The sequence below is a fragment of the Pseudomonas sp. CGJS7 genome (assembly GCF_036961695.1).
In genome coordinates this window covers 1-57,671 of record NZ_JBAMDI010000006.1, presented here as the reverse complement: position 1 = coordinate 57,671, position 57,671 = coordinate 1, and the positions used below count along the sequence as shown (strand labels likewise).

At 67.7% G+C, this 57,671-nt stretch carries 40 protein-coding genes (1 of these 40 running past the window's edge); 36 read left to right on the top strand and 4 right to left on the bottom strand.

Annotated features, from left to right (window positions below; genetic code table 11):
• The 3 genes from V7787_RS06060 to V7787_RS06050 all read right to left on the bottom strand — a co-directional run.
• Positions 1-188 carry the start of an OprO/OprP family phosphate-selective porin gene (locus V7787_RS06060; RefSeq protein ID WP_336086508.1) on the bottom strand. 964 nt of this gene lie to the left of the window's left edge, so only the first 188 of its 1,152 coding nucleotides appear in the window; it begins with the start codon at positions 186-188; its stop codon lies off the left edge, out of view.
• Between the two features lie 261 nt (positions 189-449).
• A complete protein-coding gene (locus V7787_RS06055; RefSeq protein WP_336086506.1) occupies positions 450-1,919 on the bottom strand; it encodes a hypothetical protein in 1,470 nt (489 codons plus the stop codon).
• A gap of 117 nt (positions 1,920-2,036) precedes the next feature.
• Positions 2,037-2,795 (bottom strand): glycoside hydrolase family 16 protein, encoded by a 759-nt coding sequence (locus tag V7787_RS06050; protein ID WP_336086505.1) that lies wholly within the window; start codon positions 2,793-2,795, stop codon positions 2,037-2,039.
• A 468-nt stretch (positions 2,796-3,263) separates the two neighbouring features.
• Here V7787_RS06050 and V7787_RS06045 point away from each other — a divergent pair, with 468 nt between their 5' ends.
• A complete protein-coding gene (locus V7787_RS06045) occupies positions 3,264-4,871 on the top strand; it encodes an alkaline phosphatase D family protein (RefSeq protein ID WP_336086504.1) in 1,608 nt (535 codons plus the stop codon).
• A gap of 934 nt (positions 4,872-5,805) precedes the next feature.
• The gene (locus V7787_RS06040; RefSeq protein WP_336086502.1) at positions 5,806-7,032 is read left to right on the top strand and encodes a pyridoxal phosphate-dependent decarboxylase family protein; all 1,227 of its coding nucleotides are present in this window, start codon (positions 5,806-5,808) and stop codon (positions 7,030-7,032) included.
• Between the two features lie 167 nt (positions 7,033-7,199).
• Here V7787_RS06040 and V7787_RS06035 read toward each other — a convergent pair whose 3' ends face one another.
• Entirely contained in the window at positions 7,200-8,534 is a 1,335-nt protein-coding gene (locus tag V7787_RS06035; RefSeq protein WP_336086500.1) for an MFS transporter, read from the bottom strand.
• Between the two features lie 466 nt (positions 8,535-9,000).
• On the opposite strand from V7787_RS06035, the gene cyoA reads away from it, so the two are divergent.
• The 34 genes from cyoA to V7787_RS05865 all read left to right on the top strand — a co-directional run bounded on the left by cyoA (position 9,001) and on the right by V7787_RS05865 (position 57,234).
• Positions 9,001-10,050 (top strand): ubiquinol oxidase subunit II, encoded by a 1,050-nt coding sequence (gene cyoA, locus V7787_RS06030; RefSeq protein ID WP_336086498.1) that lies wholly within the window; start codon positions 9,001-9,003, stop codon positions 10,048-10,050.
• 100 nt (positions 10,051-10,150) lie between these two features.
• A complete protein-coding gene (gene cyoB, locus V7787_RS06025; RefSeq protein ID WP_336086655.1) occupies positions 10,151-12,124 on the top strand; it encodes a cytochrome o ubiquinol oxidase subunit I in 1,974 nt (657 codons plus the stop codon).
• Between the two features lie 121 nt (positions 12,125-12,245).
• A complete protein-coding gene (gene cyoC / locus V7787_RS06020) occupies positions 12,246-12,875 on the top strand; it encodes a cytochrome o ubiquinol oxidase subunit III (protein WP_336086496.1) in 630 nt (209 codons plus the stop codon).
• Complete coding sequence (gene cyoD / locus V7787_RS06015; RefSeq protein WP_336086494.1) at positions 12,872-13,291, top strand: cytochrome o ubiquinol oxidase subunit IV; 420 nt, start codon at positions 12,872-12,874, stop codon at positions 13,289-13,291. Before cyoC ends, cyoD begins: the two co-directional genes overlap by 4 nt.
• A gap of 354 nt (positions 13,292-13,645) precedes the next feature.
• The gene (locus tag V7787_RS06010; protein ID WP_336086491.1) at positions 13,646-14,425 is read left to right on the top strand and encodes an SURF1 family protein; all 780 of its coding nucleotides are present in this window, start codon (positions 13,646-13,648) and stop codon (positions 14,423-14,425) included.
• Between the two features lie 8 nt (positions 14,426-14,433).
• Positions 14,434-15,774 (top strand): ATP-binding protein, encoded by a 1,341-nt coding sequence (locus tag V7787_RS06005; protein ID WP_336086489.1) that lies wholly within the window; start codon positions 14,434-14,436, stop codon positions 15,772-15,774.
• The gene (locus V7787_RS06000) at positions 15,767-16,336 is read left to right on the top strand and encodes a response regulator transcription factor (protein ID WP_336086487.1); all 570 of its coding nucleotides are present in this window, start codon (positions 15,767-15,769) and stop codon (positions 16,334-16,336) included. The genes V7787_RS06005 and V7787_RS06000 overlap by 8 nt, the downstream gene beginning before the upstream one ends.
• Before the next feature lie 316 nt (positions 16,337-16,652).
• On the top strand, positions 16,653-18,095 hold the full coding sequence (locus V7787_RS05995; protein ID WP_336086485.1) for a sigma-54 interaction domain-containing protein: 1,443 nt from the start codon (positions 16,653-16,655) through the stop codon (positions 18,093-18,095).
• Positions 18,096-18,518: 423 nt separating this feature from the next.
• Complete coding sequence (locus V7787_RS05990; protein WP_336086482.1) at positions 18,519-18,794, top strand: hypothetical protein; 276 nt, start codon at positions 18,519-18,521, stop codon at positions 18,792-18,794.
• Position 18,795: 1 nt separating this feature from the next.
• A complete protein-coding gene (locus V7787_RS05985) occupies positions 18,796-19,380 on the top strand; it encodes a DUF4255 domain-containing protein (protein WP_336086480.1) in 585 nt (194 codons plus the stop codon).
• Entirely contained in the window at positions 19,377-20,300 is a 924-nt protein-coding gene (locus V7787_RS05980) for a hypothetical protein (RefSeq protein ID WP_336086478.1), read from the top strand. The genes V7787_RS05985 and V7787_RS05980 overlap by 4 nt, the downstream gene beginning before the upstream one ends.
• A 69-nt stretch (positions 20,301-20,369) precedes the next feature.
• On the top strand, positions 20,370-22,295 hold the full coding sequence (locus V7787_RS05975) for a phage tail sheath subtilisin-like domain-containing protein (RefSeq protein ID WP_336086476.1): 1,926 nt from the start codon (positions 20,370-20,372) through the stop codon (positions 22,293-22,295).
• 15 nt (positions 22,296-22,310) lie between these two features.
• Positions 22,311-22,763 carry a phage tail protein gene (locus tag V7787_RS05970; RefSeq protein ID WP_336086474.1) on the top strand — a complete coding sequence of 151 codons (453 nt, stop codon included), beginning with the start codon at positions 22,311-22,313 and terminating at the stop codon, positions 22,761-22,763.
• 3 nt (positions 22,764-22,766) lie between these two features.
• Positions 22,767-25,670: a phage tail sheath C-terminal domain-containing protein gene (locus V7787_RS05965; RefSeq protein WP_336086472.1), complete on the top strand. Its 2,904-nt coding sequence runs from the start codon at positions 22,767-22,769 to the stop codon at positions 25,668-25,670.
• Position 25,671: 1 nt separating this feature from the next.
• The gene (locus tag V7787_RS05960) at positions 25,672-26,133 is read left to right on the top strand and encodes a phage tail protein (protein WP_336086470.1); all 462 of its coding nucleotides are present in this window, start codon (positions 25,672-25,674) and stop codon (positions 26,131-26,133) included.
• A gap of 10 nt (positions 26,134-26,143) precedes the next feature.
• Positions 26,144-26,968, top strand: a complete 825-nt coding sequence (locus V7787_RS05955) for a CIS tube protein (RefSeq protein WP_336086468.1) — start codon at positions 26,144-26,146, stop codon at positions 26,966-26,968.
• A gap of 12 nt (positions 26,969-26,980) precedes the next feature.
• The gene (locus V7787_RS05950) at positions 26,981-27,148 is read left to right on the top strand and encodes a hypothetical protein (protein ID WP_336086466.1); all 168 of its coding nucleotides are present in this window, start codon (positions 26,981-26,983) and stop codon (positions 27,146-27,148) included.
• Between the two features lie 38 nt (positions 27,149-27,186).
• The gene (locus V7787_RS05945; protein WP_336086464.1) at positions 27,187-28,254 is read left to right on the top strand and encodes a phage late control D family protein; all 1,068 of its coding nucleotides are present in this window, start codon (positions 27,187-27,189) and stop codon (positions 28,252-28,254) included.
• A 2-nt stretch (positions 28,255-28,256) separates the two neighbouring features.
• Complete coding sequence (locus V7787_RS05940; protein WP_336086463.1) at positions 28,257-28,979, top strand: phage baseplate assembly protein V; 723 nt, start codon at positions 28,257-28,259, stop codon at positions 28,977-28,979.
• A 40-nt stretch (positions 28,980-29,019) separates the two neighbouring features.
• Positions 29,020-31,086 (top strand): hypothetical protein, encoded by a 2,067-nt coding sequence (locus V7787_RS05935; protein WP_336086460.1) that lies wholly within the window; start codon positions 29,020-29,022, stop codon positions 31,084-31,086.
• A complete protein-coding gene (locus V7787_RS05930; RefSeq protein ID WP_336086458.1) occupies positions 31,083-31,475 on the top strand; it encodes a GPW/gp25 family protein in 393 nt (130 codons plus the stop codon). The genes V7787_RS05935 and V7787_RS05930 overlap by 4 nt, the downstream gene beginning before the upstream one ends.
• 10 nt (positions 31,476-31,485) lie before the next feature.
• Complete coding sequence (locus V7787_RS05925; RefSeq protein WP_336086456.1) at positions 31,486-33,792, top strand: baseplate J/gp47 family protein; 2,307 nt, start codon at positions 31,486-31,488, stop codon at positions 33,790-33,792.
• Positions 33,792-36,776 (top strand): phage tail protein, encoded by a 2,985-nt coding sequence (locus V7787_RS05920; RefSeq protein WP_336086454.1) that lies wholly within the window; start codon positions 33,792-33,794, stop codon positions 36,774-36,776. The genes V7787_RS05925 and V7787_RS05920 overlap by 1 nt, the downstream gene beginning before the upstream one ends.
• A 30-nt stretch (positions 36,777-36,806) precedes the next feature.
• Entirely contained in the window at positions 36,807-38,252 is a 1,446-nt protein-coding gene (locus tag V7787_RS05915; protein ID WP_336086451.1) for a hypothetical protein, read from the top strand.
• A 7-nt stretch (positions 38,253-38,259) separates the two neighbouring features.
• Entirely contained in the window at positions 38,260-39,624 is a 1,365-nt protein-coding gene (locus V7787_RS05910; RefSeq protein ID WP_336086449.1) for a hypothetical protein, read from the top strand.
• A 12-nt stretch (positions 39,625-39,636) separates the two neighbouring features.
• Positions 39,637-40,800 carry an IPT/TIG domain-containing protein gene (locus V7787_RS05905; protein WP_336086447.1) on the top strand — a complete coding sequence of 388 codons (1,164 nt, stop codon included), beginning with the start codon at positions 39,637-39,639 and terminating at the stop codon, positions 40,798-40,800.
• A gap of 41 nt (positions 40,801-40,841) precedes the next feature.
• Complete coding sequence (locus V7787_RS05900; protein ID WP_336086445.1) at positions 40,842-42,839, top strand: hypothetical protein; 1,998 nt, start codon at positions 40,842-40,844, stop codon at positions 42,837-42,839.
• 25 nt (positions 42,840-42,864) lie between these two features.
• Positions 42,865-44,877, top strand: a complete 2,013-nt coding sequence (locus V7787_RS05895; RefSeq protein WP_336086443.1) for a hypothetical protein — start codon at positions 42,865-42,867, stop codon at positions 44,875-44,877.
• A 7-nt stretch (positions 44,878-44,884) separates the two neighbouring features.
• Positions 44,885-46,909: an ATP-binding protein gene (locus V7787_RS05890; protein ID WP_336086440.1), complete on the top strand. Its 2,025-nt coding sequence runs from the start codon at positions 44,885-44,887 to the stop codon at positions 46,907-46,909.
• 3 nt (positions 46,910-46,912) lie between these two features.
• A complete protein-coding gene (locus V7787_RS05885) occupies positions 46,913-50,281 on the top strand; it encodes a DUF4157 domain-containing protein (RefSeq protein ID WP_336086438.1) in 3,369 nt (1,122 codons plus the stop codon).
• Positions 50,278-52,977, top strand: a complete 2,700-nt coding sequence (locus tag V7787_RS05880) for a glycosyltransferase (protein WP_336086436.1) — start codon at positions 50,278-50,280, stop codon at positions 52,975-52,977. Before V7787_RS05885 ends, V7787_RS05880 begins: the two co-directional genes overlap by 4 nt.
• Positions 52,974-53,663 carry a class I SAM-dependent methyltransferase gene (locus tag V7787_RS05875; RefSeq protein WP_336086434.1) on the top strand — a complete coding sequence of 230 codons (690 nt, stop codon included), beginning with the start codon at positions 52,974-52,976 and terminating at the stop codon, positions 53,661-53,663. Before V7787_RS05880 ends, V7787_RS05875 begins: the two co-directional genes overlap by 4 nt.
• Positions 53,664-53,810: 147 nt before the next feature.
• Positions 53,811-56,144 carry an isoamylase gene (locus tag V7787_RS05870; protein ID WP_336086432.1) on the top strand — a complete coding sequence of 778 codons (2,334 nt, stop codon included), beginning with the start codon at positions 53,811-53,813 and terminating at the stop codon, positions 56,142-56,144.
• A gap of 397 nt (positions 56,145-56,541) precedes the next feature.
• Positions 56,542-57,234, top strand: a complete 693-nt coding sequence (locus V7787_RS05865; RefSeq protein WP_336086430.1) for an alpha/beta hydrolase — start codon at positions 56,542-56,544, stop codon at positions 57,232-57,234.
• The last annotated feature ends 437 nt before the right edge of the window (positions 57,235-57,671 follow it).

The window sequence follows — 57,671 nt, the reverse complement described above, 5'->3', positions numbered from 1 at the left end:
GGCAACGAGTCTTGCTCGAAACGGTTGTAGTCGTAAGCCAGGTTGCCCTTGAGGCCGACTTCCCAATCCGAGCCCAGGCTGGCCTTGACCGGCCATTCGCCGAGCAGGCTGTATCCGGTATCGCCGGCCATCGCCGGTGCGGCGAACGCGAGAATCGCGACGCCCGTCATTGCGTATTTGATAGTCATTGCATTTCCGTTGGCGCATCGCCGGCGACGCGAATCGTCGCGGTATCGATGCGGGTGGTCGATGCCCGCCATCGCGCGGGACGCGAAGCGTTCGCGAGGTTGCGCGATCTGCGTTGCCGATGCAGCGGGCGCGGCATCTTAATCGCGGCGACTGTCGCCAACCTGTCCTGATCGCTGGCACGGCCAACCGCGTGCCCTGCAACGAACAAGGCCCGCAACCGAAGTCGCGGGCCTTGCTTGTCCATCGGACCTGTGCGCGGCTCAGTTGACGTCGATCACCACCACGCTCATCCACGGCACGCTGACGCTGATCCGCCCTTGCGAGAACGCCGCCGCGTTGGCGACCTTGGCCGGCGGCTGATACTGCGCGCCGCTGGCGAAGTTGGCCGGGTCCATGCCGCGCGCATAGCGCCAGGCCGTGTAGCGGCCGCTGACGGTGCCGGTCAGGGCGATGGTGGCTTGGCGGTCGGTGGTTTCGGACTTGTTGATCAGCACGATCTTCTTGGCGTTGTCGGTCGCGAACACTTCCAGATCGGGCACCTGGGTACTGGCCGCGACCATGTACTGGCCGTAACGCCGCGACCACGCGCCGCCGCTCCACGCCGAAACGCCCCAGTACGCCGGCAACCGCATCTGCTTGCCGGCCGGCTGATCGTTGCGGTCGCTGCCATCGGTGAGCAGGCCCAGCGGGCCGTTGTTGTCCGAATAGTGATAGGCGCGGCCACCGGCGCGCAGCACATGCCCGATCACCGAAGCGGTGTGCACGGTGTTGCGCGAGGTGTAGAACGAAGCGCGCCACTGCTCGCCGTACCACGGGTTGTAGTTGAACTCGCCGAGCTGGATGGCGACGCCGCCGGCGCGGGCGCCGAACGCGCTGTCGATTTCGGCGCGCAACCAGGCGATGGCCGCGCCGTAATCGGTGGTGGTCGCCAGATTGCCCAGCGGGCTGCCGCTGCCGTACTTATGGAAATCCACCACATCGGTGTCGGCGTGGCTGGCGGCGAAGAACTGGCGGAAGTCGCCGAACTTGTAGTCGGCCCAGGTCACCAGCGACGGGCCGGCCAATGCCAGCTTCTGCGCGCTAGCCGCGCGCATGGCCACGGCGATGGCGTGGAAACCGTCGCTGCCGTTGCCGCCGTGGATATACGGCGGCATGCCGAAGCCGTTGTCGGGCTCGTTGCCGATGATGTAATCCAGCACCGGGCCGCCGCGCTGGCCGCCGTTGTCGTTGAAGTAGCGCACCAACGCGGCCGCGTCGGCGGCGCGGATGTCGTTGTCGTTGCTGGTGCCACCGACGGCGATCATCGGAATACCGTTGATGCCCTTGATCGCGCGGATGTAAGCCTCGCCCTCGTTGCCGCCGTGGATGCCGCCGGCCGCCGAGCCGACCTGGCCGTCGTGGTGGAACAGCGGAATCCGCCACACCAGCGGGCCCAGATCGCCCAGGTACTGGCGCCATTGCGCGCTGTTGGGGCCCTTGATCAGATTGCTGCCGCCGTCGGCGTAGGTCGACACGGTCGAGCCCAGCGAATACGCCGAGGTGGCCCGGCCGCGAGCGGTGAAATCGACGAACACGCTGGCGGCGGGCGCGGCCTTGCCCGCCCGTTCGGCCGCGGCGGCCGGAGCGACTGCGGCCAATGAGGCCAGAGCGAACGCCACAGCGCGCTTGAGCAAGCGGCCGGCCGCGTGCGCGCGGCCACGCCGGAAACAACGATTGGATGCGATAAGCATTGGAAATCCTTGCGCTGGGTAAAAGAACGCCGCGACGGCGCGCAGCGCCGCGCCGTCCGGCTCGTGGAAAGACGTTTTGTTCGCGCGTGCGCGGCCCTGCAAGCAGCCGCGACGGGATCAGGGCAAGGCCGACACGCGCACGTAGTCGATGGTCATCGTGCTGTTGAGCGCGGGATCGGGCGTGCCGGCATAGGAACCGACGGCGATGTTCAACAGCACCGTCGACGGCGCCGCCGCGGGCACCGCGTACGGCAAGGTCCGCACCAGGCGTCCGTCGACGTAGAACGAGGCGGTGGCGGTGGGGCCGCTGTTCCAGCGCACCTCGTAGACATGCCACTGGGTCGGATCGATCGCGTACTCGCCGCCCTCGCCCGAGGTCGCGGTGTGCACGTGATACTCCGGGCGCCAGCGCGAACCGTTGAGGCCGTTCTCCATCAGGTCGAGTTCGCCGTAGCGCGGCCATTCGGCTTCGGGTTGGCCCAGGGTCCAGATCGCCGGCCACGCGCCCGACTGCCACTTGGACATCTTCGCCCGCACCTGCACACGGCCCTTGGGGTGGGTCTGCCGGCTCATCAGCCGCGCTGAGGTGTAGGCGTAGCCGTTGTAGTTTTCGCGGCGGGCAGTGATCACCAACTGGCCGCTGCCATTGAGCCGGGCGTTGTGGCCGCCATCGGTGTAGCACTGCGCTTCGGCGCCGTTGCCCCATTCGCAGCCGGTCTGCTGCTCCCATTTGGCCGGATCGGGCTGAGTGCCGGCGGCGCCGTTGAATTCGTCGTTGAACAGATACGTCTGGGCCGCGGCTTGGCCGCAGATCAGCAACGACAGTGCGCAGACGATGCTGCGGCGGCGGAAGATCGGCTTGGAGCGCTGCGGCATGGTGCGGAGATTTCCGAGAGGAGGTCGCCCGCGACGTTAAGGCGCGAAGCTGTCGCTCACCTGTCGAATCGGTCGCGATGGTGGTCCGCGCTTGTGCGGGTTGTCGAAAGCGCGATGCGGCTCGCGGTTCGCCGTTGACCGGATCGGGCGGCGGAGTGCGTCGAGGTCGAGGCCGGTGGAGCAAATCTCCCCCGGCCCCTCTTTTCCAAAGAGGGGAGACAAGCGGTTGCGTCGCAGCTTGCCGACTCGTTCGCAAGCCCCGAAGCGGAGCCGCTCCCCAAGCGACCCGCGCCGGCGCTCCCCTCTTTGTAAAAGAGGGGCTGGGGGAGATTCGCTCTTTCCTCCACCACCCCGCGACCCAACCGGCCAGCCCCATCGCTACCGCCGCGCGACACACCGATGACAGCCACAAGACTGCCATCTGCACAAGCTAGGGTCGGCACTCCCCCACCAGTGCGAGCCGACGCCATGCACGATCACGATTCCTTCCGCCGCCGTTTCCTCCGCCAGTCCGGCAGCGCCCTGGGCCTGGGCGCGCTCGGCGCCGCCCTGCCCGGCTTGCCCGCGCTCGCCGCCGGGCCGCATCCGATCACCGCCGAATCGGCGCGCCCGCAATTGCCGTACGGCCTGCAGTTCGGCGATGTGAGCCAACGCGGCGCCACGGTGTGGGCACGCAGCGACCGGCCGGCGCGGATGCTGGTGGAGATCGGCGACGACGAAGGCTTCCGCCGCGCACTGCGCCTGCGCGGCCCGCTGGCGACCGCGGCCAGCGACTACACCGCGCGCCTGGACGTGCCGATGCTGCCGGGCCCGGCCCAGCGCAAGGTCCGGGTCGCGTTCGAAGACGCGCGCAGCGGCGTGCGCAGCGCCTGGAGCGAAGGCCGCCTGCGCGCCGCGCCCTGCGCCTTCGGCCACGGCCGCGGCCGGCCAGTGCGCTTGGTCTGGGGCGGCGATGTCGCCGGCCAGGGCTGGGGCATCAATCCGGAGATCGGCGGCATGCGCATCTTCGAAGCCATGCGCCAGCGCGACCCGGACTTCTTCCTGCATTCGGGCGACACCATCTACGCCGACGGCCCCATCGCCGCCGAGGCCAAGGCCGAAAACGGCCGCATCTGGCGCAACCTCGTCGCCGAAGGCGTGCACAAGGTCGCCGAGACCCTGGACGAATACCGCGGCCGCTACCGCTACAACCTGCTCGACGACAATCTGCGCCGCTTCGCCGCGCAGGTGCCGCAGCTGTGGCAATGGGACGATCACGAAGTGGTCAACAACTGGTCGCCGTCCAAGGACCTCAGCGCCGACCCGCGTTATACGGTCAAGGACATCGACGTGCTGGTGCGACGCGCGCGTCAGGCGTTCCTGGAATACTCGCCGCAGCGCCGCCACGGCGGCGACGCGCGCAATCAGCGGATCGAGCGGACCATCCATTACGGGCCGCTGCTGGACGTGTTCATGCTGGACATGCGCAGCTATCGCGGACCCAATACCGACAATCTGCAAATCGCCGCCGGCCCCGACACCGCCTTCCTCGGCCGCCGCCAATTGCGCGAACTGGCCGAAGGCCTGCGCCGCTCGCGCGCCACCTGGAAGATCGTCGCCGCCGACATGCCGCTGGGATTGCACGTACCCGACGGCACCGACGCGCAAGGCCGGCCGCGCTGGGAAGCCGTCGCCAACGGCGACAACGGCCTGCCGCGCGGACGCGAACTGGAATTCGCCGAACTGCTGCACGCGATCCGCGACGTCGACAACGTGGTCTGGCTGACCGCCGACGTGCACTACTGCGCGGCCCACTACTACGACCCCGGCCGCGCCGCGTTCCAGGACTTCTCGCCGTTCTGGGAATTCGTCGCCGGCCCGCTCAACGCCGGCTCGTTCGGGCCCAACGCCCTGGACGGCAGCTTCGGCCCGCAGGTGGTGTTCCAGAAAGCGCCGCCGTCGCCGAACGCTTCGCCGCTGGCGGGCTATCAGTTCTTCGGCGAGGTCAATATCGATCCGGACAGCCGCTCGCTCAGCGTCGATCTGCGCGACCTGGAAGGCACCAGCGTTTTCCGCAAGACCTTGGCGGCAAGCTGAACCGCGAACGCCCGCGATCGGTTCGCTCACACGCGAACCGATCGCCGGCGTTCGACCAGCGCGCTGCCCACGCACGGCGCAAAGCGACGCAACGCGTCGCACCAATCGATCGCTGCGCGCCATCTATCGCCAGCCTGTCGCCGCATCGCCATCGGCGCATCACGCGCACTGCACATAGCTCACCCAAACTCACGGCCGAGCGCCGATCGCGCACAGACGATCGCATCGCTATTTGTCGCTCATCGCGCTTCACAACTGCGATCACACATCGACAATAACCCTGAAATCAAGGCGAATTCTCGACCACGCAAGACACGGACATAAATCCGTCGATACAGTGCGCGCGCGATGGATTATGTGATAGCTCGCGCTGCGCAATGCGATACGCATCGCTACTTCGACACGCAAACTCGCGCGATCGTTGACCGATACGACACCAGGACGTAACACTGTCTTGGCAATTTTTATCTGACTATTTCGTCGCAACCGCCGACAGCGCGCATACCGATTACAACTAACGCGCAGCTACCGTTCGGGCCGGTACGTTTCATACGCGACTCATTCTTCGCGACACGGAGCACGTCCATTGAAGAAGTTCAGCAGCGACCGCGTTCGGCCTCAAGGTCGAACGATCTTCCACTCGTTCGGCGCCAGGCCGCGCATCCGTCACGGGCGCGGATTGATGCCTCCGGAACGCTGTCGCCCATGAGTTGCGCGCGCTGACCCAACCCGCGCGCGGCCTACGTCGCGGTTTCCGATTCGCCCGCGCCCGCGTTTTCGCGACCGGCGCGGATCGGCGATCGCATCACGCGCGGGATCTGCCGTGGATCGCACTATCGCCGGCAGCCGCGGCCGCGCCGCCGTGCGCGGTCGGCGCGCGCCCTCATTCCCGTTTTCGACCTCGCCATTCCCTTCCGCTTACGAGATCGCGCCCATGATTTCCTCGTTGAATGTTCCCGGACGCAAGACCCTTCCCGCCCGCGGGCGGCCCTGGAGCGAATTGCAGGAAGCGCTGTCGGATCTGCGCAGCGACGATGCCGATTGGCGCCACGGGCGCGGCTCGCTGCATGTCTATTACGCCGGCGAAGACGTGCTCGATGTCGCGCGCCGCGCCTATGCCATGTTCATCAGCGAGAACGCGCTGGCGCCGACCATGTTCCCCAGTCTGCGCAAGATGCAGGACGATCTGGTGCAGATCTCGCTGTCGCTGCTCGGCGGCGGCCGCGACGCCTGCGGCACCGTCACCTCCGGCGGCAGCGAGAGCGTGATGCTGGCCGTGCGCAGCGCCTACCGCGCCTTCCGCGCCAAGCGCCCGCAAGTGCGGCGCCCGCATCTGCTGCTGCCGGCCAGCGCGCACCCGGCCTACGATCAGGCCGCCGAGCTGATGGGGCTGGACGTGATCCGGGTGGCGATCGGCGGCGATTACCGCGCCAATGTTCAAGCCCTGGCGCAATGCATCGAGCACGAGACGATGATGATCGTCGCTTCGGCGCCGTCGTTGCCGTTCGGGATGATCGATCCGGTCGAGGAACTCGCCCGCGTCGCCCGCGAACGCGAGGTGTGGTTGCATGTGGACGCGTGCATCGGCGGTTTTCTGGCGCCTCACGTGGCGCGCTTCATGACCGGCGTGCCGCGCTTCGATCTGGGCATCCCCGGGGTGCGCTCGCTGTCGGCGGATCTGCATAAGTTCGGCTACGCCGCCAACGGCGCTTCGGTGGTGCTGTACGCCGACGCAGAGGATCAGGCGCATCAGTTTTTCGAGTACAGCGATTGGCCCAAAGGTCTGTACCGCACCGAAACCCTGTCGGGCACCTTGCCCGGCGGCGCGGTGGCCGCGGCCTGGGCGGTGATGCATTACCTGGGCGAAACCGGCTATCGCACGCTGGCGCAGCGGGTGATGCATTTGCGCGATCGCTACATCGAAGGGATCGAGCGCATTCCCGGCCTGCACGTGCTGGGCTCGCCGCATCTGAGCGTGATCGCGTTCGGTTCCGACGAATACGACATTCACGGCATCGGCGATGCGATGCAGCAACGCGGTTGGCATATCAGCCGGCTGACGCATCCGGCGGCGTTGCATATGACGGTTACCCCGGTGCACGACCAGGGTGTGGATGCGTATCTGGAAGATTTGGAGCGTTGCGCGCAGCGGCGCTACTGACTTGCTCCCTCTCCCGCTTGCGGCGCCCGAAGGGTGTGCAAGGCTGAGAGGGCTGGGGTGAGGGCTGCGAGACTTCGAGCAGCGCGCCCTCATCCGGCCCTTCGGGCCACCTTCTCAGCCTTGCACACCCTTCGGGCGCCGCGAAGCGGGAGAAGGGAATAGCTTTTTTAGCTACGCAGCTTCAATGCGCGGTTCACACCCAACGCCGCCATCGTGCACACCGCGCCGGAAAGCAAATACACGCCGATGAACCCCAAGCCGAAGTGCGCGCTCAACCCCAGCGCCACCAGCGGCGCGAATGCCGCACCGATCAGCCAGGCCAGATCGGAAGTCAGCGCAGCGCCGGTGTAGCGATACTTGGAGCCGAAGTTGGCGGTCACCGAACCGGCGGCCTGGCCGTACGACAAGCCCAGCAGCACGAAGCCGATCAGGATGAACGCGTCCTGCCCCAGATCGCCCGAGGCCATCAAGGTCGGGGCGAAACCGCTGAACATCGCGATCGCCGCGGCCAGCGCGGCCAAGGTGCGCGGACGGCCGAAACGGTCGGCGATCCAGCCCGAAGCCACCACCGCGATCGCCGCCAGACAGGCGCCGACGATCTGCACCACCAGGAACTGGCTGACCGACTGATCCGAGTACAGCAGGATCCACGACAGCGGGAAGATGGTGACGATATGGAACAGCGCATAGCTGGCGAGCGCCGCGAACGCGCCGATCACCACGTGCCGGCCCTTGGCGCTGAACAATTCCAGCACCGGGGTCGGCTCCAGCTCGTGCTCGCCCAGCTCGCGCTCGTACTCGTGGGTGACCACCAGACGCAGACGCGCGAACAGCGCGACCACGTTGATCGCGAACGCGGCGAAGAACGGATAGCGCCAGCCCCAGTCGAGGAAGTCGCTGCGCGGCAGCGCGGTGTTGAGATAGGCGAACAGCGCCGCGGCGATGATGAAGCCGGCCGGCGCGCCGAGCTGACCCAGCATCGCGTACCAGCCGCGCCGTTCCTTGGGCGCGTTCAACGCCAGCAACGACGGCAAGCCGTCCCAGGAACCGCCCAGGGCGATGCCCTGGCCGAGCCGGAACAACGACAGCAGCACGATCGACAACGGCCCGATGCTGCCGAAGCTGGGCAGGAAGGCGATGCCCGCAGTGCAGGTGCCGAGCAGGAACAGCGCGATGGTGAGCTTGGTGCTGCGGTCCCAGCGGCGCTGGATCCACATGAACAACACGGTGCCGAGCGGACGCGAGATGAACGCCAGCGAGAAGATCGCGAACGACCACAAGGTCGCTTCCAGCTTGCCCAGGTGCGGGAAGAACACCGACGGGAACACCAGCGCCGAGGCGATGCCGTAGACGAAGAAGTCGAAGTATTCCGAGGTACGCCCGATCACCACGCCGACCGCGATATCGCCCGGCGCCACCTCCGCGTGCGCATCGGTGCTGTGCACCGAGACGGTCTGGGACGGATCGGGATTGGCCGGGTTTGCGTGATTTGGCGTATGCATCGTTGATTCGGCTGTAGTGCGTGGCGCGATCGGGCCTGGATGGTTTGCGCAAACAGGCGGATACGTTCAGTTAAAGCGGTTGCGGTTGTTACAGGACAGAAACGATTTACCAGACGGGCCCGCCGAACCACTGCGACGAACCTTACCTATCGTCATTCCCGCGAACGCGGGAATCCAGCGACTTCAGGCGTTCTCGCACGAAAGGCCCTGGATGTTCGGCTCCGCCGAAGTAAAGCGGAGCCCGCCTTCGCGGGAATGACGGTTTCGGGGCGGCGCGGAGACGACGCGAAGACGACACGTCCACCCAACAGCCATCGCCCCGAACCCGGCAACGCGGCTAGCTTCCCACCACCCGCCCGCCGCTGCCATAGGACAAAACGTCCAATCGTCGTCACAGTCCGCGACGCCTAAAGTGGCGCCCATCGCCGCGGCTGTCGCGGCCTTGCCGTGCAATCGCGTCAGGTTGATGAACGCTATCAAATCCCTGCTAAAACCCCTGCTCCTGGCTGCGGCGCTGCTGCCGCTGGCGGGCTGCAATACGATCTTGCTGAACGCGCCCGGCGACGTGGCCGCTCAACAGGGCGATCTGATCATCGTCTCCACCGTGTTGATGCTGCTGATCATCGTGCCGGTGATCGCGCTGACCTTGTTCTTCGCCTGGCGCTACCGGGCCTCGAACAAGGCCGCGGTCTACAAGCCCGACTGGGACCACTCGACCCAGCTGGAGCTGCTGATCTGGGCCGCGCCGCTGCTGATCATCATCGTGCTCGGCGCGATCACCTGGGTCAGCACCCACACCCTGGACCCGTATCGCTCGCTCAACCGGATCAAGGCCGGCCAGCCGGTTCCGGCCGACGTCAAGCCGCTGGTGATCGAAGTGGTCGCGCTGGACTGGAAGTGGCTGTTCCTCTATCCCGAACAGAACATCGCCACGGTCAACGAAATCGCCGCGCCGGTCGATCGCCCGATCCAGTTCAAGATCACCGCCTCCACAGTGATGAACTCGTTCTACATCCCCGCCCTGGCCGGCCAGATCTACGCCATGCCGGGCATGGAGACCAAGCTGCACGCGGTGATGAATCACCCCGGCAACTACGAAGGCTTCTCCGCCAACTACAGCGGCGAAGGCTTCTCGCACATGCGCTTCCGCTTCCACGGCATGAGCCAGGCCGATTTCGACGGCTGGGTCGCGCAGAACCGCGCCGCCAATAAAGTGCTGCAGCGCGCCGATTACCTGGAACTGGAACGCCCCAGCGAAAAGGAACCGGTCCGCCGCTACAGCGCGGTCGCGCCGGGTCTGTATCAAGCCATCCTCAACCGTTGCGTGGACTCCTCGAAGATGTGCATGGACGAAATGATGGCGATCGACGCCGGCGGCGGCCTGGGCCTGAACACCAATGCGCTGGCGCCGCGCCGTCGCGGCGATCTGCGCGGCGGCCCGGTGGTCGCCTCGGCGATGTGCGTGACCGAACCGACCGCCACGCCGAACTGGGGCGTCGCCACCCTGGCGCCCTGATCGCAAACCTTAGATTGCAACCGGCGCGCGCCATGCGCGCCGAGTCCGCTCGCGGACTTTTGGAGTGAAGATGTCCGACCCGTCCAACCAAGCCTCGCTGATCTTCGGCCGGCTCAGCTGGGACTCGATCCCGCTGCACGAACCGATCCTGATCGCCACCTTCGCCGGCGTCGTGCTCGGCGGCCTCGCCGTGCTCGGCGCGCTGACCTACTTCAAGCTCTGGGGCTATCTCTGGAAGGAGTGGATCACCAGCATCGATCACAAGAAGATCGGCATCATGTACATGATCCTGGGTCTGGTGATGCTGCTGCGCGGCTTCGCCGACGCGATCATGATGCGCCTGCAACAGGCCATGGCCTTCGGCGAGAACGCGGGTTACCTGCCGCCGGACCACTACGACCAGATCTTCACCGCCCACGGCGTGATCATGATCTTCTTCGTGGCCATGCCGCTGGTCACCGGCTTCATGAACTACCTGGTGCCGCTGCAGATCGGCGCGCGCGACGTGGCGTTCCCGTTCCTCAACAACTTCAGCTTCTGGATGACCGCCTGCGGCGCGGCGCTGGTCATGGTCTCGCTGTTCGTCGGCGAGTTCGCCAAGACCGGCTGGCTGGCGTATCCGCCGCTGTCGGGCATCGCCTACAGTCCAGGGGTCGGCGTGGACTACTACATATGGGCGCTGCAGATAGCAGGCGTGGGCACAACGCTATCGGGCATCAACCTGATCGCCACCATCGTCAAGATGCGCGCCCCCGGCATGTCGATGATGAAGATGCCGGTGTTCACCTGGACCTCGCTGTGCACCAACGTGCTGATCGTCGCCGCGTTCCCGGTGCTGACGGTGGTGCTGGGCCTGCTGTCGCTGGACCGCTACGCCGGCACCAACTTCTTCACGAACGATCTGGGCGGCAACCCCATGATGTACGTGAACCTGATCTGGATCTGGGGCCACCCGGAGGTCTACATCCTGATCCTGCCGTGCTTCGGCATCTTCTCCGAGATCGTCTCGACTTTCAGCGGCAAGCGCCTGTTCGGCTACGCCTCGATGGTCTACGCGACGGTGGTCATCACCATCCTGTCCTACCTGGTGTGGCTGCACCACTTCTTCACCATGGGTTCGGGCGCGAGCGTCAACTCGTTCTTCGGCATCACCACGATGATCATCTCGATCCCCACGGGCGCGAAGATCTTCAACTGGTTGTTCACCATGTACCGCGGCCGGATCCGTTTCGAAGTGCCGATGCTGTGGACGATCGGTTTCATGGTCACTTTCACCATCGGCGGCATGACCGGCGTGCTGCTGGCGGTGCCGCCGGCCGACTTCGTCCTGCACAACAGCCTGTTCCTGATCGCCCACTTCCATAACGTGATCATCGGCGGCGTGCTGTTCGGCCTGTTCGCCGGCATCAACTTCTGGTGGCCCAAGGCGTTCGGCTTCAAGCTCGATCCGTTCTGGGGCAAGTGCTCGTTCTGGTTCTGGATCACCGGCTTCTTCTTCGCCTTCATGCCGCTGTACGTGCTCGGCCTGATGGGCGTGACCCGCCGCATGAGCCATTTCGAAGACCAATCGCTGCAGATCTGGTTCGTCATCGCCGCCTTCGGCGCGGTGCTGATCGCCATCGGCATCGCCTGCATGCTGATCCAGTTCGCGGTCAGCATCCTGCGCCGCGACAAGCTGCGCGATACCACCGGCGACCCGTGGCAGGGCCGCACCCTGGAGTGGTCGACCTCCTCGCCGCCGCCGGACTACAACTTCGCCTTCACCCCGGTGGTGCACGACAACGACGCCTGGCACGACATGAAGCAGCGCGGCTTCCAGCGTCCGCAGGACGGCTTCCTGTCGGTGCACATGCCCAAGAACACCGGCGCGGGTATCGTCATCGCCGGCCTCAGCACGGTGTGCGCGTTCGCCCTGATCTGGCAGATGTGGCTGGTCGCGGGCGTGTCGCTGGCGGCGACGGTGATCGCCGCGATCGTCCACACCTTCAACTACAAGCGCGACTACTACATCCCGGCCGAGCAAGTGGCCGCGACCGAAGCCCAGCGCACGCAACAACTGGCCGCCGCTGTCTAGCGTTGGAAGTGAGCGGACAGGAGCGAGGAGCGAGTAAAGGCAAAGAATTCACCTTTGGCTCGCTTCGATCTCCTGCTCTGCTCGCTCCTCACTTCTCTTCGCTCACTTCTTGATCGCAACCATGTCCTCCTCTATCGCTCTCAATCAACCAGACGGGCGTCCGGTCTTCCTGGACGTACACGGCAAGCACCATCCGGAGAACGGCACCCTGCTCGGGTTCTGGCTCTACCTGATGAGCGACTGCCTGATCTTCGCCGTGCTGTTCGCCGTCTACGGCGTGCTCGGCCGCAGCTACGCGGCCGGCCCGTCGGGCGCGGATCTGTTCGATCTGCAACTGGTGGCGATCAACACCTCGATGCTGCTGCTGTCGTCGATCACCTACGGCTTCGCGATGATCGCGATGCAGAAGCGCAAGGTCGCCGCGGTGCAGGGCTGGCTGGCGGTGACCGGTTTGTTCGGTCTGGCCTTCCTTGGCCTGGAACTGTACGAATTCGCCCACCTGATCCACGAAGGCGCCGGCCCGCAGCGCAGCGCGTTCCTGTCCTCGTTCTTCGCCCTGGTCGGCACCCACGGCCTGCACGTCACCTTCGGCGTGATCTGGCTGGTGACTTTGATGGCGCAGGTCGGCAAGCACGGGCTCACCCCCGAGAACCGCCGCCGCCTGCTGTGCCTGTCGATGTTCTGGCATTTCCTCGACGTCGTCTGGATCGGCGTCTTCACCTTCGTCTATCTGATGGGAGTGCTGCCGTGAGTCAGCCCACCGCCACGCAACAGCAAGACCACGGCCACCACGACGGCCACGGCCACGACGATCACGGTCACGGCGAACACGACGACGGCGCCCACGGCAGCTACCGCAGCTACACCATCGGCTTCATCTTGTCGGTGGTGCTGACCGCGATCCCGTTCTGGCTGGTGATGGCCAAGGTGATCCCGAACTCCGGCATCGCCGCGTTCGTGGTGCTGGCCTTCGCGGTCGTGCAGATCGTCGTGCACATGGTCTACTTCCTGCACATGAACACGAAGTCGGAAGGCGGCTGGAACATGCTCGCGCTGATCTTCACCTTGGTGCTGGTGGTGATCATGTTGGCCGGTTCGTTGTGGGTCATGCATCACCTCAATACGAACATGATGCCGATGATGCACGACATGCGGAATATGCCCTGAGGCGGGATTCGGGACGCGGCGCTCAGCACTCGAACACCGCGTTCCTACCTACCGTCATTCCCGCGAAGGCGGGAATCCAGTGCCTTTCGTGCGAGAACGTTTGAAGTCGCTGGATTCCCGCTTTCGCGGGAATGACGGGCTGGGAAGATGACGCTGAAGTCTCTGGATTCCCGCTTTCGCGGGAATGACGTGCTGGAGAGATGCCGCTGAAGTCTCTGGATTCCCGCCTTCGCGGGAACGACGTTCTGGAAAGATGACGCTGAAGGCTCTTGGCCCTGGACTCCCGTCCCCGCCAGAGCGACGATCCACCCGCAGCACCCGCAACACCCTCAAGTCTCGCCCCAAGAGGCCCCTATGACCGCGAACCCCGCCAAGCGCCCCCGCGGACGTTTCGCCCTGACGGCTCTCGCGCTCGCACTGCTGGCGACCTTCATCGGCCTGATCGCTCTGGGCGGCTGGCAGATTCAGCGTCGCGCCTGGAAACTCGATCTGATCCAGCGCGTGGAAGCGCGCGTCCACGCGCCGCCCGGCGCCGCGCCAACGCAGTCCGAATGGCCGCGCATCGATGCGGCCGGATACGAATACCGCCACATCCGCCTGCACGGCCGCTACCTGCCCGGCCACGACACCCTGACCCAAGCGGTCACCGAACTCGGCCCCGGCTTCTGGCTGATCGCCCCGTTCCGCACCGACGACGGCCAGACCGTGCTGATCAACCGCGGCTTCGTGCCCAGCGCGCGCGAAGTCCCCGCAGCCGCACCCACCGACACCCAGATCGACGGATTGCTGCGGCTCAGCGAACCCGGCGGCGGTTTCATGCGCAACAACGCGCCCGCGCAGAACCGCTGGTACTCGCGCGACGTCGCCGCGATCGCCGCTGCGCGCGGCCTGCCGGACGTAGCGCCCTACTTCCTCGACGCCGACCGCGCCGCGCCCTTGCCCAGCGATCCCAACGCCGAACCGGTCTGGCCGGTCGGCGGGCTGACGGTGATAAAGTTTCCCAACAACCATCTGCAGTACGCGCTGACCTGGTTCGCGCTGGCCTTGATGGTGGTCGCGGCCGGCTGGCGCGTGGCCCTGGAAGAACGCCGGCTGCGCCGCGCCCGCGCGCCCGCCGCCGGCGGCAGACAATGAGGACGCCGATGCAGGACACCCCGCTCACGCAGTCCGACCAACGCTCGCCCGCGCCGCAATCGGGCCAGACCGCATCGCGCGACGGCACCGGCGTGAAGAACATGCACCAGCTGATCCAGTTGCGCTGGATCGCGGTGATCGGACAGGTCGCGACCATCGCCTTCGTCCACTTCGGCTTCGGCATCAAACTGCCGCTGATGCCGATGGCGATCGTGCTGGCCTGTCTGGCCGCGTTCAATCTGGTCAGCATGCTGCGCTGGCGCCATCGCGAAGAAGTCACCAACGGCGCGTTGTTCCTGGCCTTGCTGGTCGACATCCTGACCCTGACCGCGCAGTTGTACCTCAGCGGCGGCGCGGCCAATCCGTTCGTGTTCCTGTATTTGTTGCAGGTGGCGCTGGCGGCGGTGCTGCTGCGCACCTGGGCCAGTTGCGCGGTGGTGGTGGTGACCAGCCTGTGCTTCATCGCCCTGACCACCTTCGCCGGGCCCGTGGTGATTCCCGCCGACCCGACCCGCGGTCTGGCCGATCCTTACGTGCAGGGCCTGCTGCTGTGCTTCGTGCTCAACGCGATCTTGCTGGTGGTGTTCATCACCCGCATCGGCCGCAACCTGCGCGCGCGCGACGCGCGCCTGGCCGATCTGCGCCAGCGCGCCGCCGAGGAAGAACACATCGTGCGCATGGGCTTGCTCGCCTCCGGCGCCGCGCACGAACTGGGCACGCCGTTGGCGACGCTGTCGGTGATCCTGGGCGATTGGCGGCGGATGCCGCCGTTCACCCAGCAGCCCGAGTTGCTGCAGGAACTCGACGAAATGCAGACCCAGCTGACCCGCTGCAAGAGCATCGTCACCGGCATCCTGCTGTCGGCCGGCGAAACCCGCGGCGAGGCGCCGGCGCAGACCAGCGTGGTGCGGTTTCTCGACGATCTGGTCGAAGAATGGCGCGGCACCCGGCCGGTGCGCGGATTCGACTACGACAACGGCTTCGGCGAGGATGTGGCCATCATTTCCGATTCCGGGCTGAAGCAGATGATCTGCAATGTGCTCGACAACGCGCTGGAAGCCTCGCCCGGCTGGGTCGGGCTGGAGTCCTGGCGCGATGAAGACAAGCTGGTGCTGCGGGTCAGCGACGCCGGCCCGGGTTTCGCCCCGGCGATGCTGTCGCATTTCGGCAAACCGTATCAGTCCAGCAAGGGCCGCCCGGGCGGCGGGCTCGGGCTGTTTCTTTCGCTCAATGTGGTGCGCCAACTCGGCGGCAGCATCGTGCCGCGCAACCGCGAACCCAGCGGCGCGGTGGTGACGATGAGCCTGCCGCTGTCGGCGCTGAGCGTCGCCGAGGCCGACCATGACTGATCCGCGCGAACCGGAAACCGACCTCGACGAAGAACCGCGGCGGTTGTTGATCGTCGAGGACGACGCCGCGTTCGCGCGCACGCTCAGCCGCTCGTTCGAACGCCGCGGCTACATCGTCCACAACGCCACCCAGTTGTCGGAAGTGCAGACGCTGCTGCAAACCCATTCGCCCGGTTATGCGGTGGTGGATCTGAAGCTGGCCGGCGGCGATTCCGGCCTGACCTGCGTGCAAGCGCTGCACGAACACGATCCGGACATGCTGATCGTGGTGCTGACCGGTTACGCCAGCATCGCCACCGCAGTGGAAGCGATCAAGCTCGGCGCCCTGCACTATCTGGCCAAGCCGTCCAACACCGACGACATCGAAGCCGCGTTCGGCCGCGCCGAGGGCGACGCTTCGGTCGAGCTGACCGAGCGCCAGACTTCGATCAAGACCCTGGAGTGGGAACGCATCCACGAAATGCTGGCCGCGACCGACTTCAATATTTCCGAGACCGCGCGCCGGCTGGGCATGCACCGGCGGACCCTGGCGCGCAAGCTGGGCAAGCACCGGATCAAATAGGCCGGTCGCCCGGCCGGCGGATTTGCGGCCGGCGACAAGCCTTGTGCGGCATCGGCAAGTTTTGACGCGATGGATAAACCGCGCGGCCGCCGCCGCTGAACCAGTCCTCGCTAACGCTTTCTCTCGCCCGCTCCGCCCTCGCCGGCCGGCAGCGAAAACGTTGCACAACTGCATCCGCGCCCATGACCGCCCGGCGCCGACCGCTGCGTTAGTCCTGCTGCGACCCCCTGCAACGCCCGCCGCCCACACGGTTCGCGGGCCGGCGATTGACGGGTGGACCTCGCCGAAACGGACTCGCGCCAACAGGGAGGCTTGGATGGATTCGCCGGGTTGGGCCGTGGTGCCGTTGGGGCGAGCGCCGACATCGCTGCGCGCGGTACAAGCCGGTTTGGCGGCCTGCGCCGGCGTGCGCCTGTTGCCGGGCGGCTACCTGCAAGCGGCGCTGCGCGAGGCCGACGGCATCGTGCTGGTGCCCGGACGCGACGGCCTGGCCGAGGCGATCGAATGCGTCGCCGCGATCCGTCGCGAGCGGGCGCAGTTGCCGGTGGTGGCGGCATTGGAAGGGCCCAGCGAGTTCGAACTGGCCGAGTTGTTGCGCGCCGGGGTTTACGATTTCGTCTGCCTGCCCGCCGACGGCGCCGAATGGGGCGCGCGGCTGGCCCGCGCCAGCGCGCAGGCGCCCGGCCGCCACAGCGACAGCATCGAGCCGTGCACGGCCGCCGCCAGCGCCGACGCGCCGCAGATCCGCGGCTTCGTCCATGCCAGCGCCGCCAGCGCGGCGGTCGCCGCGCGCCTGCCGGTGCTGGCCAGTTGCGACGCCAGCGTGTTGATCGTCGGCGAAACCGGCACCGGCAAGGAAGTGTGCGCGCAGGCGATCCACTACCTGTCGGCGCGCTGCGACAAGCCCTGGGTCGCGGTCAATTGCGGCGCGATCCCGCTGGAACTGGTGGAGAACGAATTGTTCGGCCACGTCAAAGGCGCTTACACCCACGCCCACAGCGCCGGCACCGGGCTGGTGCGCGAAGCCGAGGGCGGCACCTTGTTCCTCGACGACGTCGATTGCCTGCCTTTGTCGGCGCAGGCCAAGCTGCTGCGTTTTCTGCAGGAACGCGAATACCGTCCGGTCGGCTGCAACACCGTGCACCGCGCCGATCTGCGGGTGATCGCCGCCAGCAACTGCAACCTGCACGCGCTGGCGCGCAGCGGCGGTTTTCGCCAGGATCTGTACTACCGGCTCAACGTGCTCAATCTGCACCTGCCGGCCCTGCGCCATCGGCGCGAGGACATCGCCCTGCTCGCGCGGCATTTCGCCGCCCATTTCGCCCGCGAATTCGGCCGCCACCGCCACGGCGCCGGCGGCCGCGACGGCATCGCCTTCTCGTCGGCGGCGATGGACCGGCTGCTGCGCCACGATTGGCCGGGCAACGTGCGCGAACTCAAGCACGTGGTCGAACGCGCGGTGCTGATGGCCGCCAGCCGCATGCTCGATGCCGACGACATCCAGATCGACAACGCCGGCGATCCCGCGCCGACGCCCGCTCGCGACGCCCAGCGCGACGATTCCTTCCGCGACGCCAAACAGCGCGTGGTCGAAGACTTCGAACGCGACTACGTCGAGCGTTTGCTCGCCGCCCACGGCGGCAACGTCACCCACGCCGCGCTGGCCGCGCGCAAGGATCGGCGCGCGTTTTTCGAGTTGATGCGCAAGTATCGGATCGAACCCGCGCGGTTCCGCTCGCTCGAGCACGAATCGGGCTGAGCTGGATATTCATTTCGCCGTAGCCCCGGCCACCACCATTCCCACCACCGTCATTCCGGCGAAAGCCGGAATCCATTTTGATCTTGCCGTTGCTTTAGCCGCAGACCTCGGCAGCAACAGCAACGTCAAAATGGATTCCGGCTTTCGCCGGAATGACGGTGTTGGGTATCGATGCAGGCATCGACCCAGTCGCATCAGGACGATTCCACCGCAGCACCAGGACGAAATCATCCTGGCCAGCGCACGCCGCAAATCAGCGACTTACCCACTCCCCCGTGATCGCGGTCGGCTTTCAGCCCGGATCAAAACATCCACCCGCCCTCGCCCGCATCCATCGCAACCCTTGCATATCAAGGGTTTTCATCCCCTCGCGAGCTTGGCATCGCTCTTGCGAAGCCTTACCCGCATAGAGGCTCGCAAGCGATGGATGAAGACTGCGCGGCATCGGCATGTGTACGCGGCTTGGCCGGCTATCTGCGCGCCAATCCGCAAGCATGCGATACCGCCGAGGGCATCCGCCGCTGGTGGTTCGACTCCGAACACGAGGTCGAGATGGAACAGTTGCAGGACGCATTGGACTGGATGAAACGCCGCGGCGCGATCGAGGAGATCCTCGCCGCCGATGGCCGCCGCCGCTATCGGCGGCTCGCCGACGACGCGCTGCTGGCGTCGCTGGCGCGCGCCGGACGGAGCGGCTGAGATGGCCAACTACCGCGCCATCGCCGCGATCAGCACCGCCCTGGCCGGTTTGCTGCGCGACCGCTATCCGCGCGAGGAATTCGGCAGCGGCCTGGACGTGAGCCTGTACCAGAGCCGCGATTTCGAGTCGCCGATGCAGGACGGGTTCTCGGTCTACCTCTACCGCACCGGCATCAACGGCGCGGTGCGCAACCTGAGCCTGCGCCGTTCGCCCGACGGCAAGCGCTTCCGTCCGTCGCTGCCGCTGGATCTGTACTACATGATCACGCCGTGGGCGCAGGACACCGAACGCCAGCATCGCATGCTCGGCTGGGCGATGCGCTTGATGGAAGACACCGGCGTACTCAGCGCCGGCCACCTCAATCACTACATGCCCGAGACCGACACCTTCGCCGCGCACGAAGGCGTGGAGCTGATCTGCGACCCGTTGAACCTGGCCGATTACCTGACCCTGTGGGACCGGCTGCGCCGGCTGCCGCCGTCGGCGACGTATGCGCTGCGGATGGTGCTGATCGATTCGGACGTGACCATCGACGACGGCGCCGCAGTCCAGACCCGTCGCTTCGAAATGGAGACCGCGGCGTGAGCGCGGTAATGGGCCAGGGCGAAGTATTGCAGCGCAATGCCGCGCTCGGCCTGCGTTTCTGGGACGTGGCCGCGGCCACCACCGCGATCGACGGCCTGGTGGTGGAAATCTACCCGCGCAGCGATCCGTTCGCGCGCAAACGCGCCCTGCCCAATCCCAGCGGCATCTACGTCGCCCACCGTCTGCCCTTGCTGGCCGCGTTCGAATTCGACGACAGCCAGCCCGCCGGACAGCCCTGGATCGACGCCGCCAGCGGCTCGCCGCCGCTGCTGCGCGGTTACCGGATCGAAGTCAGCGATCCGCAAGGCCGCTATCTGCCGATCGCCTTCGACGCCGAATTGCCGGTGCGCGGCCTGTTCGATTGGCTGGCGCCGTGGATCTCGCCGCCGCAAGCGCTGCTGTGGCCGGGCGACGCCGGCTCGCCGCCGCAATGGCTGATCCAGCGCATTCCCTTGTTCAGCGCGCCGCGACGCGCGCCGCCGTCGCCGCTGGCGGTGCTGTACGCGCAGATGCGCGAAACCGGCAGCAACCGCGTCGCAGCCTGGAGTCTGCTCGCGGTGAGCATCGCCGGACAGCGCCGCGGCATCGGTCTGGCCGACCGCGAAGGCCGGGTCGCGGTGATGTTTCCCTATCCCGAACCGCCGCGCGCGCCGCTGGCTTCGCCGCCGGCCGAGCGCGCCGATTTCGCCTGGAGCGTCGAGCTGGAAGCGTACTGGTCGCCGCTTTCGCCGCCGCCCGAACCGCCGCTGGTGCCGGATCTGGCGCAGGTGCTGATGCAGTTGTCGACGCCGTGCACGGTGCTGGACTCGCTGTCTTCGCCGGCACCGCGGCGGCGCCTGGATTACCGCCGCGCAATGACCGCCCGTACCGAGGGCCAGGGCGCGGCGGACGCGTCATGGCTGTTGTTGTCCACCGCATGAGCGCCCCGCGCCCGCGTGCCGTTTCGTCTGCGCGCTGTTTATCCGCCGTTCCTGGCAAGGAGAACTGCTATGTCTGAGTACCTGGCTCCCGGTGTCTTCGTCGAAGAAGTCTCCTTCCGCGCGAAGTCGATCGAGGGCGTCAGCACCACCACCACCGGCTTCGTCGGTCCCACCCGCTACGGCCCGCTCAACATCGAGCCGGAAATCGTCACCAGCCTGGTCGAGTTCGAGCGCACCTACGGCGGCCGCGACAAGCTGGTGTTCGACGGCCCGGTCGAGATCGACAACTTCATGTGGCACGGCGTGCGCGCGTTCTTCGAAGAAGGCGGCAAGCGCGTCTACATCAGCCGCGTGTTCACGCCGATCGACGCCACCGATGTGCGTCCGGGCTGCGCCCGCGGCTCGCTGCCCGGCAGCCCGGCGGCGCTGACGGTGTACGCACGCTTTCCGGGCCGCGCCGGCAATGCGCGGGTCGGCTTCGTGCTCAACGCCGGCCAGAACCTGCTGGCCGACGTGCCGGTGCCGGGCGGCGGCACCCTGACCGTGGTCAACTCATTGTTGCCGCGCGATGTGGTGTGGATCCGCGCGCGTCCCGGCGCGCCGTCGCCGGCTGTGGCGGATGGCTATTACCTGGCGCTGTGGGACGCCGCCAACGAAAGCTGGGCGTTCGTGTCCAGCGGCGAGGACATCAGCAGCGCCGAAGCGGTGCTCAGCGACCTGAGCGCGGCCGCCTACGAGTTGCGCGCGATCACCGCGACCGCGACAGTGCAGCCGCTCAGCGGCGGCGAGACCTTCGTCGCCGCCGATCTGGCGTTGGACCCGCGCCATCAACGCGCCGGCAGCCCGGATTCGCTGTTCGCCTATTTCGCCGAACAGCCGGCCAGCCTGAGCCGCGCGCGGACCGTGCCGATCGTGATCCGCGCCGACGACGTCGCCGCCATCGGCACCGGCACCGAATTGCTCAATGCCTTGTTCGACGCCGATCCCAACGCCTCCGCATCGCCGCCGCAAGGCCTGCGCGCGGCGCTGGAATCCGCCGACAGCACCCCGGCCGAACGCACCCTGGCGATCCTGCTCGACGACGGCAACGACGGCCAGCGCCCGTTCGCCTCCGATTACGAGGGCGCAGTCGACGGCGCCGACTGCAAGACCGGGCTGCGCCAGTTCGAGGATCTGGAAGACATCTCCATCGTCGCCGCGCCGGGCTCGACCTACGGCTACGGCGGCAGTTACGCCACCCATGCACCGTCGATCGTGCGCGCGCTGATCCGCCACGCCGAACGGATGAAGTACTGCATCGCCGTGCTCGACAGCGGCGACAACCAGTCGATCAGCGAAGTGCGGGCGATGCGCGCGCAGCTCGATTCCAAGCACGCCGCGCTGTACTACCCGTGGGTGCGCGTGCTCGACCCGCTGACCCAGCGCGAAACCCACATGCCACCGTCGGGTTTCGTCGCCGGCATCTACGCCCGCAACGACGTTAACCGCGCGGTGTACAAGGCGCCGGCCAACGAAGTCGTGAACCTGGCCCTGGGTTTCGAGCGTTTCCTCAACAAGGCCCAGCAAGAGGTGCTCAACCCCGAGGGCATCAACTGCTTCCGCTACTTCGAAGGCCGCGGCATGCGCCTGTGGGGCGCGCGCACGATCAGCTCGGACCCGGAATGGAAGTACGTCAACCTGCGGCGCTACTTCGCCTATTTGGAACGCTCCATCGACAAGGGCACGCAATGGGCGGTGTTCGAGCCCAACGGCGAGCAGTTGTGGGCCAACGTGCGCCGCACCATCGAGGACTTCCTGCTCAACGAATGGCAGAACGGCGCCTTGCTCGGCGAGAAGCCGGAGAAGTCGTACTTCGTCAAATGCGACCGCTCGACCATGTCGCAGAACGATCTCGACAACGGCCGGCTGATCTGCCTGATCGGCGTGGCGCCGCTGCGTCCGGCCGAGTTCGTCATCTTCCGCATCGGCCAGTGGACGGCCGACCGCAAAGTCTGATCGGAGAGCTACGACATGGCCATTTTACGCGACCGCCCGTACGTGCAGTTCAACTTCCTGGTCGACCTCGGCGACGGGGTCACCGACGGGCCGCAGGCGGGGTTCCAGGAACTCAGCGGCATCGGCATGGAAGTCACCGTGTCCGAGTACCGCACCGGCAACGCCAAAGAAAACAGCGTGATGAAAATCACCGGCATGAACAAATCCACCGACGTGACCATGAAGCGCGGGGTGATCGGTTCGCTCAATCTCTATCAATGGCTCGACCAGATCCGCAACGGCGATCAGAAGGCCATGCGCACGGTCACCATCCACCTGCAGAACGAGGACCACACCCAGATCGTGCAGACCTGGAAGCTGCTGCGGGCGCGGATGATCAAGCACACCAGCGGCCCGTTCAACGCCAAGGGCACCGACGTGGCGATGGAAGAGCTGGTGTTGGCGTACGAACGGCTGGAGATGGAGTAAGCCGTGGCCGATGCGCGCCGCCTGCCGGGCATCCAGATCGACGTGGCGCCGCAAGCCGCGTCCGAGGCGCTGCCGCGCATGGACGTGGCGGTGCTGGTGGGTTTCGCCGCGACCGGGCCGCTGCATCTGCCGGTGGCGGTGGAAGGCCCGGCGCAGTATGCGGCGGTGTTCGGCGACGACGCCGCGCTGGCCTGGGACACGGCCCGCGGCGAACGCGTGTCGGCCCAGCTCGGCCCCGCGGTGCGCGCGTTCTTCGCCAACGGCGGCCGGCGTTGCTGGGTGATCCGGGTGGCGCGCAGTCTGGCGCTGGAACGGGTGCGGATCGGCGCGGACGCCGAACTCGCCAACGACTTGGCGCGCAGCAACCGCTTCGCCTTGCCCGGCCTGCTGGCCGTGCACGCCGATGGTTCGATCGCGCCGGCGAGCATGGCGGCGCGTTGCGAAGGCTCGTGGTCGGATGGGCTGCGCGTGGACGTGGCGCTGGAGCAACGCGGCTTCGCCGTCGACGCGTGGTCGGTGGTGGATTCGCCCGCTTCGGCGCGCTACGCATTTCTCTGCCGTCAGGCCTTGCGCCCCGGCGACCTGCTGCAACTCGGCGACGATCCCGCGCTGCGCATCTATGCGCGCACCGAGCGGGTCGCCGCCGGCGCGACGCCGCAGGCGCCGTATGCGGTGGAAGTCAAAGTGCTGGCCGCGTTCGAGGCCTTGAGCGCGGCCAGTCCGCCCGCGGTTGTGGCCGGCTGGGCCAGCGCCGCCGAATCGTCCGATCCATGGCCGGCGTTGCTGCATGAGCCGACGCCCGACGACCCGCGCGGCGAAGCGCAGTTGCAGCTGCAAGCCGCGCTCGACAGCGAGCCCTTCGCCACCGGCGCGTGGCTGCGTTTCGCCGCCGCGGGCGAGGTGTCGTGGCTGCGCGCGGACGAAATCGAGCGCCAGCCCGACCCGTCCGCGAGTCCGGCCACCGATACCGTGCCGATCCGGATCGCCGCACGCGGCCCGGCCTGGCGCGAACTCGATCCGGGCGCGCTCGCGCTCGCCGCGTTCGGTTCGGCGCAACAACTGCAGATCGAATTGCGCGCGGCCGATGCGGCCGGACTGTCGTCGCGGGTGCGTCCGCTGGCGCTGACGCCGCAACGCAGCGGCAACGCTTGGGAACTGCAAAACGATCAAGAACACTACCGCCAGCACAACGATCTGGCCGCGGCCAAACCGGCGCAGTTGCAGCGCTTCCCGCTGGCCGCCGACGAAACCACGCAGCCGCTGGCATGGCTGCCGCTCGGCGCGAGCGTGGGTTTCTCCGCCGCGGTCGGGCCGTTGCCGCTCGCCGGCACCGCCTTGGAACGCGACGGCTTGTCTCGCTACGACCGCGATCTGTTTCTGGACCCGGACCTGGCCGACGACGGCGTCGCCACCCTGCCCGGCCATGCCGAAGACATTCGCCTGATCCGCCCGCAGACCCGCGATCTGTTCGGCCTGCATGCGGCGTTCGCGATCGGCGAAGGCGGCTTGTTCAACCAGGCCAGCCTGCTGGCCCTGCCCGACGCCGGCCACATCGGCTGGCACCGGCGCATCGACGACATCGCCGCGCCGACGGCGGTCGAAGCCGGCGCGACGCCCGCGCATTGGCGCGACCATCGCGGCGCCTGCCTGCGCGAAGGCGACGAAACCAGCGAGGTTCCGCTGCTCGAACCCGACTTCGGCCGATTCCTCGATTGCGACACCCGGCTGATCCAAGCGCCGGTCCTGACCGGCCCGCAAGCGCCGGTGGCGCCGGGCAACTGCCTGCTGAGCTGGACCCAGAGCGAAACCGACGCCACGTATGCGTTGTTCGAAGCCGCGCTCGCCGACTTCAGCGACGAGCGCGAGATCCACCGCGGCGCGGCGACCGAGCACGTGCTCTACCAAACCCGCGAAGGCGATTACCACTACCGCGTGCGCGCTCATGTCGGCGAGCAAAGCAGCGCGCCGTCCAATCCCGTCACCGTGCGGGTTCGCGCGCAAGACTGGGTGCAGGCCGACCCGCTCGCCGCGCAGGCCGCGCTGGAACCGGAATGGCTGGCGATCCACCGCGCCGCGCTGCGGCTGTGCGCGGCCAGCGGCGATCTGTTCGCGGCCTTGTCGATGCCGCGCCACTTCCGCGCCAGCCAGGCGCTGCGTTACGCCCGCCGCCTGCGCGAGGTCCGCGGCATCGACGACGTCTTCGATCCGCTGGCGCTGGCCTTCGACGAAGCGCGCGCGCTCAGCTACGCGGCCTTGTACTTTCCCTGGCTGCAATCCGATGCGCGCAGCGGCGACGGCGACGCGGGCGACTCCGCTCAGCGGCGCAGCCCTCTGGTGGTCCCGCCCGACGGCGTGGCCCTGGGCGTGCTGGCCGCGCGCGCCAGCCGCCGCGGCGCCTGGATCGCCGCGGCCAACGAACCGATGCGCGATGTGATCGCACTGACTCCGCGCATCGATGCAGGCGAACGCCAGGCGCTGCAGGACGCGCAGATCAATCTGCTGCGCGACGACCCGCGCGGCTTCTTCGCCCTGTCGGCCGACACCTTGTCGCTAGACGCCGACCTGCGTCCGATCAACGTCCGCCGCTTGCTGATCCTGCTGCGCCGCATCGCCCTGCGCCGCGGCAGCAGCTATGTATTCGAACCCAACGGGCCGATGCTGTGGCGTTCGGTGCAGCGCGGCTTCGACCAGTTGCTGGGCGAGCTGTTCCGCCGCGGCGCCTTCGCCGGCGCCACCGCCGAGCAGTCGTTCCGGGTGGTCACCGACGAAGGCGTGAACCCGCCGGGCGCGATCGACGCCGGCCGCTTCGTGGTCGAACTGCGGGTAGCGCCGTCGCTGCCGATGCGCTTCATCGCCGTGCGCCTGGCCCAGAGCGGCGAGCGTTTGACGGTGCGGGAGGAGCTCTGACATGGCCGCCGTCTACCCGTTCACCAACTTCAATTTCTCCATCGAGATCAACCGCGGCGGCGACGCCAAGCCGCTGGTCGCCGCCGCGTTCTCCGAGTGCGACGGCCTGGAGATGAGCATGGAGGTCAAGACCATCCGCGAAGGCGGCGACAACGGCCGCCAGATCCGCCTCAACGGGCCGGCGAGTTTCGGCCAGTTGGTGCTCAAGCGCGGCATGACCGACAACTTCGATCTGTGGGACTGGTTCGGCGACAGCCTGACCGATCCGCGTCTGCGCGCCAACGCCGAAGTGGTGATCTTCGCCGCCGACGGCAGCACCGTGCGCGCGCGCTTCGTGCTGTCGCGCTGCGTGCCGGTGAAGCTCAAGGCGCCGCAGTTGAATGCGCGCGACGGGCAAGTGGCGGTGGAAGAGCTGCAGTTGGCCTACGAAAGCCTGACCCTGAAACGTCCGGACTCCAGATGAGGATGCGCGCATGAGCCTGGAAAAAGCCCATCTGTACGAACTCGACCAGAGCCTGGCCAACGAAAAGCCCGACGGCCGCCGGGTCGAGGTGCAGTTCAATCCGGAAACGCTGAAGGTCACCTTCGCCAACCAGATCGTGCAGCCGCAGGGCGGCGATCAGGCCGCCGGCAATGCGGGCCGGCAGTTCGTCGGCGCGGGCACCACCAAGCTGGCCTTGCAGCTGTGGTTCGACGTGACCGCGATGGAGAAGGACGCGGTCGACGACGTGCGCCGGATCACCCGCGATGTCACCTACTTCATGACCCCGCAGCCGTCCGACCAGGACCCGAAGAAACTCGCGCCGCCGGGCGTGCGCTTTCACTGGGGCAGTTTTCTGTTCGACGGCATGGTCGAGGGCATGGAGGAATCGCTGGAGTTCTTCTCCAAGGACGGCAAGCCGCTGCGTTCGAGCATCACTCTGACTTTGTCGCAACAAAAGATCTTGTCGGCCGAGTTCAAGGGCGACGGCAAGGTGCCGAATCAGCCTGGGCAGGCGCCGCTGAAGAGCGCGAAGCAAGGCGATTCGCTGCAGACCATGGCGGGCAAGAACGGCAAGTCGGATTGGCAGGGAATCGCTTCGGCCAATGGGATCGAGGATCCGCTACGGATGGCGCCTGGGCAGTTGGTGGATCTGAATCTCTCCGCGGGGGCTTCGGTTGGTGTCGGCGTTTCGGCGGGCGCGGGTACAGCGATCGGGGTGGGTATCGGCTTCGGAGAAGGTGCGTCAAACACCTCTTCGGTTGGACTCAACGCATCGCTGGGCGGCTCGGTCGGCGGCTCGGTTTCGTTCGGATAAGGGGATTCGGTCATGGGCGTGGTGATCAACGAATTCGAAGTGCTGGCCGAACCGCAACCCGCGGCCAAGCAGGACGGCGGCGGCGCGGAAGCCGAAGCGCCGCAGAAGCTCGACCCGCACGAACTGCGCGCCGTGCAACGGCAACTGGAATACAGCGCATCGCGGGTCTGGGCGCATTGAACTGAACCACGATCGCAACGAGGACACGGAACGAACTCATGGGCGACACCGCCACATTGCCGCTGCAAGCCTCGCGTCCTTCGGTGGAGATCGACGGCCGCGCGCAAGCGACGCTGACCAGTTCGCTGATGGCGATGGATGTGACCGAAAGCGAAGCCGGTCTGGCCCGTTGCGAGCTGTGGTTCGGCAATTGGGGCGGCCCGGACAAGGCCGGCTTCCAGCATTTCGGCCGCGATCTGCTCGAGTTCGGCAAGGCGGTGAAGATCAAGCTCGGCGACGCGGCCTTGTTCGAAGGCCGCATCTTCGCCATCAACGCGCGCTTCCCCGAAGGCGGCACGCCGCAAATCGGAGTCTGCGCGGAAGACCGTTTGCAGGATCTGCGCATGACCCGCCGCAGCCGCGGGTTCGCCGACGCCAGTCTGGCCGATGTCGCCCGCGCCATCGCCAACGACCACGGGCTGAGCCCGCAACTGGATCTGAGCGGTGAAACCCACAAGCTGATGGCCCAGGTCAATCAGAGCGATCTGGCGTTCCTGCGCGACATGGCCCGGCGCGAGGACGCGCAGATCTGGGTCGACGGCGACCGCTTGCACGCGGCGCAACGCAGCCGCCGCAACGGTCCGGCCCTGGAGCTGTCGTGGGCCGGATCGCTGCGCGAGTTCGAAGTCGGCGCCGATCTGGCCCATCAACGCACCCAGTTGGTCGGCGCGGGCTGGAGCGTGGCCGACAAACGCGGGGCCAAACACGAGGCCGACGAAGCGGCGATCCGCGCCGAACTCGGCGGCAACGCCAGCGGCGCGCAGACCTTGCAACAAGCCTTCGGCCGCCGCGCCGACACCTACGCGCACGCCCTGCCGCTGTCGGACGGCGAAGCGCGGGTGTTCGCCGAATCCGGCTTCCGGCACATGGCGCGCCGCTTCGTCACCGGCCGCGGCGTGGCCGAAACCAAGCCCGACTTGCGGGTCGGCACGCGCTTGACCATCAAGGGCGTGGGGCCGTTGTTCGAAGGCGAGTACTGGGTCACCCACGTGCAGATCCGCTTCGAGTCCAAGCTGGGTCTGCGCACCGAATTCTGCTGCGAGCGTCCTTCGCTGGGGCGGGCCTGAGCATGCGCATCGTCGATCTGCCCGCCTACGAGGCACTGTTGAACGAACGCCAGAGCAGCGGCTGGGGCGGGCGCTGGTACGGGGTGTTCGTGGCCCTGGTGATCGACATCAAGGACCCCGACAACCAGGGCCGGGTCAAGATCGCCCTGCCCTGGTCGCCCGATGCCGGCGGCCAGCGCTACGAAGGCTGGGCGCGCGTGGCCAGCTTGTTCGCCGGCGACAACCGCGGCGCCTGGTTCGTGCCGGATGTCGACGATGAAGTGCTGGCCGCGTTCGAACACGGCGATCCGCGCCGGCCGTGCGTGCTCGGCGGCATGTGGAACGGCCGCGACCGCCCGCCCGCATCGATGGACGGCGCCGGCAAGAACTACAAGAAGGTGCTGCGCTCGCGCAACGGCGTGCAGATCACCCTCGACGACAACGACGGCCGCGAGCAATTGCTGCTGGAAACGCCGGGCGGACAAAAGCTCACCCTCAAGGACGGACCCGGCGCGGTCGAGATCGCCGACAGCAACGGCAACTCGGTCAAGCTGGAAACCGCCGGCATCACCATCACCGCCGCGGCCAAGGTCACCGTCAACGCCAGCCAGGTCGCGGTCAGCGCCGGCATGGTCACGGTCGACGCGGGCATGTCGACGTTCTCCGGGGTGGTCAAGGCCGACACCGTGATCTGCAACAGCATCGTCAGCGCCTCGTACACGCCGGGCGCGGGGAACATCTGGTGACCGCCATGCACGCCGAACCCTTACGTTCCTGGAGCTCGCCATGAACCCGCATCCCTTGCGCTGGCAGGCGCCGCAACCGCTGTGGTCGCGCTTCGAAGACGGCGCGCAGGCGCAGCAACAGGCCAGCCCGGCGATCCTGCGCTTCGCCAGCGACGAATTCATGGAACAGTTGCTCGGCACCTTGGCGCGCGATCCCACCCGGATCGATGCGTTGATCGCGCGCCACGAGACCTGGCGCAAGCCGATGAGCGATCCGCCGGATCTGGTCGAACGCACGCCGCTGCCGCGGCTGGCGCAGAGCGCGCATCGCGCCAGCACCGCCAAGCTCACGGCCGCCCCGATCGCCAATGAGCCGGCGCAGGCGCCGCCGCTGAAGCTGTATCAGGCCGCGCACCAGCGCCATTACCTGGCCACCGCCAGCCTGGTCTGCGGCGTGCACGGTCTGCCCGAGCACGGCCTGGTGCCCGGCGGCGGCGAAGAAGTCGGCATGGTCCTGCGCCGGCTGCTGCCGCTGCCCGGCGGGCCGGCCGATGCGCTGCACGAGTTCGCCTACATCAAGGACGCGCAAGGCGCGCGCTGGCAACGCTGCGATGAGAGCGCGTTCGTGGCCGGCGAAGAACGGCTGCCGGCGTTCGCGCTGAGTTATCTCGACGAAAGTCAGCGCCGCCGCAGCCTGTGGGCCGGCACCGTGCCGGTCGGACGGCGCGAGGAATACCTCGGCGTGCGCGTCGATCCGACCCCAGTGGCGGATTTCGCCCAGGCCCAGCGCGAGCAAGTCGGCGGGCGTCCGGCCGCGGCGGCCGCGCCGTCCAAGTTGGCGCGCATGGCCCAGTTCCAGATCGAAGTCGGCGAGCCGTGGAAGAACATGATCCGCTCGGCGTTCAAGCTGGCCGCGCAGGAGGCTTCGCCGCAAAGCATCGGCGGCGACTCGGAAAGCGCGGCGACGCGCAAGCTGCGCGCGCTGCATTTCAATCTGCAGCAGCAGAGCCAGTCGTGGCTGGTGTTGCTCGATTGCGCCGAACTGCTGGCGACCTATCTGCCCGACGTATGGAACGCGATCGAACACGACGGCGCCGGTTACGCCAACTTGTCGCCGCAGCGCCGCGCCTTGTACGACTGGCTGGGTACGGTCTCGATGAGCGCCGCGCTGATCAACGCGCTGCAAGCCCTGCCCGCCTATGCGGTGATGCCGACGATGCGCGCCGCGCTCAAGGCGATCCGCGCGCCCGGCGTCGGCGACCGACTGCAAGCCAGCACCGCCACCTACGCCGCCAATCCCGCCGACCCGTCCGCGCCGAACGACACCCGCGGTTTGCCCGACTGGCCGCGCTTTCATTTCTGCCTGGCCGGCGTCGCCGAAAACCTCACCTCCACCGGCCCGTACAGCGCGCTCGACGCCCTGGGCGACGACGCGCAAGTCGCGCCCGATCCGGTCGCCGGCGCGGTGCCGGGCCAGGACTGGGCGCGCAAGGTCGACCGCTTCGTCGCCCTGTATGCGCGCGCGCTGGAAGCCAATGCCGAAACCGATGCGCCGCCGGTGCCGTTCGCGCTGCAGGTCAAGAACGCGCTCGGCAACAACCTGGGCGCCAATCTCGGCGACGGCGGTTGGTTCGTGCTGCGCTTCGTCCACGGCAACCGCGATTGCGGGCCGCTGCATCCGCCGCTGCTGTCGCAGCCCACCCAACGCTTCCGCCTGGCCAGCTTCTTCGACGCCGACGCGCCGGCGCGGCCGATCCGGATTTCGCTGCCGGTCGATACCAGCCCGGCGGGCCTGCGCAAATTCCAGAAGAACACCGCCTTCGTGATGAGCGACATGCTGTGCGGGCAAGTGCAGCGCGCCAAGGGCATGGGCCTGATCGATCTGGTGCTGTCGGTGCTGCCGTGGCCGCTGCACAAGGATCTGCCCGCCGGCGACGGCGGCCCTTGCCAGAGCGGCGGCATCAACATCGGCATGATCTGCTCGCTGTCGATTCCGATCATCACCATCTGCGCGCTGATCCTGCTGATCATCATCGTCTCGCTGTTCGATCTGATCTTCCGCTGGCTGCCGTACTTCGTCATCTGCTTCCCCGTGCCCGGGCTCAAGGGCAAGAAGGAGGCGCCATGAACGCGAGCGTGTTCGGACGCGGCTTCTCGTTCCCGCCGCGGGTCGGGCCGGACGGCGGTTTCGTGTGGTCCAGCGGCGAGGACAATATTCGCGAGTCGATCGCGCTGATCCTCAAGACCGAACCCGGCGAGCGCGTCGGCCAGCCCGAATTCGGCGCCGGCCTGGCCCGGTTTTTGTTCGAACCCAACAACGCCGGCACCCATGCGCGCATGCGCGATGCCATGCAGCGCGCCTTGGCGCGCTGGGAGCGGCGCATCCAGGTCGAGCAGATCGACGTGGCCGCGCATCCCGGCGAAGCCGAAACCGCGCTGGCGACCATCACCTACCGGCTGGTCGCCACCGCCGCCCGCGAGCGCATCAGCCTCGCGATCCCGCTGGCCGTGAACTGAGGCCGCCACGATGCCGCTCGCGCCCCCGCCCATCGACGATCGCCGCTACGCCCAACTGGTCGAAGACACGCTGGCGCGCGCGAGCGTGCACACGCCGGAGTGGACCAACTTCAACCAGAGCGACCCGGGCGTCACCCTGGTGCAGTTGTTCTCGTTCCTCACCGAAAACCTGCTGTACCGCGCCAACCTTACGCCCGAGCGCAACCGGCTCAAGTTCCTGCAGATGCTGCGGGTGCCGCTGGCCAGCGCGGCGGCCGCGCAAGGCCTGGTGAGCTTCGACAACCAGCGCGGTCCGGCCAGCGCGCAGACACTGGCTGCCGATCTGGAAGTGCGCGCCGGCGCGATTTCGTTCCGCACCCAGTTGGGCCTGGACGTGCTGCCGGTGGAGGCGCGGGTCTACTTCAAGCGCCGGATCGAGCAGCCCAGCGCGGAGTTGCTGGATTACTACAAGCTGCTGTACGCCTCGTACCAGCTGCCCTTCCCCAGCGACGTGCAGTTGTACAAGACCCTGGCGCTGGACCGTAAGACCGTCGATAGCGTCGATCTCAACGCAGACACGGTCGATCGTTCGCTGTGGATCGCGCTGCTGGCGCGCTCCGGCGACGCGCCCGGCGGCGATGAGGATCCATGGAAAACCGTGCGCGACGCGCTCGGCGGACGCACTCTGACCTTGGGCCTGGTGCCGGCGCTGGATACCTCCGGCGCGCAGTTGTCGCCGGCCGGCAACGCCCAGAGCCGGCAGTTGCTGCGCTTCGAATTGCCCAACGTCGCCGCCGACCGACGGGTTCCGCGCGATGCGAGCGACCGCCCCGCGCCGGCCTATCGGCAACTGGAACCGCGCACCGATGTGGATCTGTTGTCGGTGCCCGGCGTGGTGCAACTGACCCTGCCGCCGGCCGCGCAACTGGGGCTGTGGCAAGACATCGATCCGCTGGAAGGCGGCGTCGGCGACATGCCGCCGAGTCTGGACGATCCGGCCTTGGCCGCGCGCACGCTGACGTGGCTGCGGATACGCGCCGACGGCGCGGCCCAGGCGCGCCTGCGCTGGGCCGGCATCAACGCAGCGCCCGTGCGGCAGATTCAGCGGGTAGCGTCGGAGCCGTTGGCCGATGGCGACGGGCGTCCCGATCAAACCCGCCGACTGGCGCGGCGCCCGGTGCTGCCCGGTTCGGTGCAGGTGCTGACTCGTTTGGGCGAGGCCGCGCCGCAGCGCTGGAGCGAAATCGACGATCTGGCCGCGGCCGCGCCGGAGGTGCCGGTGGCCGATCCGCGCCGCGCCGACGCCGCACGCTGCGCCGGCGACGCGCTCACCGAAGTGTTCGAACTCGACGCCGAAGCCGGCGAACTGCGCTTCGGCGACGGCTTGCGCGGACGCCGGCTGCCGCTCGGTGCGCGGGTGTTCGCCGCTTACGATTTCTGCCAGGGCGCGCAAGGCAACGTCGCCGAACAGGCCATCGATACCGCACCGCAACTGCCGCAAGGTTTCGCGGTCAGCAACCCGGTCCGCACCTGGGGCGGCGCCGATGCGGAAAGCACCGACAGCGGCGAGAAGCAGGTGCGCCGTTATCTGCAGCACCGCGACCGCATGGTCAGCGTCGACGATTTCGAATCGGTCGCCTGCCGCGCGCCGGGCGTGCAGATCGGCCGGATCGAAATCCTGCCGGCGTTCCATCCGGACCTGTCGCCGAACGAACCCGGCTCGGCGCCGGGCGTGGTCACGGTGCTGGCGATTCCGCGCACCGATCCGGGCCAGCCCGATGCGCCGCGCGCCGATCGCTTGTTCCTCAACGCGCTGTGCCGGCATCTGGACCCGCGCCGGCTGGTCACCACCGAACTGGTGGTGCGCGGCGCCGATTACAAAGGCGTGTGGATCAGCGTCGGCATCGAAGCCGCGGCCGGTTATGCGATCGCGCAAGTGGTCGACGACGTCAAACGCCGTCTGCGCGAGTATCTGGCGCCGATCGGCCCGGCCGGCGCGCAACCGCGCCAGGCCGCGCTGTTCACCCCGCGCGGCAACGATCCGGCGCGCGGCTGGCCGCTGCGCACCGCGGTCGCGGCGCGGGTGTTGCTGGCCGAAGTCGCGCGGGTGTCGGGCGTTACCTCGGTCGCCGATGTGCTGTTGGCCGAAGGCGAACGCGCGGCCAGCGACTTGGTCGAGATGAGCGGGCTGCAACTGCCGCGGATTCTCGGCATCTCGGTGGTGGTCGGCGATCCGCTGCCGATCGACGCGCTGCGCGGCAGCAACAGCGGCTCCGGTGGCGGCTCCGGCGTTAGCGCGCCGTTGCTGCCGGTGCCGGTGGTGCCGGAGACCTGCTGATGAACGTCAACGGCGCCCGCTTCCAGATGCTGTTCGGCCGCGAGGATTGGTCGCGCTGCCGCGACCGCGAAGGCCGGCCGCTGGCGGACTGGTGGGACGCATTCGCCAGCCCGATGCCGCAGGCACCGGCGGATCTGCCCGCCTGGGACGCCGCCGCCAGCGAACTGAGCCTGCAACCGCAGGCGATCGAACTGCCGGCCACCGGCGGCGAAGCGCGCTTGAGTCTGGATGCGCGCCGCAGCGCCGACGCCGACCGTCACGGCAATGTCTATCGCGTCGCCGACGATGCGCGCTCGCTGCGCGTGGCATCGGCCGGCAGCGGCACGGAAAGCGAATTCTGGCCGGCCCTGGCCGCCGATGGCGCGCGCCGCGCGTCCTCGTTCCAGCCGCATCCCAACGCGCCGGCCGCGCCAGCCGAACGCTATCGCTGCGTGGCGGTGAGCGCCGACGATTATCTGATCGTCGCCTTCGAACGCGGCGCGCTGCGCGGGGTGATGAGTTTCGACTTGATCTCCGGCGGCCCGCCGCTGGAAACCGCGTGGCCGGCGCAGGTGCCGTTCGAACCGTTCGCGCTGTGCGCACGCCACGGCGGCGGCGCCTGGGTGCTGGACCGCGCGAACCGGCGACTCTGGGAACTCGACTGCACCCTGGCGGTGGTAGACAGCGGTCAACCGATGCAGCCCCTGCCCGCGCCAGCGATCGACGATTTCCAACCGCTGTTGGGGCCGCCGCGGATACAACCGGCGTTGACGTTCCCGGCCGGATTGGATCTGACTTCGCTGACCCCGGCCATCGCCGATCCCATCGCGATTCAATCGCACGCCGAGCAACGGGTGATGGTGCTGGACCGCGACCTGCCCGGCCGACGCTCGCGGGTGGTGCGCCTGCGGCGCCAAGGCGACAGCTGGAACGCCGATGCCTCGCAATGGCTCGATGCCCTGCCCGCGCTGGCGCACGACATGCTCTACGCGTCCGGACTCGGCGCCAAACCGGGCGGCGCCGCGCCGCGCTTGTTCGTCGCCAGCGAAATCGGCAACCAGGTGCACGCCTTCGAACCCATCGACCACGACGACGGCTTCGCCCTGCGCGCGCCGGCCGAACTGTATCCGCTGCGCCGCTACGCCGGCCGCGCCCTGGTTTCGCTGGGCGGCATGGCTTACTACGACAGCGGCGCGAATCAACCGCGCTGGACCCCGGTGGTGCAACAACACCGGCAACGCTACGCGGCCCAGGCGCAACTGATCACCCCGGCCTTCGACAGCGAAGAACTCGGCACGGTCTGGGACAAGCTGTTGTTCGACGGCTGCGTGCCGCCGGATACCGAAGTGCTGGTGGAAAGCCGCGCCGGCGATGAGCTGGACGGTTGGTTCGCCGGACAAGCGCAACCGGCGACGGACGCGCAAGTGATCGGCGAGTGGCTGCGCGAACCCGCGCCGCGCCTGCGCGGCGACGGCCCGGAACTGCCGTGGCTGCGCCGCGAAGCCGCGCGCCAGACCCGGCGCGAAGCCGGCGCCGGCACCTGGGAGTTGCTGCTGCAACGCGCGCGCGGCCGCTACCTGCAACTGCGGCTGACCCTGGTCAGCCGCAACGGCACCGGCAGCCCGCGTTTGCGCGCGCTGCGGCTGTGGGCGCCGCGCTTCTCCTATCCGCAGCGGTTCCTGCCGGCGGTGTACCGCGAAGACCCGGGCAGCGGCGAGTTCCTGGAGCGCTGGCTAGCCAATTGCGAAAGCACCCTGACCGAAATCGAAGACCGGGTGGTGCAAGTCGAATCGCTGTTCGATGCGCGCAGCGTTCCGCAGGACGCGCTGGCGTGGCTGGCGGGCTGGTTCGATCTGGCCCTGGACCCGGCCTGGGACGAACGCCGCCACCGTCTGCTGGTGGTGCACGCGATGGATTTCTTCCGCTGGCGCGGCACCGTGCACGGCTTGCGCCTGGCCCTGGCGCTGGCGTTCGAAGACGATGTCGATGCGGCGATGTTCGACGGCCCGCGCGGCGGCGACGACGGCGCCGGCCGCATCCGCATCGTCGAGGCGTATCAGGCGCGGCTGGTGGAAACGCTGATCGCCGACGCCGCCGCGACTGCCGCCGGACCGCGCACGGTATCGCGGCAGACGCTGTGGACGCCGGCCGAAGGCAACGCCGGTCTGGCCGATCGCTACGCCGCGTGGCAGCAACGCCAAGCCAGCGCGCTGGAGCAGATCGTCCCGTTCTCGCTGGCGCCGCCGGCCGACGACGACGCGGCGCGGCAATGGCGCGGGTTCGCCCAGGCCGCGCTGGGATTCGTCCCCGCCGCCGGCGCCGCCGAACGCGCGCGTTGGCGCGGCCTGCTGCAATCGCGTTACCCGCAGATCGACGCGCTCAACCGCGCCCACGACCGCCAGTACGCCGGCTTCGACGATGTGCGCTTGCCGACCGCGCCGCTGTCCACCGAAGCCGCGCGCGCGGACTGGTCCGATCACTGCGCGCGCAACGCGCAAGTGCGCGAGCGCCGGCTGTGGCAGGACTTCCTGGCCCGCCGTTATCGCCGGATCGAACGCCTGCGCGACGCCCACCGCGCCGCCTGGGACGACTTCGAACAAGTGCCGGTGCCCGACGCGCTGCCGGCGACGCTGCAGGCGCAGACCGACTGGTTGCAGTTCGAGCGGCAACTGCTGGCCATGCACCGCAGCGCGCACCGCTTCTCGGTGCTGCTGCCGGTGGCCAGCGTGATCGCCGATCCGTATGCGCTGGAGCAGAAGCTGGCCCTGGCGCGGCGCATCGTCGAACTGGAAAAACCCGCGCACACCGTGTTCGACGTGCGCTTCTACTGGGCCTTCAACCGCGTCGGCGAGGCGCGGCTGGGGCTGGATACGCAACTGGGCGCCGGCAGCCGCGCGAGCGAGCTGATCCCCGATGCCGTGGTGGGCCGGGCCTACCTCGGCGCCAGTTTCATCGGCGGTCGCCAGCGCCTGCACGGGCGCGACCGGATGTCGCTGGACTGCTGAACACCGCGAACCGAACAAGGGAGTCGAACCATGGGCTGCTGCAACGAACCGGTGACCACATTGACGGGCCTGCCCGCCGATCCCACGCAGCACGTCAATTTCGAGCGCGGCATGGTGCTCGGCGTGGACGACTTCAAACAGGAGTTCGCGTATCTGTCCGGGCGCGACCAATGGCTGGCGCGCGAAGCGCTGGGCTACGGCACCCTCAGCGGCCTGCGGGTGCGCTGGGAAGACAGCGGCAGCGACGGCCCGCGCCTGCACGTATCGGCCGGTTCCGCGCTGACCCCGGGCGGGCGTTTGCTGTGCATCGGCGCCGACCAGTGCGCGGTGCTCAACCGCTGGCTGGCCAAGCCCGACAACGCCGCGATGGTCGCGCGCATGCTCGATCCCGCGCTGCCGCCGGGCTCGCCGCCGACCGTCACCTCCGGCGCGGTGTCGCTGTACCTGACCGCCTGCTACGCCGATTGCCAGACCCGGCCGGTGCCGATTCCGGGCGAGCCCTGCCGCTCGGAAGATGAGTTGATGAAGCCCTCACGCGTGGCCGACGACTTCCGTCTGGAGCTGCGCGAGCATCCGCCGGCGCAAGTCGAAGAAGACGCGCTGCGCGACTTCGTGCGCTGGCTGCGCGGCAATGTCGCCATCCTCGACACCAGCCCGCCCGCGCCGGCCGACCCCGCCGGTTGGTTAGCGGCGCTCACTGCCGCGGTGCAGCCGTGGCTCGACGCGCAGACGCTGTCGCCGCCGTTGTCGCCGCCGGCTTCGGCGCAGACGCTCGGCGATTACCTGTTCGACCTCGGCTCGCCGGTGTTGCAGTTGGCCCGCGAACACCAATGCGACTTCCTGCGCACCGCCTTCGCGTTCTGGATCGGCGAACTGCGGCCGCTGTGGATGGCGATGCGCTGCCATCGCGCCCAGTTCCCCGACACCGACTGCCTGCTGCTGGGCCGGGTGGAATTGCAGATCGTCTGGAGCGGCGGTTCGCCCAGCGGCTTGTGGCAGGTCGACGGCAGCCCCGCCGGCGTGCTGATCGACGAAAGCGCGCGGCCGTATCTGCTGCATCTGCGCATGCTGCAGGAATGGTCGCTGTGCGGCTGCGATTGCGCCGGCAACGGCGCCGACGCCGGTTTCGGCGGTTCGATGGCGATGTTCGAGGGCTCCGGTTCCGGCGAGCTGCTGTTGCCGCCGGCCTCGCCGGTCGAGTTCGTGCTCGCCGACGCCAAGCTCGGTCAAAGCGCGCAAGTGGTGATCGCCCAGGGCGGCGGCAAGATCGCCATCGCGCTGCCGGCCTCCACCGCGGCCAACGCCGGCCGGCAAGTGACGTTCAAGAACGTCGACGCCGTCGGCCTGACCCTGCTGGCCGACGTCCCCAACGGCGACGGCATCGACGGCACGCCCGAGTTGGCGATCAAGAAAAAGAAAGCCGTGACCCTGGTCGCCGACGGCGTCGGTCAATGGCATTCCATCGCGAGCATCTGAGGCGGCCATGAGCACACTCGAGGATGTCCTGCAGTTGCAGCAGCCGATCAAGGACGGCGGCATCCGCAACGTCAACTTCTTCAACGGCCGCCTGCTGACCGGCAAGGATCTCAGCCGCGAACAGCAGGCGCACCGCGAAGCCGACGCGCGCCTGGGCCTGGCGATCGGCGACGGCGTGGCGTTCGGCCTGGAAGCCGCGCGCGATCCCGACCAGGACCGGCCTGAGGCGCCGGTGTTGCGGGTGCGCGCGGGTCTGGCGATCAACCGCCTCGGCCACACCTTGCGCTTGAACGCCGACACCAGCGTCGCTCTGACCCGCCGCTTCGACGGCGGCGAGGACGGCGGCGACTGCCAATGCGTCTTCGCCCAGTGCAACCCGCTCGCCGACGGCGTGTACGTGGCCGGCGCGGGCGTGTACGTGCTCACCATCGCGCCGGCGCGGCAGGACGAAGGCCGCGCGCCCAGCAACGGTCTGGACCCGGGCAACGTGCGTTGCAATACCGATGCCACGGTCGAGGCCGTGCAGTTCCGCTTGCAGGCGATCAATCCGCTGCGTTTCGCCGATCTGGACCCGTCCTCGCCGTTGTTCCGCAATCGCCTGGCCTACCGCTGCTTCGGCATCGAAGCGCGCGACGCGGCCGCGTTCGATCCGTGGCGAGTCGATCCGCCGAGCTACGGTTTGATCGACGAACTGCGCCCGACCGGCCTGAGCGACTGCGAAGTGCCGCTGGCCCTGGTGTATTGGACCGCCGCCGGTCTGCGCTTCGTCGATACCTGGTCGGTGCGGCGGCGCTTGCTCGAACCCGACGCTCTGTCCGGCTTTTCGTTCCAACGCAATCCGCTCGATCCTGGCGAACTGTCCTCGTTCGCGTTCCTGGCGCGGGCGCGGCGGCTGGTGGAAGCGCAGGCGATGTGCGCGCAGTTCCAGCAGCATCTGGCCGATCTGCTCGCCGCCACCGCCTTGCCGGCCACGCTGCGCGCGCGCGATCACTTCCGTTATCTGCCGCCGTTCGGCGTGGTGCCGCTGCAGAACCTGCCGCTGCGCGGATTCGGCGATGCCGCGTTCTTCCAGGACATTGCGCGGCGCCCGCTGCCGGGCAGCGGCCAGCAAACCCAGTTCATCGACTCGCGTCAGATCGGCGCGCTGCAACACCAGGCGCTGGCGTTCTCGCCGACCGATTCGGCCAGCGGCGAATACCTGTGGATCTACCGCCCCTGGCAGACCGTGCAAGCGCTGAGCCAGGGCCGCGGCGTGCAACCGCTGTTGGTGTTCGCCTGCGGACAAATGCCCGAGATGGCGCTGGCGCGTTTCGATCTGGCCCGCGCCGACTTCGCCAACTATTCCAGCCACTCACTCTTCACCGTCGCCTGAGAGGAACCCGTCATGACCAGTCCGCTGTTACGCGTCAATCCAGGCGACATCATCAGCGCCACGGCCTGGAACGGCATCGTCGATAGCCTCAACGAAGCGCTGCTGCGGATCCAGGCGCTGGAATCCAGCGCGCCGGGCACTGGCCTTGCGATCACGCAACTGGTTCCGGCCGGGCCGTACCGCATCGGCGACACCTTGCAGATCATCGGCCAGAACTTCCAGTTCGCCGCCGGTGCCGCGCGGGTGTTCCTCAACGCCACCCAGGTGCTCAATCTGCTGCCGGGCTCCAACGACAGCCAGTTGCGCTTCGTCATTCCCAATATCCCCGGCGTGCTGGAAGCCGGAACCACGGTCGATCTGACCGTGTTCAATCAGAGCCAGTCGGTGACCCGGCAAGTGATCCTGCGCCCGCAACAGAATCCGTTGCAGGGCAACATCGGCATCGAATGGCTGAGCGTGGCGCCGACCACGGTGGTCGCCGGCCAACCGGTGAGCTTCACCTACCGCATCACTTCGGGCACCAACAACCTCGCCACCTGGGCCTTGAACGCAGTGGTCGACGCCGCCAACGCGGCCGCGTGGAACGCGCAGCTGCGCTTGCTCGACGGACAGGGCAACGAGCTCAGCGGCAAGCAGATCACGCTGGCGCCGGGGCAACAAGCCACGGTGCAGGTGCAGATCCCCAGCGTTCCGGCCGTCGTCAACGGCACCACCTTCGGCATGACCCTGAGCGCGAACGCGGCGACCATCACCGGCACCAGCGGCATCCGCCAGTTCGTGGTCGGCACGCCGACGCCGCCGCCGGATCAGAGCATCCATCTGGAAGTCGATGCCGCGGCCTCGCTCGGCGCGCTCAACGGCACCACCCTGACCGTGCCCGGCGGACAGAACCGCAGGCTGGTGTTCACCGCGACCTTCACCGTCGCCGGCGTCTACACCATCACCCGCAGCGTGCTCGGCGCCGCCACCGGCTGGTCGGTCAATCTGGACGACGGAACCATCGACACCATCCAGATCAATCCCGGCGATCTGATCTCCGGCAGCACCGCGCGTCCGTTGAGCTACCGCGTCGCCGCCACTGCCTCGGCGACGGTCAACGCGCAGGTTCAGATCAAGCTTCAGCGCCAAGGCAATACCGCCGCCTACACGACGGTTTACAACACCGTGCGCGCGTAACCGCGCATGTCCCGCAGGAATGTCGCACCAGGAGCGTTGCCATGACAGACCCGTCTTCCCGCATGCGCCGCATGCCCGATTCCACTACTCCCCGGCGAGGCTTGCGCGGCATCTGGCTCGCCTTCGTCGCGACGGTCGTTTTCGGTTTGAACCCGCCGGCGACCCGCGCCGGCGGCGCGCCGGAACCGGCGCTTTGCATCCCCGTCGCCTCGGGCGTGCCGGCCTTGGGCGGCGCGCCCAACTTCATCGACAGCGCCGCCGGCGAGCCCAATTACTGGCCGCGCCTGGACGATCCGCGCTGGCGCGGCTCGGCCGCGCGCAGCTTCGGCACCGGCGCGTCCGAGCACGCCTCGTTCCGCGTGCTGCGCAGCGGCGGCGCTGAGCCGCAGTTGTATTTGTCCTGGCTGGTCAAGGTTGACGGCCAGCTCGATCCCACCCTGGACTCGCTGCGGGTCGCCTTCTCCACCGGCGCCGATCCCGACGTGATGTTTGAGGTGCGGCCGTTCACCACCGTCGCCGCCAACATCGACGCCGCGCCGCCGATCTTCACCCAGACCCGCACCTTCGTCGCCAACGCCTGGACCAACACGCCCGCGGCGCCGGCCTGGCTCACGCCCAACACCCGGGTCTGGCTGGACAAGGCCTCGCAGCAGTGGGCGATCAACATGCGCCTGCCGCTGGTCTCCTCGCCCGCGGACTCGTTCAACAAGGGCTTGTACCTGCCCGCCGGCACCACCCAGTTCCGCGTCGCTTATGCGCTGCAGGTGAGCCAGCCGATGAACGGCATGGTCTATCACAGCATGGACCCCGACGTGACCTTGTTCGACCTGGCCACGATGCCGCCGGCCAACACCTGGCCGCTGGCCGATATCGCCCAGGCGCCGGGTTCGGCCGGTTGCGAGAAGACGCTCAGCCTGATCGCCAGCGATGTCGGCACCACCAACACCGACGGCGGCGGCAATCCGCGTCCGAACGAAATCAAGATCAACGGCGTCAACACCTTCTTCGCCCTGGTCAACAACGAAACCGGCGCGCCGGTGCCGGCCAATACTGTGTCGGCGACGTTCCGCATCGCCAACTGGGGCACCCAGCCGGATTGGAACGACGTCACCGATCCGACCAACACCTTGTGGCGGCAGATCAACTCCGCTCCGGTGAGCAACGGCGGGATCATCCCGGCCGGCAGCAAGTCCTCGATCGCCGCGGCCAACGCGCCCAACTTCAACTGGACGATGACCACGGCCGAACGCTGCGAATTCACCGGCCAGGCCGGCGACCCGACCTGCCCCAACGTCAACCCGATCCGGCGTCCGCACCAGTGCATGCTGGTCGAACTCAGCGGCGGCGGACTGAGCTACAACCCGTCCAGCGTCTATCGCAACATGGATTTCGTCGAGGCCTCGACCTTCGAGCGCGAAGCCCAGGTCAGCGTCGCCGGCATCAGCCCGCTCGGCGGCGGCAAGACCCACCGCGACGTGTTCCTGTACGTGCAGCAGCTGATGATGCCCAAGAGCGCGGATCGTCCAGATCCCAAGCCGACCCTGCTCGACTACGCCAAGGTCCGCGAGATTCTCGAAGGCGGCGGCAGCGAACAACCCGGCATCGCCGCCACGGGGCACAAGCCGCCGGGCAAGGGTTCGGAGATTCCGCCGCGTCCGCCGCTGGACGGCGAGTTCGAGGTGATGAACCAGCTCTACCCGACCTACCTGGTGCATGCGTTCCACGACAGCGGCAAGACCGTGACCGTGGAAGGCCAGAACCGGCACCTGCTGTATCCGCAGTCCTCGTTCGGTTACTACGTCCATCACGATGGCGCGCTGACCGGTTGGGACACCGCGCTGGAAGGCACCCAGCTGATCGCGCCGAACTACTACAAGGTGGTGGTGCCCGAAGGCGGCTCGACCACGGTCAAGACCCGGGTGGTGGCGCGCGAAATCGATCCGCCGACCCACCCCGGGATCAAGTGGTGGTGGTGGCTGATCGCCTTCATCGTGCTGATCCTGTTGTTCCTGCTGTTGCGGCGTAAGTCCGGCCCGTAACCCTTGATCGGGACACCCGACCCGCATGCGGCCGATCCAGCTACGACATCGCCGAGCCGAACAAGCCGAGCTGCGCAGCGTCGTGCTGCGCGGCTACGGCGGCGACGCGCTGCGGGCACGGCAAGGTCTGCAACGGGTACTGGACCGAGTGAGTTGGACGCCGCCGGAGCTGCCGGCCGACGCGCAGTTGCTGGTGCGCCGGCTGGCCGTGAACGGACACGGCGGCGGCGATTTGTCGGAGCGTTTGGCGCAGCGCGTGCGCGAACTCGCACGCGCTGCGCGCCGGCCCTGGCGCGATCCCGATGCCGCCCGCGCCGATGCGGTGTGGTTCGGCGCGGGCGAACTGGCGGCGTGTCTGATCCGCTGCCAGTTGCGCGGTGCCGGGTCGCGACCGTGGTGGTGGCAGGCCGCACTGGGCTCGACCGATTTGCAAGAGTGGCTGCGCGAACAGGTGCTGCAAAGCGGCGCGCAGGTGGTCGCGACTGTCGCGTTGTTGGCCGAACAAGGCGCGGCGGCGACGTGGATTGCGCGGATGTCGGCGCAAGACCTGGGGCTGTCGCTGCGGGCTTTGGCCGCGGATTACGCTGCGCCGCTGGCATGTCGTGACGATTGGGTACGGCTGGACGATGCGGCGGCCGGTGTCGTTTCGATGCGCGGCGATACCGGCAATGCGTCGAACGATCCGATTTCGCAAGAATTCGCCGCGGCGAGGCCATTGCCCGCCGTCGCGCGAATCGAAGCCATCGATTCTGCGTCCGCGCCGGCAAGCCGGACGCGAACGCGGTTGCTGCTGCTCGTTCCGGAACTATCGAGCGCGCAACTCGCGCCGCGGGCGCTGCGGTTGCTCGCGTATGCGCTGGCCGCGCAGCGCGATCCAGTGTGGCTGCGGACCGCGCAGTTCGCCGACGCCGTCGCCGAGTGGTCGGTTACACAACAATCATCCAATCCTGCGACAGCGACGCGCCCCGCTACTCCGTGGTCCGCCGCAGCAGAATTGTCGCCGCAAGTTCCCAAATCGGTGCCTGCTCGCGCTTGGACACACCCGGCGACGGACGCGACGCTCGCGAATACTTCGGCTCAGGCGCCAGCCTCGATGCCGCCCGTCCAATCGGCCGCGGTGCATGAACCGCTGCAGCCTGTACCACCCGCCATAACCGCAGACGAAGCAAGCGATCTTGCTTACCTCGACAGCCGACCGCACCAAGACCCGGCATCGTTCGACTCAGCCGACGCGAGCCCAATCGCGACGATCGACACCGACGCCTCCCCGCCTACGCCGGCCGTGCACGCGCACTGCGAAACGACGACCGAATTCGGCGGCTTGTTCTATCTGCTCAATATCGCCCTGTCGCTGGGCCTGTATGCCGACTTCACCGCGCCGCGCCAGGAGAATCTGAGCCTGTCGCCCTGGGATTGGCTGATACTGATCGGCGCGGACTGGTTCGGCGATGAACTGCGCAACGATCCGATCGGCCCGTTGCTGGCCGCACTAAGCGGACGCGAGCCGCACGAGCCGGCCGGTCGGGACTTTGTCGCCCCGCAGGATTGGTCGGTCGCCGATCATTGGCTCGGCGCCTGGAGCCTCAGCGACCAACTGCACTACCGCGGCGGGCGCCGTTTGCGGATCTGGCACCCGCAAGGCTTCGTGCTGGCCGATCTGCCCCGCGACCACCGCATCGCGCCCCACGCGCAAGCCGCGGCCTGGCGCGACGAACGTCCGGCGTTGAAGCACGCGCGCCTGCAACGCAGCCATCGCGATCTGCAGCCCTTGCCGCGCTCACCGACCCGCCGCTGGATCGCCTGCTTGCAACTGTATCTGCGCACCCGGCTGGCGCACGCCCTGGGCATGGCCGACAACCGCGACGCCGCCATCGACCTGCTCTGCCGCCACCGCGCGCAAGTGCGCTGCGACCTGCTCCACATCCACCTGCATTTCTCCCTCGACTCGCTGCCGTTGCCGCTGCGGCTGGCCGGCCTGGATCGCGATCCGGGCTGGATTCCCGCGGCCGGCCGCGATATCCGCTTCCACTACGACTGAGCCCGCCATGGACGCCTGCGCCGCATCGCCGGATCGCCCGCTCGACGCCGCCACCCATCTGCGCTTGCGTCTGCTGGAGGTGATCGCGCGGATCGTCGATGTCTGCGCCGAGGAAGGCGGCGCGCCAGCAGCCTTGCGCGCCTATCCGTTCCTGGCCGACTACGCGCACGAACTGCCGCAATCGCGCGACGCCGTTCAAGCCTGGGAAACGCAGACCCGCCAACAGCATGCGCATCTGCCGCTGCTGGCCTTGCGCGACGCCGGCCTGAGCGCCCTGGAACTGCAGTTGCTGCTGGCCGTGGGTCTGATCGAAGAAGACCCGCGTTTCGGCCAAGTATTCGCCGCCTCGCCATCGGCCCCGCAACGCCCGTGCATCGGCGTGCTGATGGCGTGGTGGCGCGAAGGCGACGACGGCGGCGACCGCGCCGGCGAAATCCGCGCCGGCCTGCAACGGCTGATCGAACTCGGCGCCGTAATCGCCAGCGATACCGATCTGCCGCGCCCCGACTGGCGTCTGGCCGTGCCGCTGAGCGTCTGGGACGCCTTGCGCACGCCGACGGTATCCGATCCGGCGTTGCGATTGATTCCGCTCGACCGCCTGTCCGCGCTCGACGACTACATCGCTCCGGCCCAAACCCTGGCCACCTGTTCGAGCTTGCCGGCGCTGCTGCGCTCCACGCCGGCGCCGGTGTTGTTGATCCGCGGCCCGGCCCAGAACGGCCGCAAGACCCTGGCCGGTGCGTTGGCGCGTACGCTGGGCAAATCGCTGCTGTTGGCGCAGCCGGCGATCCTCGACGATCCGGCGCGCTGGCGGATGTTCGGCCTGTTGTCGCTGCTGCTCGACGCGGTCCCCGCGCTCGCGCTGGAACTGGGTTCGGGCGAAAGCCGCGAAATTCCGGCGCTGCCGCTCACCGCCGCGCCGCTGCTGGTGATCGGCGGCGTTCGCGGCGCCTGGCGCCACGCCGAAACCCGCCCGATCCTGAGCATCGAATTGCCGATGCCCGGCCCCGAACAACGCTTGCGCCATTGGCGTCGGGCCTTGCCCGAGCAATCGCCCGATTCGCTGCGCGAATTCGCCGATAACATCCGTCTGACCGGCGGCGGCATCGCCCGCGTCGCCGCCAGTGCGGCCGGTTTCGCCATGGCCGCCGGCCGCGACGCCCCGCACGGCGACGACCTGCGCCAAGCCTGCCGGACCTTGCAGGACGCGCGTCTGGAAACACTGGCCACGCGGCTGCCATCGCAGCAAGCGCCGCATGAGTTGGCCGCCGACGAAGCCACCTGCGAGGAACTCGCCGCCCTGGCCGCGCGTTGCCGCTGGCGCGAAGCGCTGGCCGCCGACAGCGGCAACGCCGACGCCGCCGGGGTCGGCGTGCGCGCCTTGTTCGCCGGCCCCAGCGGCACCGGCAAGACCCTGGCCGCGCGTCGGCTGGCGGCGCAACTGGGCAAGGAGCTGTACCGCATCGATCTGGCCGCCACGGTCAACAAGTACATCGGCGAAACCGAGAAAAATCTCGACCGCGCCCTCAGCGCGGCGGAAGAACTCGACGTGATGCTTCTGCTGGACGAAGGCGATGCGCTGATGGCCGCGCGCACCGAGGTGTCGTCCTCCAACGACCGCTACGCCAATCTGGAAACCAATTTCCTGCTGCAACGGATCGAATCGTTCCAGGGCATCGTGCTGATCACCAGCAACGCCGCCGACCGGATCGACCGCGCCTTCGCCCGGCGCATGGACGTGGTGGTCAACTTCCGCCAGCCCGATGCGTGGCGGCGCTACGAGATCCTGCGCCTGCACCTGGGCGATGCCGACATCGACGAATACTGGCTGCAGGACGCCGCCAGCCGTTGCAACCTCAGCGGCGGGCAGTGGCGCAACGTGGTATTGCATGCGCGGCTGCTGTCGCTGCAAGCCGGCGCGGCGCTGCACAGCGAGCATCTGCATGCCGCGCTGCTGCGCGAGTACCGCAAGCACGGCGGCGCCTGCCCGTTGCGTCCGTACGCACCGGCGCGGCCGGCGCTGGCGGGCTGATCCATGCGCGCCCCGCCCGCCACCGCGATGCGATCGGCGGCGCCGGCCGCCAAGGTCGCGGCCGCGAGCGAGGCGCAGTCGGCGCGCAAGCCGCGCGTGTCGGGCCCAGCGGCTCCGGTCGGCGGACGACGCTTGAGCACTTTGTTGTCGCCGAGCGCATCGAACGGACTGGCCTCCACCCAGGAACGCATCGGCCTGCCATCCGGCGTGCAAGCGCAGATGCAGGTGTCGGCCAACACCGACCCGGCCGAACGCGAGGCCGACAGCGTCGCCCGCGCCGTCATGAGCATGCACGTTCCCGCCGAGGCGCCGTCGCCGGTGGCCAGCAGCGGCGCGGGCGTGCATCGCGCACCGCTGCAAGACCATGCGTCCGCGATCGGCATCGCCGCGCCGTCGATCCAGCGCAAAGACGGCGGCCCCGAGAACGCCGATCCGCAAGTCGAAGCCGAGATCCGCTCCAGCCTCGGCGGCGGCTCGCCGCTGCCGATGAAACTGCGCAAATTCATGGAGCCGCGCTTCCGCGCCGATTTCAGCGGCGTGCGCATCCATACCGACGGCAAGAGCGCCAAGCTGGCCGCGCGGCTGTCGGCGCGCGCGTTCGCGTTCGGCAAGGACATCTTCTTCGGCGGCGGCGAATACCGCCCGGACAGCCGCGACGGCGGCGAACTGATCGCCCACGAGCTGACCCACACCATCCAGCAGCGCGCGGTGGTGCAGCGTCAGGCCTCGCCGCGGATCGAACAGTCCGCGCCGGCCAAGGTCCAGCGCCTGGGCATCGATACGGTGCTCGACTTCATCGCCGACAAGGCCAATATCATTCCCGGCTTCCGCATGTTCACCATCGTGCTGGGGGTGAACCCGATCAACATGAGCCGGGTCGAAGCCAGCCCGGCCAATATCCTGCGCGCGGTGATCGAGTTCATTCCCGGCGGCGGCCTGATCACCCAGGCGCTGGACAACAGCGGCATCTTCGAAAAGGTCGCCAACTGGGCGGCCGCGCAGATCAAGACCCTGGGCATGGTCGGTTCGGCGTTCAAGCAGGCGCTGATGGACTTCCTCGACTCGCTGGGCTGGCGCGATCTGTTCAGTCCGGGCGATGTCTGGAACCGGGCCAAGAAGATCTTCACCGCGCCGATCGATCAGCTCAAGAACTTCGTCAAGAACTTCGTCACCGACATCGTCACCTTCATCAAGGACGCGATCCTCAAGCCCATCGCCAAGCTCGCCGAGGGCACGCCCAGTTACGACCTGCTCAAAGGCGTGATGGGCAAGGACCCGATCACCGGCGAGCCGGTGACCGGCAGCGCGGACTTGCTGATCGGCGGCTTCATGAAGCTGATCGGGCAGGAAGAAGTCTGGCAGAACATGCAGAAGTCCGGGGCGATTCCCAAGGCCTGGGCCTGGTTCAAGGGGGCGATGAGCGATCTGGTGTCGTTCGTCCTGCAGATTCCGCCGACCTTCATCGCCGCGTTCAAGTCGCTGGAGCTGGTCGACATCGTGCTGGTGCCGCGCGCGTTCGGCAAATTGGTCGGCGTGTTCGGCAGCTTCCTGGCGCGCTTCGTGTCCTGGGCCGGCAATGCGGTATGGAATCTGCTTGAGATCATCTTCTCGGTGGTCGCCCCGGGCGCGATCCCTTACGTCAAGCGCACCGGCGCGGCGCTCAAGAGCATCCTCAAGAACCCGATCCCGTTCGTGAAGAATCTGGTCAAGGCCGGCAAGCTAGGCTTCCAGAAGTTCGCCGGCAAGTTCCGCGGCCACCTCACCGACGGTCTGGTCGACTGGCTCACCGGATCGCTCAAGGGCGTCTACATTCCCAAGTCGCTGGCGTTGGGCGAAATCGTCAAGTTCGCGTTCTCGGTGCTGGGCCTGACCTGGGCCAACTTGCGCGAGCGCATGGTCAAGGCCTTCGGCGAGCCGCTGGTGGCGGCGCTGGAAAAAGGCTTCGACATCGTGGTGACCCTGGTCACCAAGGGGCCGGTCGCGGCCTGGGAACAGATCAAGGACGAACTGGTCGCGCAGAAGGACAAGGTGGTCAGCGGGATCATGGACATGGTGATCGAGGCCATCGTCACCAAGGCGATTCCGAAACTGGTGGCGATGTTCATCCCCGGCGCCGGCTTCATTTCCGCGATCGTTTCGATCTACGACACCATCATGGTGTTCATCCAGAAGATCTCCAAGATCATCCAGGTGGTCACCGCGTTCCTGGATTCCATCGTCGCCATCGCCGCCGGCTCGGTCGACGCGGCCGCGGCCAAGGTCGAGTCGATCCTCAAGGGCCTGTTGTCGCTGGCGATCAACTTCCTGGCCGGGTTCGCCGGGCTGGGCAAGATCGCCAACAAGATCAACGGCATCATCGAAAAGATCCGCGCGCCGGTGTTCAAGGCGATGGACTCGCTGGTGGCGTGGATCAAGAAGATGGCGATGAAGGCCGGCAAGTTCCTGCTCGACAAGGGCAAGGCCGCGGTCGATTTCCTGTTCGAGTGGTGGAAGAAGAAGGTGCCCTTCTCCGACAAGAAGGGCCGCTCGCACAAGCTGTTCTTCTCCGGCTCCGGCGCCAACGCGCGGCTCAAGGTGGCCAGCGCGGAGATGTTCACCGAGGAATTCATCGCCAAGGTGCAAAAGGCCTTCAACGACGAACCGCTGGCCAAGGCGTTCGGCCTGGAGTACTTCAATCGCGCGATCAAGACCAAGGCAGAGATCGACAAGCTCAAGGCGCGGCTGGAACAAGAGAAGAAGGTCAAGTCGCTCGCGGCCAAATCGACCGACGAAAAACTGCAAAACGAGATGAACAGCCTGTCGGGCAATATGCGGGTGTTGTTCGACATCCTGCCGGAAAACGCCAGCGACGATCTGCCGGTCAAGCGCGGCGACAAGATCACCCTGCCCTATGGCGGCACCGCCCGGATGGGCGAGGTATTGTTCGTCAGCACCTTGCGGGTCAACCACGACATCAAGTCGGTCGGCGCCCGGATGATGAGCATCGACACGCCGAAGTTCAAAACCCAGTGGGCGGCCGGCGAGATCCGTCCCTACGTGGAAGACGGAGCGCGCGAGAAGTACCTGGGCGCGACGCCAGGCAAAGCCTCGCTGACCGGTCGCACGGTCATCGCCCGCTACAAAGTCGAAACCCAGAACAACGTCGTCGTGGTCGAATGGAAGCCCGGCAAGTGGCATCCGTTGTCGGATTGCGACATGAGCCACGAACCGGTGGACGCGGTCGACTACTGGAACAGCGTACGCAAGATCACCACGCCCAAGTCCGACATGATCCGCGCGTGGATGCTCAACGCGGCCAATTATGTGCTTGAGCCGTCGGCCTTGAACCGCTCGCGCGGATCGCGCGCCGGCAACAAGTATCTGCCGCCATGAGCCAGTCCTCGCCGCTGCGCGCCGACCCTGCGCTTGCGTTGAGCGCATACCGCGGGCTGCATGCCGGCGCCAGTGTTGTGGTCTGCGGCTGCGGGCCGTCGCTGCCGCAACTGCCGCGAACGCAGGAACTGCTCACCATCGGCGTCAACGACGTCGGCCGCTTGTTCGATCCCACCTATCTGGTCGTGCTCAACCCGCCGCAGCAGTTCAAGCACGACCGCTACGTCCACGTCCGCGCCTCCAATGCGCGGGCCTTGTTCACCCAGCTCGATCTGGGCACGGTCAAACCGCCGCTGGTGCGGTTTCGCCTGGGCGCGTACGGCGGCACCGATTCCGGTGCGGACGATTGCCTGCACTACACCCAGAACTCGCCTTACGTCGCCGTGTGTCTGGCCGCCTACATGGGCGCGACCCGGATCGGCCTGATCGGCGTGGATTTCACCGACGATCATTTCTTCGCCGCCACCGGCCGCCATCCGCTCGCCGGCCGATTGCGCGAGATCGATGCGCAGTACGGCCGCCTGGCCATCGCCTTGCGCGGACGCGGCGTCGAACTGGTCAATCTGAGTCCGATCAGCCGCCTGAGCCAGTTGCCGCGCGCCGGCATCGACGACAGTTGGAACGCCGCGAACCTTGCCGGCGGCATCGCCAGCGCGCCTGCTTCCCCACCTCACCGCGTCGCCCCGCCCGCGCCCGCCAGGAGTCCGCAGATGAAGATCGCCATCGAAAAACGTTCCGGCGGCGTGGTCGGCGCCTTGCTCGACGCGCTCGCGGTCAGCGCCGCCGGGCTCGGCCACTCGGTCGCCCGCGATCCCCGCAGCAGCGCCCACAACCCGCGCGTGCTGTCGATCGTCTGGAACGGCCGCGGCTATACCACCCAAGGCCCCACGCTGTACTGCGAACACGGCTGGCTGCCCCGTTCGGACTATCAGATCAGCCCGCGCGGCATCAACGCCGATTCGCATGCCGCGCCGTTCGCCTGGGACGGGCGCGCGCTCGACGGCGAACGTGACGCAGCGCTGCAACGCCGGCTGGATGCGATCAAGAGCGCCGAGTTCGACGGTTACTACCAATACATGCAGGCCAACCGCCCGCAATCGACCGCGCTGCCGGAACGGTTCCTGCTGGTGCCGCTGCAGATCGAGTCCGACACCAACATCGTCCGGCATGCGCCAGCCCGGTTGCGGACCATGCAGGCGCTGATCGATCACGTCTCGCGCCTGGACCCGCCCTGGCCGGTGATCTACAAGCAGCATCCGGCCGATGCGCGCACCGGCAATCGCCACCTGCGCCTGCAACTGCGGCGGCGCCAGGATCTGCTGTGGCCGCAGACCCGAGGCAATATCCATCAGATGCTGCGCAGCGGCCAATGCGCCGGCATCCTCACCCTCAACAGCAACGTCGCCCATGACGGTTTGTTGTGGGACGTGCCGGCGATCGTGCTCGGCCGCAATGTCTGGCCCGCGCAGGCGCCGGTGCAACCGTTTCTGACCCAGGTGCCGGACGACTGGTCGCGTCTGGCGGCCAGCGTCAGCGAGGCCGATTCGGTCGCCTGCCGGCGCGCTTATGCCTGGCATCTGATTTCGCACCAGGTCAGTCTTGCCGAATCCTCCGATCCGGACCGAGTAGCGGCGCTGCTGGAGTTGGCCTTGCGCGAACGGCCGCTGCCGCGCACCGGCTCGGTGATTCCGCGGATCGTGCCGCGCGCCGCGGCGCCGTCGATACGGCCGGCTGTTTCGCATCCGCCGACCATCAATGTGGTGGCGCAGAACAAGGGCTGGTTGTTCGAGCGCTGGAAGCAAGTGTTGGCCGGCCGGTCGTTGCCCGGTTATCGGATCCAGGCCAGCGAACGTCCACTCGCGCATGCGCGAGCCTGGATTTTCCTGCGCGCCAGCGAGGCCGGCTTGGCGCCGGATCCGATGCGCAGCGTGGTGCAGCTGCACGATCTCAGCGATGCCGCCGCTTACCGCCGCGACGGCGCGCGTGCGGAGGTCGCACGATGCGCGGGGTTGCTGCTCGCCCATCCCGATCAGCAGCCGCTGCTGGAATCGGCGGGCATCGATCTGTCGCAACGCCGCTGGCGCCTGCAACCTGTCGGTTGGAGTGCGGGCACGGCATTGGCGGTGGCCGGCGGCGCCTTGCCCAGCGTGGCCTGGGTCGGCCGGCCCTGTAGCGGCCGCGACGGTGTCGATGCGAGCGGCTTGCCGCAATTTATCGCCGCCGCGCGCGGTCTGCGCGGACTGGCGCGGGTGGTCCTGATCGGCGAACGCCTCGACGCGGCGCTGCGCGAGCTCAAACGCGCGGGCGTGGACTGCGCCTGCTGGCCGTTGAATCAGTATCCGCTGGCGCGCTGCGGCGAATGGATCGGACGATTCGACGCGGTCGCCGTCACCGGAACCACCGACTGCGCGCCATGGCCCTTGTTCGACGCGATCCGTGCCGGGGTGCCGACCATCGCCGCGCGCGTCGGCTGGGCGCCGCGATTGCTGGCCGATGGCGAGTGCGGCGTTCTGGTCGACGACGCCGACGGTATGCGCGAGGCGATCCTGGCCGTGCTCGCGCGCCCCGAACATTGGACGCAACGGCGCGCCCACCCGGCGCCGCGCTGCGCCGAGTACGGCATCGACGCCTGGGCGCAAGCCAATCTACGACTGGCGGCCGAGCTGGCCGGCGATGCGATCCGCGAGGTGGCATGAGCGCCGTCCGCCCTGCTTCGCGAAGCAAGCCCGCTCAAGCCAAGCAAGCGCGCCGGCGCGGGCCGGCCCCGCCTTGGCTCGGCGACCAAGCGCTGAGCCTGCTGCTGCGGGACTACGATTTCGACAGCGTGCTCGACGTGGGCTGCGGCGACGGACGTCAGGCCCGGCACTTGGCCGCGCACGGCAAGCGCGTCACCACGGTCTCGTTCGAAGCCTACGCCGGCTATAGCCCGGACTTCGTCGGCGACTTCGCCGATTTCCGCAGCGAGCAACGTTTCGACCTGGTCTGGTGTTCGCACGCGCTGGAACACCAGAGCAACGTCGGCGCATTCCTGCAACGCCTGCTCGGCTTCGCCCGCGAAGACGGTTGGCTGGCGATCACCGTGCCGCCAGCGCGGCCGGGCATCGTCGGCGGCCATCTGACCCTGTGGAACGCCGGCTTGCTGCTGTACAACCTGATCGTGGCCGGAATCGATTGCCGCGACGCGCGGGTCAAGAGCTACGGCTACAACATCTCGGTAATCGTGCCGGCGCGTCGCGCGCAATTGCCGCCGTTGCGCCACGACGCCGGCGACATCGAACGCCTGGCGCCGTTCTTTCCGATGCCGGTCGCGCAAGGCTTCGATGGCCGGATCGAACAGATCGGCTGGGACCGCCCGCCCGCGCCGCGGGCGAAGCGTGACTGAACGCGCGGATGCGCATGCGCGTCGCAGTTATGTCGGCATTGAATACGATTGCAAGCGTCCTTGTGCGCCCATCGTCGGGCGTAGAGTGAATCCGAATACGCGCCCGGTGCGCGTTTTCGTCCTCAGCTCAGCAAGGAGTACGCGGCGATGCGCAAGGCAGTGCAATGGCGGGACCGGTCCGATCGCCTCCGTCTTGGGTTGAGTGCGGCCTTGCTGGCGGCGGCGATGGCGCCGGCGCACGCGGCGATCGACGCGCAGCAACTCGGCGCCCGCTACGACGCCGCGCAGAGCAACCTCAACATCCGCGTGTATTCCTCGCGCGCCACCCGCATCGAAGTGTTCCTGTACAAGCAGGCCACCGGCGCGCAGGAAGTCGCCCGTCTGGTCCTGAGCAAGGACGCGGCCAGCCAGATCTGGTCGACCTCGGTGCCGGTGACGACGATCAAGAACACCTACGGCATCACCGGCACGGTGTATTACGGCTATCGCGCCTGGGGCCCCAACTGGCCGTACAACGCCGCCTGGACCAAGGGCAGCGCCAGCGGTTTCGTCAGCGACGTCGACAGCGCCGGCAACCGCTTCAACCCCAACAAACTGCTGATCGACCCGTACGCGCGCGAGATCAGCCAAGACCCCAGCACCGCCGCCTGCACCGACGGCACCGTGTACGCCACCGGCGCCAGCCACCGCAACAAGGACAGCGGGCCGTGCGCGAGCAAGAGCATCGCCCTGGCCGCCGACACCAGCTCGACCGGCAGCAAACCCACCCGCGCGCTCAAGGACGAAGTGATCTACGAAGTCCACGTGCGCGGCCTGACCCGCAACGACGACAGCGTGCCCGCGGCCGAGCGCGGCACCTACAAGGGCGCCGCGCGCAAGGCCGCGGCGTTGGCCGCGTTGGGCGTGACCGCGGTGGAATTCCTGCCGGTGCAGGAAACCCAGAACGACCAGAACGACGTCGATCCGAACTCCACCGCGGACGACAACTACTGGGGTTACATGACCCTGAACTACTTCGCTCCGGACCGCCGCTACGCCTACGACAAAACCCCCGGCGGCCCGACCCGCGAATGGAAGGCGATGGTCAAGGCCTACCACGACGCCGGCATCAAGGTGTACATCGACGTCGTCTACAACCACACCGGCGAAGGCGGCGCGTGGAGCGGCACCGACGGCAAGACCGTCTACAACCTGCTCTCGTTCCGCGGCCTGGACAATCCGGCCTATTACTCGCTCAGCGCCGACTACCAGTATCCCTGGGACAACACCGGCGTCGGCGGCAACTACAACACCCGCCATCCGATCGCGCAGAACCTGATCGTCGACTCGCTGGCCTACTGGCGCGATGCGCTCGGCGTGGACGGCTTCCGCTTCGATCTGGCCTCGGTGCTGGGCAACAGCTGCCAACACGGCTGTTTCAACTTCGACAAGAACGACAGCGGCAACGCGATCAACCGCATCAGCGCCGAACTGCCGCCGCGTCCGGCCGCGGGCGGCGCCGGCGTGGACCTGATCGCCGAGCCGTGGGCGATCGGCGGCAACTCGTATCAGGTCGGCGGCTTCCCGGCCGGCTGGGCCGAATGGAACGGCTTGTACCGCGACGCGCTGCGCAAGAAGCAAAACAAGCTCGGCGTGGAAACGGTCACGCCCGGCACCTTGGCCTCGCGCTTCGCCGGTTCCAGCGATCTGTACGGCGACGACGGTCGCAAGCCCTGGCATTCGATCAATTTCATGGTCGCCCACGACGGCTTCAGCTTGAACGATCTGTACGCCTACAACAGCAAACAGAACAATCAACCCTGGCCGTACGGCCCGTCCGACGGCGGCGAAGACCACAACATCAGCTGGGACCAGGGCGGCGTGGTGCTGGAACAACGCAAGGCCGCGCGCACCGGCCTTGCGTTCATGATGCTGAGCGCGGGCGTGCCGATGATCACCGGCGGCGATGAGGTCTTGCGCACCCAGTTCGGCAACAACAACACCTACAACCTCGACTCGGCGGCGAACTGGCTGTACTGGACCCGCAGCGCGGTCGAGGCCGACCACGAGACCTACACCAAGCGCCTGATCGCCTTCCGCAAGGCGCACCCGGCGCTGCGTCCGGCCGGTTTCTATTCCGGCAGCGACGGCAACGGCAATGTCATGGAGCAATTGCGCTGGTTCAAACCCGACGGCGCCCAGGCCGACGCGGCGTACTTCAACTCCGGCGACAACCACTCCCTGGCCTGGCGCATCGACGGCAGCGAGTTCGGCGACAGCGCCAGCGCGATCTATGTCGCCTACAACGGCTGGTCGGGGCCGGTGAATTTCACCCTGCCGTGGCCGGGCAACGGCAAGCAGTGGTATCGCGTGACCGACACCGCGACCTGGAACGAAGGCCCGAACGCGGTCGCCCTGCCCGGCGGCGAAACCCTGATCGGTGGCGAGAACACCGGCTATGGCTTGCAGGCGCGTTCGTTGTTGTTGCTGATCGCCAAGTAGCGGCTGAATGCGGCGGCGCCACATGGCGCCCTTTGCAGGAGCGGCGCGAGCCGCGACCGCGATGTTTCGGACTCGCGCCGCGAGCTTGCAACCCCGCGGTCGCGGCTTGCGCCGCTCCTACAGGGCGAGTCCGCGACATCGTTCGAGGCGGATCGGTCGCGTCATCGCCGGGGTGTAAACGCCGCCTATCGCTGCGCGTTGCCTACCTTCGTCGCCGTGCGTCCCGCGTCGGCTGCAACCTAAGCGCAGCGACAAATTCACGCGGCCTAGTTTGCGGACATGAAACGCTCGGCGACTCGCGGCCCCACCCGGCCGCGGAGTCCACGCGACCGCTTCCACGCCAACCAGCGGTTCGCGCATTCGGGCGTTCGTTGGCGCAATCATTGGGACTACGATCATGAGCGGCAAACCCACCATCGTTCTCGTACACGGCTTCTGGGGCGGCGCGGCGCATTGGGGCAAGACCATCGTCGAGCTTTCGCGCAAGGGCTACAGCGACATCAAAGCGGTCGAAGTACCGCTGACCTCGCTGGCCGACGACGCCGAGCGCACCCGCAAGATGATCGAACAAGCCCCCGGCCCGGTGCTGCTGGTCGGCCATTCCTACGGCGGCGCGGTGATCACCGCGGCCGGCGGTCACGACAAGGTGGTCGGCCTGGTCTACATCGCCGCATTCGCGCCCGACACCGGCGAGAGCCCGGGCGGCATTACCCAGGAACATCTGCCGGTCGCCGCGCCGAATCTGGCGCCGGACAGCGACGGGTATCTGTGGCTGAAGGCCGACAAGTTCCACGAGAGCTTCTGCCAGGATCTGACCGCCGACGAAGGCCTGGTCATGGGCGTGACCCAGAAGGCGCCGCTGGCGAGCACCTTCGGCGACACCATCAGCGAGCCGGCTTGGCGTTCCAAGCCGTGTTGGTATCAGATTTCCAGCGAGGACCGGATGATCGCGCCGGAGAATCAGCAGCGGATGTCGGCGCGGATGAATGCGAAGAAGGTCATTACGCTCGATGCCAGCCATGCGTCGTTGGCTTCGCGGCCGGCTGAGGTGGCGGGGTTGATCGATGAGGCGGCCAAGGCCGTCGGTTAAGTCGGCGGTAGCAACGGCGTTCGTAGCCGTTACAGCCATGCAGTCACCATAACGCCCTTCTCCCGCTTGCGGCGACCGAAGGGAGTGCAAGGCTGAGAAGGTGCCCGAAGGGCGGATGAGGGCGCTTTTGCTTTTGCAGTTGCTGTTGCCGTTGCCGTTGCTGTTGCTGTTGCTGTTGCCATTGCTCTGGCCTGGCGGCGCATCTAACTCGCGATAGCAAAAGGACACCCGAAGGGCGGCGCACAAGGACGTGCGCCGGGTTCCGTCGTGGGCAGGATGCCCACTACGGAACCTGCCCGCGCAGGCACCGCACTCGTGGCTTTTGACTCGAAACAGGGAGAGCATTTTTCTTTGGTGACTTTCTTTTGTTGCTCTGGACAAAAGAAAGTTACCCGCCGCTTTAGTGGCGGAAGCATTTGATCTTGCTTGTCATCACA

Bases quoted from the DNA above. Each gene is read 5' to 3' on its own strand.
- V7787_RS05960 (WP_336086470.1), top strand. From the start codon at position 25,672: ATGGCCGCCGTCTACCCGTTCACCAACTTCAATTTCTCCATCGAGATC.
- V7787_RS06035 (WP_336086500.1), bottom strand. From the start codon at position 8,534: ATGCATACGCCAAATCACGCAAACCCGGCCAATCCCGATCCGTCCCAG.
- V7787_RS05990 (WP_336086482.1), top strand. From the start codon at position 18,519: ATGGATGAAGACTGCGCGGCATCGGCATGTGTACGCGGCTTGGCCGGC.
- cyoA (WP_336086498.1), top strand. From the start codon at position 9,001: ATGAACGCTATCAAATCCCTGCTAAAACCCCTGCTCCTGGCTGCGGCG.
- V7787_RS06040 (WP_336086502.1), top strand. From the start codon at position 5,806: ATGATTTCCTCGTTGAATGTTCCCGGACGCAAGACCCTTCCCGCCCGC.
- V7787_RS05895 (WP_336086443.1), top strand. From the start codon at position 42,865: ATGCGGCCGATCCAGCTACGACATCGCCGAGCCGAACAAGCCGAGCTG.
- V7787_RS05900 (WP_336086445.1), top strand. From the start codon at position 40,842: ATGACAGACCCGTCTTCCCGCATGCGCCGCATGCCCGATTCCACTACT.
- V7787_RS05935 (WP_336086460.1), top strand. From the start codon at position 29,020: ATGAACCCGCATCCCTTGCGCTGGCAGGCGCCGCAACCGCTGTGGTCG.
- V7787_RS05870 (WP_336086432.1), top strand. From the start codon at position 53,811: ATGCGCAAGGCAGTGCAATGGCGGGACCGGTCCGATCGCCTCCGTCTT.
- V7787_RS05945 (WP_336086464.1), top strand. From the start codon at position 27,187: ATGGGCGACACCGCCACATTGCCGCTGCAAGCCTCGCGTCCTTCGGTG.
- V7787_RS05975 (WP_336086476.1), top strand. From the start codon at position 20,370: ATGTCTGAGTACCTGGCTCCCGGTGTCTTCGTCGAAGAAGTCTCCTTC.
- V7787_RS06055 (WP_336086506.1), bottom strand. From the start codon at position 1,919: ATGCTTATCGCATCCAATCGTTGTTTCCGGCGTGGCCGCGCGCACGCG.
- V7787_RS05995 (WP_336086485.1), top strand. From the start codon at position 16,653: ATGGATTCGCCGGGTTGGGCCGTGGTGCCGTTGGGGCGAGCGCCGACA.
- V7787_RS06000 (WP_336086487.1), top strand. From the start codon at position 15,767: ATGACTGATCCGCGCGAACCGGAAACCGACCTCGACGAAGAACCGCGG.
- V7787_RS05890 (WP_336086440.1), top strand. From the start codon at position 44,885: ATGGACGCCTGCGCCGCATCGCCGGATCGCCCGCTCGACGCCGCCACC.
- V7787_RS05920 (WP_336086454.1), top strand. From the start codon at position 33,792: ATGAACGTCAACGGCGCCCGCTTCCAGATGCTGTTCGGCCGCGAGGAT.
- V7787_RS05950 (WP_336086466.1), top strand. From the start codon at position 26,981: ATGGGCGTGGTGATCAACGAATTCGAAGTGCTGGCCGAACCGCAACCC.
- V7787_RS06010 (WP_336086491.1), top strand. From the start codon at position 13,646: ATGACCGCGAACCCCGCCAAGCGCCCCCGCGGACGTTTCGCCCTGACG.
- V7787_RS05905 (WP_336086447.1), top strand. From the start codon at position 39,637: ATGACCAGTCCGCTGTTACGCGTCAATCCAGGCGACATCATCAGCGCC.
- V7787_RS05930 (WP_336086458.1), top strand. From the start codon at position 31,083: ATGAACGCGAGCGTGTTCGGACGCGGCTTCTCGTTCCCGCCGCGGGTC.
- V7787_RS06005 (WP_336086489.1), top strand. From the start codon at position 14,434: ATGCAGGACACCCCGCTCACGCAGTCCGACCAACGCTCGCCCGCGCCG.
- V7787_RS05970 (WP_336086474.1), top strand. From the start codon at position 22,311: ATGGCCATTTTACGCGACCGCCCGTACGTGCAGTTCAACTTCCTGGTC.
- V7787_RS05925 (WP_336086456.1), top strand. From the start codon at position 31,486: ATGCCGCTCGCGCCCCCGCCCATCGACGATCGCCGCTACGCCCAACTG.
- V7787_RS05985 (WP_336086480.1), top strand. From the start codon at position 18,796: ATGGCCAACTACCGCGCCATCGCCGCGATCAGCACCGCCCTGGCCGGT.
- V7787_RS05880 (WP_336086436.1), top strand. From the start codon at position 50,278: ATGAGCCAGTCCTCGCCGCTGCGCGCCGACCCTGCGCTTGCGTTGAGC.
- V7787_RS05940 (WP_336086463.1), top strand. From the start codon at position 28,257: ATGCGCATCGTCGATCTGCCCGCCTACGAGGCACTGTTGAACGAACGC.
- V7787_RS05955 (WP_336086468.1), top strand. From the start codon at position 26,144: ATGAGCCTGGAAAAAGCCCATCTGTACGAACTCGACCAGAGCCTGGCC.
- V7787_RS05875 (WP_336086434.1), top strand. From the start codon at position 52,974: ATGAGCGCCGTCCGCCCTGCTTCGCGAAGCAAGCCCGCTCAAGCCAAG.
- V7787_RS05865 (WP_336086430.1), top strand. From the start codon at position 56,542: ATGAGCGGCAAACCCACCATCGTTCTCGTACACGGCTTCTGGGGCGGC.
- V7787_RS05915 (WP_336086451.1), top strand. From the start codon at position 36,807: ATGGGCTGCTGCAACGAACCGGTGACCACATTGACGGGCCTGCCCGCC.
- V7787_RS05885 (WP_336086438.1), top strand. From the start codon at position 46,913: ATGCGCGCCCCGCCCGCCACCGCGATGCGATCGGCGGCGCCGGCCGCC.
- cyoC (WP_336086496.1), top strand. From the start codon at position 12,246: ATGTCCTCCTCTATCGCTCTCAATCAACCAGACGGGCGTCCGGTCTTC.
- V7787_RS06050 (WP_336086505.1), bottom strand. From the start codon at position 2,795: ATGCCGCAGCGCTCCAAGCCGATCTTCCGCCGCCGCAGCATCGTCTGC.
- V7787_RS06045 (WP_336086504.1), top strand. From the start codon at position 3,264: ATGCACGATCACGATTCCTTCCGCCGCCGTTTCCTCCGCCAGTCCGGC.
- V7787_RS05910 (WP_336086449.1), top strand. From the start codon at position 38,260: ATGAGCACACTCGAGGATGTCCTGCAGTTGCAGCAGCCGATCAAGGAC.